Source organism: Promicromonospora citrea, from assembly GCF_013004695.1.
Classification (GTDB): Bacteria; Actinomycetota; Actinomycetes; order Actinomycetales; family Cellulomonadaceae; genus Promicromonospora; species Promicromonospora citrea.
Genome location: NZ_JABEMG010000013.1, coordinates 1 through 55,789 on the forward strand (window position 1 = coordinate 1; position 55,789 = coordinate 55,789).

At 71.3% G+C, this 55,789-nt stretch carries 45 protein-coding genes; 29 read left to right on the top strand and 16 right to left on the bottom strand.

All coding sequences use genetic code 11. The features are described 5' to 3' along the window. The 3 genes from HLB15_RS04440 to HLB15_RS04450 all read left to right on the top strand — a co-directional run. The coding region (locus tag HLB15_RS04440) for a hypothetical protein (protein WP_212759499.1) at positions 1-568 on the top strand (568 nt) is incomplete at its 5' end. Beyond that, on the top strand, positions 562-1,785 hold the full coding sequence (locus HLB15_RS04445; protein ID WP_171104099.1) for a CHAT domain-containing protein: 1,224 nt from the start codon (positions 562-564) through the stop codon (positions 1,783-1,785). The genes HLB15_RS04440 and HLB15_RS04445, both read left to right, overlap by 7 nt. Before the next feature lie 5 nt (positions 1,786-1,790). Then, positions 1,791-2,831 carry a helix-turn-helix domain-containing protein gene (locus tag HLB15_RS04450; RefSeq protein WP_171104100.1) on the top strand — a complete coding sequence of 347 codons (1,041 nt, stop codon included), beginning with the start codon at positions 1,791-1,793 and terminating at the stop codon, positions 2,829-2,831. A gap of 4 nt (positions 2,832-2,835) precedes the next feature. On the opposite strand, the gene HLB15_RS04455 is transcribed toward HLB15_RS04450, so the two are convergent. Beyond that, the gene (locus HLB15_RS04455) at positions 2,836-3,627 is read right to left on the bottom strand and encodes a maleylpyruvate isomerase N-terminal domain-containing protein (RefSeq protein WP_171104101.1); all 792 of its coding nucleotides are present in this window, start codon (positions 3,625-3,627) and stop codon (positions 2,836-2,838) included. Between the two features lie 133 nt (positions 3,628-3,760). Here HLB15_RS04455 and HLB15_RS04460 point away from each other — a divergent pair, with 133 nt between their 5' ends. Further along, complete coding sequence (locus HLB15_RS04460) at positions 3,761-4,357, top strand: N-acetyltransferase (RefSeq protein ID WP_171104102.1); 597 nt, start codon at positions 3,761-3,763, stop codon at positions 4,355-4,357. A gap of 36 nt (positions 4,358-4,393) precedes the next feature. Here the strand turns inward: HLB15_RS04460 and HLB15_RS04465 are convergent, their stop codons facing one another. Next, positions 4,394-4,963, bottom strand: a complete 570-nt coding sequence (locus HLB15_RS04465) for a TetR/AcrR family transcriptional regulator (protein WP_171104103.1) — start codon at positions 4,961-4,963, stop codon at positions 4,394-4,396. A gap of 74 nt (positions 4,964-5,037) precedes the next feature. Between HLB15_RS04465 and HLB15_RS04470 the strand changes: the two genes are divergently transcribed. Then, entirely contained in the window at positions 5,038-5,610 is a 573-nt protein-coding gene (locus HLB15_RS04470) for a dihydrofolate reductase family protein (protein WP_171104104.1), read from the top strand. Positions 5,611-5,623: 13 nt separating this feature from the next. Here the strand turns inward: HLB15_RS04470 and HLB15_RS04475 are convergent, their stop codons facing one another. Then, positions 5,624-6,085, bottom strand: a complete 462-nt coding sequence (locus HLB15_RS04475) for a MarR family winged helix-turn-helix transcriptional regulator (protein WP_212759500.1) — start codon at positions 6,083-6,085, stop codon at positions 5,624-5,626. A gap of 131 nt (positions 6,086-6,216) precedes the next feature. Here HLB15_RS04475 and HLB15_RS04480 point away from each other — a divergent pair, with 131 nt between their 5' ends. The 4 genes from HLB15_RS04480 (at position 6,217) to HLB15_RS04495 (ending at position 8,918) form a co-directional block, all read left to right on the top strand. Continuing rightward, on the top strand, positions 6,217-7,311 hold the full coding sequence (locus HLB15_RS04480; RefSeq protein WP_171104105.1) for an LLM class flavin-dependent oxidoreductase: 1,095 nt from the start codon (positions 6,217-6,219) through the stop codon (positions 7,309-7,311). Further along, positions 7,308-7,919 carry an NAD(P)H-dependent oxidoreductase gene (locus tag HLB15_RS04485; protein ID WP_171104106.1) on the top strand — a complete coding sequence of 204 codons (612 nt, stop codon included), beginning with the start codon at positions 7,308-7,310 and terminating at the stop codon, positions 7,917-7,919. Before HLB15_RS04480 ends, HLB15_RS04485 begins: the two co-directional genes overlap by 4 nt. A 118-nt stretch (positions 7,920-8,037) precedes the next feature. After that, complete coding sequence (locus HLB15_RS04490; RefSeq protein WP_171104107.1) at positions 8,038-8,667, top strand: hypothetical protein; 630 nt, start codon at positions 8,038-8,040, stop codon at positions 8,665-8,667. A gap of 77 nt (positions 8,668-8,744) precedes the next feature. After that, positions 8,745-8,918 (top strand): CsbD family protein, encoded by a 174-nt coding sequence (locus tag HLB15_RS04495; RefSeq protein WP_171104108.1) that lies wholly within the window; start codon positions 8,745-8,747, stop codon positions 8,916-8,918. A 14-nt stretch (positions 8,919-8,932) separates the two neighbouring features. Here HLB15_RS04495 and HLB15_RS04500 read toward each other — a convergent pair whose 3' ends face one another. After that, on the bottom strand, positions 8,933-9,931 hold the full coding sequence (locus HLB15_RS04500; protein WP_171104109.1) for a LacI family DNA-binding transcriptional regulator: 999 nt from the start codon (positions 9,929-9,931) through the stop codon (positions 8,933-8,935). A gap of 145 nt (positions 9,932-10,076) precedes the next feature. Between HLB15_RS04500 and HLB15_RS04505 the strand changes: the two genes are divergently transcribed. The 5 genes from HLB15_RS04505 to HLB15_RS24695 all read left to right on the top strand — a co-directional run bounded on the left by HLB15_RS04505 (position 10,077) and on the right by HLB15_RS24695 (position 16,531). Further along, entirely contained in the window at positions 10,077-11,408 is a 1,332-nt protein-coding gene (locus HLB15_RS04505; RefSeq protein WP_171104110.1) for an ABC transporter substrate-binding protein, read from the top strand. Between the two features lie 2 nt (positions 11,409-11,410). Beyond that, on the top strand, positions 11,411-12,331 hold the full coding sequence (locus HLB15_RS04510; RefSeq protein ID WP_171104111.1) for a carbohydrate ABC transporter permease: 921 nt from the start codon (positions 11,411-11,413) through the stop codon (positions 12,329-12,331). Further along, positions 12,328-13,161 (top strand): carbohydrate ABC transporter permease, encoded by an 834-nt coding sequence (locus HLB15_RS04515; RefSeq protein ID WP_229785663.1) that lies wholly within the window; start codon positions 12,328-12,330, stop codon positions 13,159-13,161. Before HLB15_RS04510 ends, HLB15_RS04515 begins: the two co-directional genes overlap by 4 nt. 21 nt (positions 13,162-13,182) lie before the next feature. Further along, complete coding sequence (locus HLB15_RS04520) at positions 13,183-15,696, top strand: family 78 glycoside hydrolase catalytic domain (protein WP_171104112.1); 2,514 nt, start codon at positions 13,183-13,185, stop codon at positions 15,694-15,696. A 79-nt stretch (positions 15,697-15,775) separates the two neighbouring features. Next, positions 15,776-16,531 carry a DUF427 domain-containing protein gene (locus tag HLB15_RS24695; protein ID WP_229785662.1) on the top strand — a complete coding sequence of 252 codons (756 nt, stop codon included), beginning with the start codon at positions 15,776-15,778 and terminating at the stop codon, positions 16,529-16,531. Here HLB15_RS24695 and HLB15_RS04530 read toward each other — a convergent pair whose 3' ends face one another. Continuing rightward, positions 16,532-17,254 (bottom strand): class I SAM-dependent methyltransferase, encoded by a 723-nt coding sequence (locus HLB15_RS04530; protein ID WP_212759501.1) that lies wholly within the window; start codon positions 17,252-17,254, stop codon positions 16,532-16,534. A gap of 266 nt (positions 17,255-17,520) precedes the next feature. On the opposite strand from HLB15_RS04530, the gene HLB15_RS04535 reads away from it, so the two are divergent. From HLB15_RS04535 to HLB15_RS04545, 3 genes are read left to right on the top strand one after another with little or no spacing between them, the layout of a single operon-like run. Further along, complete coding sequence (locus tag HLB15_RS04535; RefSeq protein WP_171104113.1) at positions 17,521-17,910, top strand: hypothetical protein; 390 nt, start codon at positions 17,521-17,523, stop codon at positions 17,908-17,910. Further along, on the top strand, positions 17,811-18,125 hold the full coding sequence (locus HLB15_RS04540) for a hypothetical protein (protein ID WP_376699398.1): 315 nt from the start codon (positions 17,811-17,813) through the stop codon (positions 18,123-18,125). The genes HLB15_RS04535 and HLB15_RS04540 overlap by 100 nt, the downstream gene beginning before the upstream one ends. Positions 18,126-18,176: 51 nt before the next feature. Then, positions 18,177-19,019 (top strand): S1 family peptidase, encoded by an 843-nt coding sequence (locus HLB15_RS04545; RefSeq protein WP_171104115.1) that lies wholly within the window; start codon positions 18,177-18,179, stop codon positions 19,017-19,019. A 41-nt stretch (positions 19,020-19,060) separates the two neighbouring features. Here HLB15_RS04545 and HLB15_RS04550 read toward each other — a convergent pair whose 3' ends face one another. Further along, a complete protein-coding gene (locus HLB15_RS04550) occupies positions 19,061-20,611 on the bottom strand; it encodes a DNA cytosine methyltransferase (RefSeq protein WP_171104116.1) in 1,551 nt (516 codons plus the stop codon). 245 nt (positions 20,612-20,856) lie between these two features. On the opposite strand from HLB15_RS04550, the gene HLB15_RS24700 reads away from it, so the two are divergent. The 6 genes from HLB15_RS24700 to HLB15_RS04580 all read left to right on the top strand — a co-directional run bounded on the left by HLB15_RS24700 (position 20,857) and on the right by HLB15_RS04580 (position 28,477). Continuing rightward, positions 20,857-23,406 carry a Z1 domain-containing protein gene (locus HLB15_RS24700; RefSeq protein ID WP_212759502.1) on the top strand — a complete coding sequence of 850 codons (2,550 nt, stop codon included), beginning with the start codon at positions 20,857-20,859 and terminating at the stop codon, positions 23,404-23,406. Then, the gene (locus HLB15_RS24470; RefSeq protein ID WP_171104117.1) at positions 23,403-24,425 is read left to right on the top strand and encodes a PD-(D/E)XK motif protein; all 1,023 of its coding nucleotides are present in this window, start codon (positions 23,403-23,405) and stop codon (positions 24,423-24,425) included. The genes HLB15_RS24700 and HLB15_RS24470 overlap by 4 nt, the downstream gene beginning before the upstream one ends. A gap of 130 nt (positions 24,426-24,555) precedes the next feature. Then, a complete protein-coding gene (locus tag HLB15_RS04565) occupies positions 24,556-26,349 on the top strand; it encodes a hypothetical protein (protein WP_171104118.1) in 1,794 nt (597 codons plus the stop codon). Then, a complete protein-coding gene (locus HLB15_RS23700) occupies positions 26,346-27,245 on the top strand; it encodes a hypothetical protein (RefSeq protein ID WP_212759503.1) in 900 nt (299 codons plus the stop codon). The genes HLB15_RS04565 and HLB15_RS23700 overlap by 4 nt, the downstream gene beginning before the upstream one ends. Beyond that, positions 27,242-28,015: a DUF6339 family protein gene (locus HLB15_RS04575; protein ID WP_171104119.1), complete on the top strand. Its 774-nt coding sequence runs from the start codon at positions 27,242-27,244 to the stop codon at positions 28,013-28,015. The genes HLB15_RS23700 and HLB15_RS04575 overlap by 4 nt, the downstream gene beginning before the upstream one ends. A 66-nt stretch (positions 28,016-28,081) precedes the next feature. Next, positions 28,082-28,477 carry a very short patch repair endonuclease gene (locus tag HLB15_RS04580; protein WP_311979554.1) on the top strand — a complete coding sequence of 132 codons (396 nt, stop codon included), beginning with the start codon at positions 28,082-28,084 and terminating at the stop codon, positions 28,475-28,477. A 3-nt stretch (positions 28,478-28,480) separates the two neighbouring features. On the opposite strand, the gene drmB is transcribed toward HLB15_RS04580, so the two are convergent. From drmB to HLB15_RS04600, 4 genes are all read right to left on the bottom strand, one after another. Next, on the bottom strand, positions 28,481-30,502 hold the full coding sequence (drmB, locus tag HLB15_RS04585; protein ID WP_171104121.1) for an MrfA Zn-binding domain-containing protein: 2,022 nt from the start codon (positions 30,500-30,502) through the stop codon (positions 28,481-28,483). Next, entirely contained in the window at positions 30,502-33,636 is a 3,135-nt protein-coding gene (locus HLB15_RS04590) for a helicase-related protein (protein WP_212759504.1), read from the bottom strand. The genes drmB and HLB15_RS04590 overlap by 1 nt, the downstream gene beginning before the upstream one ends. 106 nt (positions 33,637-33,742) lie before the next feature. Then, positions 33,743-35,509 (bottom strand): UvrD-helicase domain-containing protein, encoded by a 1,767-nt coding sequence (locus tag HLB15_RS04595; protein ID WP_189087143.1) that lies wholly within the window; start codon positions 35,507-35,509, stop codon positions 33,743-33,745. Positions 35,510-35,514: 5 nt separating this feature from the next. Beyond that, complete coding sequence (locus HLB15_RS04600) at positions 35,515-40,296, bottom strand: DEAD/DEAH box helicase (RefSeq protein WP_229785670.1); 4,782 nt, start codon at positions 40,294-40,296, stop codon at positions 35,515-35,517. Between the two features lie 308 nt (positions 40,297-40,604). On the opposite strand from HLB15_RS04600, the gene HLB15_RS04605 reads away from it, so the two are divergent. Together HLB15_RS04605 and HLB15_RS04610 are read left to right on the top strand one after the other, a co-directional pair. Continuing rightward, the gene (locus HLB15_RS04605) at positions 40,605-43,454 is read left to right on the top strand and encodes a UvrD-helicase domain-containing protein (RefSeq protein ID WP_229785661.1); all 2,850 of its coding nucleotides are present in this window, start codon (positions 40,605-40,607) and stop codon (positions 43,452-43,454) included. Between the two features lie 115 nt (positions 43,455-43,569). Beyond that, the gene (locus tag HLB15_RS04610; protein WP_171104126.1) at positions 43,570-44,808 is read left to right on the top strand and encodes a hypothetical protein; all 1,239 of its coding nucleotides are present in this window, start codon (positions 43,570-43,572) and stop codon (positions 44,806-44,808) included. 64 nt (positions 44,809-44,872) lie between these two features. Here HLB15_RS04610 and HLB15_RS04615 read toward each other — a convergent pair whose 3' ends face one another. From HLB15_RS04615 to HLB15_RS04625, 3 genes are read right to left on the bottom strand one after another with little or no spacing between them, the layout of a single operon-like run. Next, a complete protein-coding gene (locus HLB15_RS04615) occupies positions 44,873-45,457 on the bottom strand; it encodes a hypothetical protein (RefSeq protein WP_212759505.1) in 585 nt (194 codons plus the stop codon). Between the two features lie 35 nt (positions 45,458-45,492). Continuing rightward, the gene (locus HLB15_RS04620) at positions 45,493-46,392 is read right to left on the bottom strand and encodes an LLM class flavin-dependent oxidoreductase (RefSeq protein WP_171104127.1); all 900 of its coding nucleotides are present in this window, start codon (positions 46,390-46,392) and stop codon (positions 45,493-45,495) included. Then, positions 46,389-48,194: an FAD-binding oxidoreductase gene (locus HLB15_RS04625; RefSeq protein WP_171104128.1), complete on the bottom strand. Its 1,806-nt coding sequence runs from the start codon at positions 48,192-48,194 to the stop codon at positions 46,389-46,391. Before HLB15_RS04625 ends, HLB15_RS04620 begins: the two co-directional genes overlap by 4 nt. A 131-nt stretch (positions 48,195-48,325) precedes the next feature. On the opposite strand from HLB15_RS04625, the gene HLB15_RS04630 reads away from it, so the two are divergent. After that, on the top strand, positions 48,326-48,937 hold the full coding sequence (locus HLB15_RS04630) for a TetR/AcrR family transcriptional regulator (protein WP_171104129.1): 612 nt from the start codon (positions 48,326-48,328) through the stop codon (positions 48,935-48,937). Here HLB15_RS04630 and HLB15_RS23705 read toward each other — a convergent pair. The 3 genes from HLB15_RS23705 to HLB15_RS04645 all read right to left on the bottom strand — a co-directional run bounded on the left by HLB15_RS23705 (position 48,934) and on the right by HLB15_RS04645 (position 52,252). After that, positions 48,934-50,895, bottom strand: a complete 1,962-nt coding sequence (locus HLB15_RS23705) for a SigE family RNA polymerase sigma factor (RefSeq protein ID WP_229785660.1) — start codon at positions 50,893-50,895, stop codon at positions 48,934-48,936. The two genes, HLB15_RS04630 and HLB15_RS23705, sit on opposite strands and share 4 nt — an antisense overlap. Positions 50,896-50,921: 26 nt before the next feature. Further along, entirely contained in the window at positions 50,922-51,449 is a 528-nt protein-coding gene (locus tag HLB15_RS04640; RefSeq protein ID WP_171104130.1) for an HAD domain-containing protein, read from the bottom strand. Positions 51,450-51,577: 128 nt separating this feature from the next. Then, entirely contained in the window at positions 51,578-52,252 is a 675-nt protein-coding gene (locus tag HLB15_RS04645; RefSeq protein ID WP_171104131.1) for an FxLYD domain-containing protein, read from the bottom strand. A 221-nt stretch (positions 52,253-52,473) separates the two neighbouring features. On the opposite strand from HLB15_RS04645, the gene HLB15_RS04650 reads away from it, so the two are divergent. The 3 genes from HLB15_RS04650 (at position 52,474) to HLB15_RS04660 (ending at position 55,570) form a co-directional block, all read left to right on the top strand. Continuing rightward, positions 52,474-53,745, top strand: coding sequence for a sensor histidine kinase (locus HLB15_RS04650; RefSeq protein ID WP_171104132.1), 1,272 nt, complete (start codon positions 52,474-52,476; stop codon positions 53,743-53,745). 38 nt (positions 53,746-53,783) lie between these two features. Then, positions 53,784-54,434, top strand: coding sequence for a response regulator (locus tag HLB15_RS04655; protein ID WP_171104133.1), 651 nt, complete (start codon positions 53,784-53,786; stop codon positions 54,432-54,434). Positions 54,435-54,553: 119 nt separating this feature from the next. After that, the gene (locus HLB15_RS04660; protein ID WP_171104134.1) at positions 54,554-55,570 is read left to right on the top strand and encodes an SGNH/GDSL hydrolase family protein; all 1,017 of its coding nucleotides are present in this window, start codon (positions 54,554-54,556) and stop codon (positions 55,568-55,570) included. Positions 55,571-55,789 lie beyond the last annotated feature (219 nt).

A 55,789-nucleotide genomic window follows, 5' to 3' on the forward strand; every position in this document is an offset into this window, starting at 1 on the left:
CCCCGAGGCCGAGGCCGACGCGTACGCGGTGCTCGGCCTCGCGCTCGACGAGGCGGGGCGCGGCGAGGAGGCGCTCGCGGCGCACGACCGCGCCAGGCAGCTCGCCACGACGCCCACCGACCGGGTGCGCGTCGATGTGCGCCGGGCCGTCGCGGCGTACAACGCGGCGCTGCGCACGAACGCCGCCGGCACCCCCGAACATGACCGCGCGGTCGACATCGCGGTGCCCTGCGCCCTCGCCGCCGACGCCGTCCGCTACGGCCTGCGGCCCGGCGAGCTGCGCGAGGCGTGGGCGGCCGAGGCGGCCCGGATCCTCGACGTCGCCCTGCGGACCCTCACGGTCGCCGGCCGCGAGGACGAGGTGCTCGACCTCCTGGAGCACGTCGCCGCGAGCGCCACCCTCGACCCGGTGGTCGCCGAGCCGGGGCCTGGCACCGACCTGCTCGCTGTCGCGCCCCGCGTACGGACCCGCCCGCACGGCCGCAGCGCCCTCGCCTGGGCCCTGGACGCCGCGCAGGAGCGCTACGGCGTCGCCGTCCGGGGCCAGGAGGTGGTCGACGCGTGGTGACCGGCCAGGACCCGACGGTGCAGGTCAAGTACGTCGACACCGCCGAGGGCGGCCTCTGGGTGACGTGGCGCTGGCAGGACGCGCTCGACGAGCCCCGGCTGTGGGGCGTCCCGCCGCCCCTGCCGGCGCTCGACGCGTGGCGCCGCGCCGTCCCCCGCCCGTCCGACGGCGAGCCGGTGCGCGACGCGCTGCGGCGGTCCTGGGCGGTGCTCGGCGACGTCGAGCAGGAGACGGCGCTCACGGGCGCGCTGACCGCGGCCCTGGTGCCCCCGCGGCTCGGTGCCGAGCTGGAGCACCGCTTCGCGCAGGGTCTGCGCCCGCACGTGCGCGTCCAGGCCTCGCCGGCGCTGGCCGCCGTGCCGTGGGAGGCCCTGCGCATCGACGACAGCGAGCGCCTCGTGCACCGCTGCGACGTGTCGGTGCTGCTGCCCGCGTCGATCCGCCGGTCGCCCGCCCGCGTCCCGTCGCCCGTGCGGCCCGGCGGACCCGTCGTCGCGACCGTCGACCCCGTCGTGCCCGGCGGCGTCGCCGGCCTCGAACCGGTGCTGCGCCGCGCGGAGCCCCTGGTCGAGGCCGTGCTCGCGCGGCACGGCGACCGGCTGCGGGGCGCACCGGCCGAGGCACCCGTCCGCCCCCGCACGAGCCGCACGCAGCTTCGCGAGCACCTCGCCGACGCCGCCCGCTACCTGTACGTCGGGCACGTGACCGCGGGCGCCTACGCCCTGGGCACCGGCCTGCACCTCACCGACGGCCCGGAGGCCGCCGGCCGTGCCCCGCTCGTGGACGGCGTGCACCGCCCGCTGCTCGCCGCGGACATCGCGCTCGACGGGTGGACGGCGCCCGCCCGTGTCGCGCTCGTCGGCTGCTCGTCCGGCGCCGACACCGCCTACGCCGACCCGACCGGCCTCGTGGCCGCGTTCACCGCGCGCGGCGCCGAGCACGTGACCGCGACCCGCTGGACCCTGCCGACGGACACCGGGCTGGAGGTGATCGCGGGTGTCACGGGCATCGACGCCTTCGCCCGGGCGGTCGTCGCGGTCGACGCGGCGCACGAGGCCGCCGACCCCGTCGCGGCGCTCAACGCGTGGCAGCGCGAGCAGGCCGACGCCTGGGAGCGCACGGGCGAGGCCGCGTTCTCCCCCATCGTGTGGGCGGCGTTCGGCACGGCGTGGAACGACCGGGGCTTGCCTCTCGAGCCGCTCGAGGTCCCAGGGTGAGGGGCATGGACACCCACGAGAGCACCCAGCACCCCACCCTCTACCCGATCGGCGACGTCGCGCGCCGGACCGGCCTGAGCGTCAGCGCCGTCCGGTTCTACGCCGACGAAGGCGTCGTCCCGCCCGCCGAGACCACGCCGGCCGGGCACCGGCTGTACGGCGCGGTCGAGATCGCACGGCTGGAGTTCGTCCGCACGCTGCGCGAGCTCGGCTCCGGGCTGGAGCAGATCCGCCGGCTGCTGACCGGGCAGACCGAGCTGCGCTACCTGCTGGCCGAGCACCTCGACGTCGTCGAGCGGCAGGGCGCGGAGCTGCGGGCGCGGCGCGCCGCGCTGCGCGCGCTGGTGCGCGAGGAGGACCCGGAGGCGCGGGTCGCGCTGCTGACCCGGCTCGCCGCGCTGCCGGACCACGAGAGGGAACGGCTGGTCGACGACTTCTGGCGCGAGGTCACCGACGGTCTGCCCGCCGACGTCGCCGACCGTGCCCTGGGCGCGCGCCCGCGCCTCCCCGACGACCCGACCGCCGCTCAGCTCGACGCGTGGGTCACGCTCGCCGAGCTGCTCCAGGACACGTCGTTCCGGACCGCGACGCGCAGCTACCTCCGGGAGACCTACGCGGACGGTCCGGGATCCGTCGTCGCCACGGAGCCGGTCCACGGCGCGATCACGACGCTCGGCGAGGAGGTGATGACGCGGCTCCTGGCCGCGCACGCCAGCGGGCTGCCCGGTGACGATCCCCACGCCGTCGCGCTGGCCGACCGGGTGGTGCGCCGCACCGCCGAGGCGATCGGCGTCCCCGCCGACGACGCGGTGCGCGAGCGCGTCGCCACCGGCTACGAGCGGATGGCCGACGTGGTGCGCACGGCGCTGCGGGATCCGGCGTACCAGGCCACGCAGCGGCGGTACCTGGACCTGGTCGCCGTGATCAACGGAGTGGCGGCTCCCGACGCGGAGCTCGAGGCGGCGGCCGGCCCGGATGCCGCCGGGAGCCTGCGCCTGGCCGAGCTCGGCCCGTGGCTCGCCCGCGCCGTCCGCGCGGGGGCTTGACCGGTCAGTCCGCGACGTGCGCGGTGTGGTCGAGCCAGTGCCGCACCAGCGCGGCGTCGCCGTCGACCTGGAGACCGGCGTCCGCCACCGGCAGGCGCCGGGTGAGGGCGAGCAGGAGCGGACCGGCCGGTCCGGTCACCGTCGCGTCGGCCGGACCGGCCCCGGCCCCGGCCCGCCACACCGCGCCCGCCGGGCGGCGTTCGACCTGCCAGGCGTCCCCGGTGTCGTCGGCCCGCCACTGCAGCGTCTGCCCCGTGCCCTGGAGCGCGCTCGCCGACTCGGGCCGCGCCATCGCCCAGGTCAGCGAGACCAGCATCGCGAGGTGGTGGTCGACGAGCGCCGCGGCGACGTCGGCCGCCACCTCGGGCGCGCGGTCGGCGGCGAGCGCGCCGTCGGCCCCGTGCACCACGGCCTCGTTGAGGACGTTCAGCAGCCAGAAGAGGCTGCCCTCGCGGTCGTCCCCCGCGGCGTTGAGCACGGGCGCGGCGAGCGCGTCGTCGGCGAAGGCGGTCACGACGCGCTGCGCGGACTCCTCGAACCAGCCCGCCCACGCGCCGGGGTCCGCGGGGGCCTGAGGGCTCTGCGCGGGCAGGTCGGCGAAGTCCGTGACCCGCCGCTCCATGATCTCGGCGGTCCAGTGCTGCGTGCCGCCGACGTGGGTGACGAGGTCGGCGACGGTCCAGGCCGGGGTGGTCGGCACGGGCGTCCGCGGTCCGGCGGCCGACGCCGCCTCCGCGAGCCGGCGGGTGTGCTCCGTGATCGCGCGCCGTGCGCGGTCGGGTGTGAGGTGAGGCATCAGGGTTCCCTCCAGGGGTTCTGGTCTGCCCGTGCCGACCGGGTGGGCGACCGGAACTCATCGGCGGCCGTGAAAACCCTTCGAGGTCCGGTCCCGGCCCCGCCTAGGGTGCGAGGGACGAGAGGGAGCCCCGATGACCCTGCGCGAACCGAGGAGCATGCCGCGGACCGACGAGCTCGCGCTGCGCCCGATCACGGCCGACGACGCGGCGCGCGACCACGACGCCGTCATGGAGACGCGCGCGGACCTGCGCCTCTGGGAGCAGTCGGCCTGGCCGGAGGACGACTTCACCGTCGAGGCCAACCGCGCCGACCTCGTCGGACTGCAGGAGCGGCACGCCGCCGGGCACGCCTTCACCTACACGGTGCTCGACCCGGCGAGCCCCGACGCCGCCGACCCGCGCAGCCTCGGCTGCGTCTACGTCTTCCCGACGACCGCGGCGTTCCTCGCGCGCTCCCGTGTCACACCGCTCGGCGACGACGCCTGGGACGACGTGCAAGCCGTCGTGTACTTCTGGGTCCGGACCTCACGCACGGCCGACGGGCTCGACCGGCGCCTCCTGGAGGCGCTCCGCGGGTGGTTCGCCGCGGGCTGGGGCCTCGAGCGCACCGTGTTCGTGACCAACGAGCAGCTCACCCAGCAGGTCGGGCTGCTCGACCGCAGCGGGCTGACCCGGCGGTTCACGCTCGTCGAGCCCGGCAAGGACGGCGCCTACCTCGTGTACGGCTGAGGCGCCGGACGGCCCCGGGCCGAGGACCGACCCGGCTCACTCGGGCAGCAGCCCCGCGACGAGCGCGTCGATGACGTCGTCGACCGGCAGGTCCGGGTCGATCGGCGTCGTGAGCCGGTCCAGCAGCAGGCCGTCGATCGCGTAGTGGAACAGCGCGATCTCCCGCCGGCCGCCCGGGAGCCCCGCCTGCTCGTTGAACGCGACGTCGCCGTCGAGACCCGCACGCAGCCAGGGCGCGAGCACCGCGGCGAGCTCGGGCCGGCGGGCGGAGTCCAGGCGCAGCTCGAAGAGGGCGCGCGTGACGTCCGGCTCGGCGGTCAGCCGGCGCACGATGTCACGCAGGTACTCCGCGAACAGCGCGCGGCTCGGCGTCCGCCCGGCGCGGCCGGCGAGGTCCTCCGGGGACGGCGCGAGGCGCTGCCCGATCCGCTCGAACAGCCCGGAGACGAGGGCGTCCCGGCTGCGGAAGTAGTTCGACGTCGTCCCGGTCGGCACCCCGGCCTCGCCGTCGATCGCGCGGTGGGTCAGCCCGCGGGCACCCTCCCGGGCGAGCACGGCGATGCCGGCGTCAGCCAGTGCGGCGCGGCGGACGGAGTTGGTGGCCATACGGACGAGGGTAGCGCGAAGCACTACATCTGTTGTAGTTTCCAGCCACTGCACCTGTAGTGATCGGAGGATCGATGCGCGAGCTCACCTACTACGTCGCCGTCAGCCTGGACGGCTACATCGCCGGGCCGGACGGCCAGTTCGACGCCTTCCTGGCGGAGGGCGACCACATGGCGCCGATCTGGGCGCGCTACGGCGGCACCGCCCCGACGCGGCTCGCCGAGGCCGTGGGCCTGCCGCTGGACGACAGCCCGTTCGACACGGTCCTCATGGGCTGGAACACCTACGCCGTCGGCCTGCCGGACCTGCCGAGCCCGTACGAGCACCTGCGCCAGGTCGTGTTCACGCGCTCGCACGAGGGGCCGGCGGGCAGCGAGGCCGTGACCTTCACGGACGCCGACCCGGTGGAGACCGTGCGCGCGCTCAAGCAGGAGGACGGGAAGGGCATCTGGCTGTGCGGGGGCGGGTCGCTGGCCGCGGCGCTCGCGGGCGAGATCGACCGGCTGGCCCTCAAGATCAACCCCGTGGTGCTCGGCGCCGGCGTCCCGCTGTTCGGCGGGCGCGGCTACGCGCCGCGGCAGTGGAAGCGCGCGGACGTCCAGGCGTTCGGCTCGGGCGTGCTGCTCGCGGAGTACGCCCGGGCGTGAGACCGGCGGGGGCTCAGCGCCCCCGCCCCACTTCCGGGTCGAGGTCGAGCCGCGACCACACCCGGGCCAGCGCACGGACGTCCTCGTCGTCGAGGCGGTCGAGGAAGAGGCGGCGGATGTCCGCGTGCTGGCGGCGCCAGGCCCTGCGCATCAGCGACCGCCCGTCCTCGGTGAGCGTCGCGACGTAGCCGCGCCCGTCCTCCTCGATCCGCCGGCGCTCGATGAGCCCGCGCCGCTCGAGCCGGTCCGCCATCCGCGTGAAGCCGCCGGTCGACATGACGCGCCGCCGGGCCAGCTCCGACATCCGCATCCCGTCCCGGCCTACCTCCCCCAGCAGGGCGAGCACGCTGTACTCGGCCATGCTCACGCCGAGGGGCGCGAGGCCCTCCTCGATCTCGCGCCAGATGTGGTCGTGCGCGTAGAGGAAGCCCCGCCAGGCCTCGTCCTCGAGGGCGGTGAGGCGTGGCGTCGTCATGCCGGGATCCTATCCGCGACCCGCTCGCCGCGCGGCGGAATATCTGCCTGCGCAGACAGTTATACGGAGACGGCGGCACGCCGTCGCACGCACCACCCATCCGGACCGCACACGAGAGACAGGTAATCGCGATGACCACCGAGACCCGCCCGGAGCGGGACCGCTCGCCGTTCGAGATCGGCTTCATGACCTTCGTGGAGATCACCGAGGACCCGGCGACGGGCCGGGCCCCCTCCCCTCACCGCCGCGCCCGCGACACCATCGAGCAGGCACGGCTCGCCGACCAGGTGGGCCTCGACCTGTTCGCCGTCGGGGAGCACCACCGCACCGACTTCGTGGGGTCGGCCCCCGCGATGGTGCTGGCCGCGGCGGCCGAGGCGACGGAGCACATCCGCCTGAGCAGCTCCGTCACCGTGCTCAGCTCGGACGACCCGGTCCGCGTGTGGGAGCAGTTCGCCACCCTCGACCAGTTCTCCGGCGGGCGCGCCGAGATCATCGCGGGCCGCGGCTCCTACACCGAGTCGTTCCCGCTGTTCGGCTACGACCTGGCCGACTACGCGGACCTGTTCCGCGAGAAGCTGGAGCTGTTGCTGGCCATCCGGGACCGCAACCCCCTCACCTGGCGCGGCCGGTTCCGCCCGCCGCTCGAGGCCGCCGACATCGGCCCGCGTGCCCTGCAGGACGAGCTGCCGGTCTGGGTCGGCGTCGGCGGCACGCTCGCGTCCGCCGTCGCGACCGGGCGGCTCGGCCTGCCGATGGCCATGGCGCTCCTGCTCGGCCCGCTGACCTACCACGAGCAGACGGTCGACATGTACCGGGCGGCGGCCGAGCAGGCCGGCCACGACCCGGCCACGCTGCGCACCAGCATCAACGTGCACGGCCACGTCGCGCGCACCAGCCAGGGCGCGCGGGACACGATGTACCCGGCGTTCGCCCGCGGGATGATGGAGAACAACCACCAGCGGGGCCGCGGCTTCCAGATGCCGCGCGCCGCGTTCGACGCGCAGACCTCGCCCGCGGCGGGTCTGGTCGTGGGGAGCCCGCAGGAGGTCGTCGACAAGCTGCTCGCCTACCACGAGGTGTACGGGCTCGACCGGGCCCTGATCCAGGTCGGGTTCGGCGGCATGGCGCAGAAGGACGTGCTCGAGGCGATCGAGCTGCTCGGCACCGAGGTGGCACCCGTCGTGCGCCGCGAGGTCGCCGGGCGGACGGCGAGCGTCGCATGAGCGCCGTGACCACGGACCGGACGCCGGTGGACGAGGGCCTCGGACCCGTCCTGCGCGTGGTGGTCGTCAACGGCAGCCCCAGCGAGAGGTCGAAGACGGTGGGGCTCGTGGACGTCGTGCTCGGCACGCTCGAGACGGCGCTCGCACGGCACGGCGTGACCGTCGACGCCCACCGGATCGACGTCTACCGGCTGGGCCCGGACTTCACGGGTGCCGTCGAGCGCGACGGCGTGGTCCCCGCCGTCGAGGAGGTTCTGCGCCAGGCCGAGCAGGCGGACCTCCTCGTCGCCGCCACGCCCGTCTTCCGCGGGTCCTACACCGGCCTGTTCAAGCACTTCTTCGACCTGGTGGACCAGTACGCCCTGGCGAACAAGCCCGTGCTGCTGGCCGCGACCGGCGGCGGGGAGCACCACGCCCTCGTGCTGGAGCACGCGCTGCGCCCGCTGTTCGGCTTCTTCCAGGCGCTCACCGTGCCCGTGGCGGTGTTCGCGTCGTCCGGCGACTTCGACGGCACGACCCTTCTCACGCCGCGTGTCTACGGCCGCGTCGAGATGGCGGTCGACGACGTCGCGGGCCTGCTCGCCGAGCGCGCGCGACAGGAGGCGTGACGGGGTCCCGGTCCGGTGCGGCGGCACCGGACCGGGACCCGCCGCACTTCACGTGACATCTCCGGGTGAAGCACTACGCTGTGGCCCGACCTACACGACGCGCGGCTGGGGCAGGGGTATGGCGGACGGATCTTCCGACTCGAGGACGTCGATCATCGTGGCGCTCATCGTCGCGGCCAGTACGGTCCTCGCGGCCGTCATCGGCCTCTTCTCCGGGGCGGTGGAGATCCCGTCGCTCACGGGCAGGCCGGGGTCGTCCGAGCTCGAGCAGACGGTACAGGCGCTCGAGGGCAAGGTGAACGAGCTCGAGCAGCGCAACGGCGAGCTCGAGGACCAGCTCGCCGAGGCGTCGAGCGTCGGCACCGGGTCCGACACGGCGAGCACGGCGGACGACGACGTGGAGATCGTCCGGCAGACGGACGGACCGCTCCACCTGGACAACTACTCCTGCATCACGCTCGACAGCACCGCGCCCGACTGGGACGCCACCGACTACCAGGGCGACTTCTGCCTCAGCAGCGGCTTCGTCGAGGGCGAGAACCTCACGGTGTTCGACGACGAGCCCAGTCACGCGGACTGCGACGCCCGCACCCAGCTGACGTCGTCCACGCCGTACGAGGGGCTCCTCGACAAGTACGTGTGCGTCGACTCCGACGGCGGACGCACAGCCCGGGTGCACTTCACGAAGATCGCGCCCGGCGCGGACAGCACCGAGATCGATGTCGAGGTCCTGGTCTGGAAGGAGTGACCCCCGTGCCGGTGGCGAGTGCCGCGCGCGCGGGTGACGGTGGGCTGGTACCACCCCACCGAGCACCGGAGGACACCATGGGCATGGACGACAAGATCAAGCACGCCGCCGAGGACGCGGGCGGCAAGCTCAAGGAGACCACCGGCCGCGCCACGGACGACGAGGAGCTGCAGGCGGAGGGCGAGGCCGACCAGACGAAGGCCAAGCTCAAGAAGGCGGGCGACGACGTCAAGGACGCCTTCACCGACTGAGCCCGCTGCCGGGCTCAGCCCCCGCTGCTCTCCCGCACCACGAGCCGGAACGGAGCCACCAGCGTCTCGGGCGGCATGTCCTCGCCCGCGAGCCGCCGGGCGATGCGCGTGAACGCCGTGTGCGCGATCCACCGCTTGTCCGGCGAGACGCTGGTGAGCGACGGCACCGAGTAGCGGCCGTCCTCGGCGTCGTCGAAGCCGACCACCGCGAGGTCGTCGGGCACGCGCAGCCCGGCGTCGTGGGCGGCCCGCAGGGCGCCGAGGGCGAGCGAGTCGGAGAAGCAGAAGACGGCGTCGGGCGGGTCGCCGCCGTCGACCAGGGAGTGCAGGACCGCGGCGCCGTAGCGCCGCCCGAACCCGCCGGTCAGCGGCATGCCGCCGGCCGGCACCGCGAGCCCCGCCTCCTCGAGCGCCGCCAGGTACCCCGCGGTGCGGAGCTCGACCGTGCCGTTGCCGTCGTCGCGCCAGCCGATCGCGGCGATGCGCCGGTGCCCGCGCTCGACGAGGTGCCGCACCGCGACCCGCGCCGCCTCGCGGTTGTCGATGGCGACGTGGTCGAAGCCCGGGACGTCGGTCTCGCCGAGGAACACCAGGGGGCTGTCGGGCAGGCGCGCCGTGACGTCGTCGGCCCGCAGGGCGATGGGGCTGAGCACGAGCGCGTCGAACAGCCCGCCACGCGCGGCGCGCGCCAGCAGCGACGTCTCGCGCTCGAGATCGCCGTCGGTCTGGTCGATGACGACCGTGAAGCCCCGCGCCGCGCCCTCCTCGACGAAGTCACGCGTCAGCTCGGCGAAGTACGGCGTCTCGAGGTCCGGCAGCATGAGGCCGATGAGGCCGGTGCGGCCGACCTTGAGGCTCCGGGCCATCTCGCTGGGCCGGTAGCCGAGTTGCTCGACGGCCTCGAGCACACGACGCCGGGTCGGCTCCGCGACGTGCACGAACCCGTTCACGACGTTCGACACCGTGCGCACCGAGACGCCTGCGGCCGCGGCGACCTCGCGCCGCGTCACCATGTGCGGTTCACCTCGAACCCTCCCCTCCCCGAGCGGAGCCTACGACGCCGACGGCTCTTGCATCGATTCAAAGCCACCCCTAGCATGTCGGCGAACCGGCGTTTGCATCGAGGCAAACGTACCCGGTGGCCACAAGGAGGTAGGCATGTTCACAGCACACGGTCACGGCCGAGGGCTCCGGCGGGGCCTCGCGGTCGGCGCTGCGGCGACGCTCGTCGGGTCGCTCGTCGCGGGGTGCTCCGGCGGTGCGGACAGCGGCGGCGCGGTCGAGATCAGCTACCTGGTCCCGAACGACGCGACAGGTGTCGAGTCGGCCGAGCGCCTCATCAGCGCGTTCGAGGAGGCGCACCCGGACATCGCCGTCGACCTGCAGACCCAGCCGGACGGCACGGAGGGTGACAACCTCACCAAGACCAAGCTCGCGACGGGCGAGATGGAGGACGTCTTCGTCTACAACACAGGCTCGCTGCTCCAGGCGCTCAACCCCGACCAGACGCTGACCGACCTCTCGGACGAGGAGTGGGTCTCGCACGTCTCCGACGACTTCCTCGACACGGTGCGCACCGACCAGGGTCTGTACGGCGCGCCGACCGGCTCCTCCTTCGGCGGCGGCATCCTCTACAACGTGCCGCTCTACGAGGAGCTCGGCCTCGAGGTGCCGGAGACCTGGGACGACTTCGTCGCGAACAGCGAGACGATCGCCCGCGAGCGCCCCGACGTCACGCCGGTGCTCCAGGCCTACGGCGAGACGTGGACGGCACAGATGCTGATCCTGGCCGCGCACGGATCGGTCGCGCAGGAGGACCCGGGCTGGGCCGAGAGGTTCACCGCGGGCGAGGCGAAGTTCGCGCAGGAGCCCGCGCTCGCGGGCTTTGAGCACCTGCAGGAGGTGCACGACGCGGGCCTGCTCAACGAGGACTTCGCGTCGCTGACGCACGACCAGGCGCTGCGGCAGCTCGCCGAGGGCGGCGCCGCGCACTACCCGATGCTCACCAACGCGGCGCCCGCCATCGCGCAGAACAACCCCGACGAGCTGGACGACGTCGGCTTCTTCGCCCTGCCTGCCGCCGACGCCGAGCACACCGCGGCGACGATCTGGCAGCCGGGCGCCGTCTACATCCCGAGCAGCACGACGGGCGAGGAGCTGGAGGCCGCGAAGACGCTCGTCGAGTTCATCACCTCCAGCCCCGAGGCGTGCGCGATCGCGCAGGACACCGGCGTCGCGACCGGCCCGTACGTGATCGACACCTGCCCGCTCGAGGACGGGGTGCCGCGCATGGTCGAGGACCTGCAGACCTACGTCGACGAGGACCGCGCCGAGCCGGCTCTGGAGTTCGTCTCGCCGGTCAAGGGCCCCAACCTGGAGAACATCGCGATCGAGGTGGGCTCGGGCATCCGGTCGGCCGCCGACGGCGCGGCCGCCTACGACGAGGACGTGCGCAAGCAGGCCCAGCAGCTCGGTCTCAGCGGCTGGTGACCATGACGACGCTCTCGCCACCCGGCACGCTCCTGCGCAAGGAGGCCGCCGGCACCACGCGTCGCCGGACCGACTCGAGCTACCCGCTGTGGTTCGCGGTCCCCGCCGCCGTGCTGTTCCTCGTGTTCTTCGCGGTGCCGACGTTCGCCTCGTTCTGGTTCAGCCTCACACGCTGGACGCTGTTCGACGTCGAGTTCATCGGGTTCGACAACTTCGTGCAGTTCTTCCGCGAGCCGCAGCTCGTCACGGGGTTCGTGAACACGCTGGTCTACGGCATCCTCACCAGCGGTGCCAAGGTCGTGCTCGGGCTGGCGCTGGGCGTGTTCCTCACCTCGCCGATCCTCGGCCGCGGCTACCTGCGGGCGATCGTGTTCTTCCCGGTGCTGGTGTCGACGATCGGCGTCGGCATCACGTTCAAGGTGCTGCTCGACCCGTTCGACGGCGTCGTGAACCGGGTGCTGGGCTGGTTCGGGGTCGACGGGCCGGGCTGGCTCACCGACCCCGACCTCGCCCTGCTCACCGTGGCCGCCGTCGACGTCTGGAAGGGTCTCGGCATCGCGACCCTGATCTTCATCGCCGGCATCGTCGCCATCCCGCAGGACTACTTCGAGGCCGCCCGGATGGACGGCGCGAGCGGCTGGCAGCAGTTCCGGCACATCACGCTCCCGCTGTCCATGCCCGCGACGGGGACCGTCGTCATCCTGTCGCTCATCGGCGGTCTGCGGTCCTTCGACCTCATCTGGGCGATGACGAACGGCGGGCCCGGGTTCACGAGCGACGTCATCGGCTCGGTCATCTACAAGCAGTACCAGGCAGGCTTCTACGGCCTCTCGACGGCGGGCAACGTGGTGCTCTTCGCCGTCGTCGCGGCCGTCATGGTCCCGGTGTCCCTGGCACTGCGACGACGGGAGCAGGAGCTGTGAGAACCCTTCGTCTGCGCCGCGCCGCCTACGGCGTGCTGGCGATCGTCGTGAGCGTGGTCGTCTTCCTCGTCCCGTTCGCGTTCATCGTGCTCACGGCGTCCAAGACGGCGCCCGACGCCTCCCAGCTCGAGTTCTCGCTGCCGCAGGACTGGGCGTTCCTCGACAACCTGGTCGAGGTCGTCAGCTACCGGGACGGGATCGTGCTGCGCGCGTTCGTCAACTCGGCCGTGCTCACCGTGCTCAGCGTGACCGCGATGGTGCTGCTGGCCGCGATGGTCGGCTACGTCACGCAGCGGCGCCGGTCGTGGCTCAACCCCGTCGTCGACACCATGGTGCTGGCCGGGCTCATCGTGCCGCCCGCCGTCGTGCCGACCGTGTGGGTGCTGCAGCGTCTCGAGCTGTTCAAGACCCTCGGCGGACTCGTGCTCATCGAGGTCACGTTCGGCCTCTCGTTCTGCATCCTGCTGTTCCGGGCGTTCGTCGCGACGATCCCCCGCGAGCTCGACGAGGCCGCGATCCTCGACGGCGCCGGCCCGGTCCGCCTGTTCTGGACGATGATCGTGCCGCTCCTGCGGCCCGTGATCATCACGGTGGTCGTGGTGCAGGCCGTCGCGGTGTTCAACGACTTCACCGGGCCCCTGTACTTCCTGCCCGGCGACGAGAACGCCACCGTGCAGCTCACGCTCTACAACTTCCAGGGCCAGTCGCTGAACCAGTACAACCTCCTGTTCATGGACATCCTGCTCATCACGATCCCGCCGCTCGTGCTGTACGTGTTCTTCAACCGGCAGATCGTCGCGGGCATGACCAACGGCGCCCTCAAGGGCTGACCCCTACCTCCGGAGAAGCCCATGACGCTCGCCACCACCCTGACGGCCGAGTCGCCGGTCGCCGTCCCCCGCCCGCGCCTGTCCTGGGTCACCGAGACCGAGGCTCCCGGCTGGACGCAGGCGCGCGCCGAGCTCGAGCTCGACGGCGACCGGCGGGTCACCCTCGAAGGCCGCGAGTCCGTGCTCGTGGCCTGGCCGTTCGCCGACCTCCTCCCCCACTCCCGGCACACGCTGCGCGTACGGGTCACGGGGTCGGACGGCGTGCCGGGGCCGTGGAGCGCGCCGCTCGACGTGACGACGACCTTCCTGGCCGACGGCGAGTGGGCCGCCCGGTTCGTCGAGCTCGCCGTGGCGCGGCGCGACGCCCAGCCGTTCCGCGTGCGGCGCGAGTTCCCGGTCGCCGAGGACCTCGTGCGCGCGACGCTGTTCGGCACGGCGCTCGGTGTCTACCAGGCACGGCTGAACGGGGCCGCGGTCGACGACCACCTCCTCAAGCCGGGCTGGACCCCGTACCGCGAGCGCCTCGTGCACGAGTCGACCGACGTGACGGCGCTCGTGCGGCCGGGGGCGGCGAACGCGCTCGCCGCCGACGTGGCGGGCGGCTGGTTCACCGAGCGGTGGTTCCTGCCCGAGCCGCGGTACGGCGCGCAGCCGTCCGTGGCGCTGCAGCTCCGCCTGGAGTACGCGGACGGCCGCGTCGAGCACGTCGTGACGGACGGCGACTGGCGCGCGACGGACGACGGACCCGTCGTGCGCAGCAGCCTGTACGACGGTGAGACGTACGACGCGCGCGCCGAGACGCCGGGCTGGGACCTGCCCGGCTTCGACGACTCCCGGTGGCAGCGCGTGCGGTTCGCCGCCGGGGCGCCCGTGCCCGTGGCCCGGACGGCGCCGCCGGTGCGGGTCTCCGAGACCGTGGCCCCTGTCGAGCGGCTGACGTCGCCGGGCGGGGCACAGCTCGTCGACCTCGGGCAGAACCTCGTGGGGCGGGTGCGCCTGCGGGTGACGGGACCGCGCGGCACCGTCGTCACGCTGCGGCACGCGGAGGTGCTGGAGCACGGTGAGCTCGGCGTCCGCCCGCTGCGGGCCGCCGAGGCGACCGACACCTACGTGCTGGCGGGTGACGCGGACGGGGAGGTGTGGGCGCCGGACACGACGTTCCACGGCTTCCGCTACGTCGAGGTGTCCGGTCTGCCCGCGGATGCGTGGGAGGTCGAGGCCGAGGTGGTGCACAGCGAGCTGCGGCGCACGGGGTGGTTCACGAGCTCGCACGCCCTGCTGGACCAGCTCCACGAGAACGTGGTGCGGAGCATGCGCGGCAACTTCCTGTCCGTGCCGACGGACTGCCCGCAGCGCGACGAGCGCCTGGGCTGGACGGGCGACATCCAGGTCTTCTCTCCCACGGCGGCCTTCCTGTTCGACACGCGGTCGTTCCTCGCCTCGTGGCTGGAGGACCTCACGATCGAGCAGGACGCCTCGGGCGCCGTGCCGTTCGTGGTGCCGAACGTGCTGGTCGAGGCGTCACGCCCGGCCGCGGCCTGGGGCGACGCCGCGACCGTCGTGCCGACGGTGCTCCACGAGCGCTACGGCGACGCCGGGGTCCTGGCGACGCAGTACGACAGCATGCGGGCCTGGACCGAGCACGTGCTGGGGCTGGCGGGCGAGACGCTGCTGTGGGACGAGGGCTTCCAGTTCGGCGACTGGCTCGACCCGGCGGCGCCGCCGGACGATCCGTTCCGGGCCATGACCGACCCCGGCCTGGTCGCGACGGCGTACCTCGTGCGGTCCTGCGACCTGACGGCGCGCGCGGCCGCCGTCCTCGGCCGGGACGACGAGGCACGCCGGTTCGCGGAGACCGCCGACCGCGCCCGGGCCGCGTTCGGCACCGCGTACGTCACCCGCGACGGTGACCTGACGTCGGCCTCGCAGACCGCCTACGCGCTGGCCCTCCGGTTCGACCTGGTCCGGGACGCGGCGCTGCGCGAGCGCCTGGGCCGGCGGCTGGCGGCTCTCGTGGAGAAGAACGGGTACCGGATCGGCACGGGGTTCGTGGGCACGCCGATCGTCGCCGACGCCCTGACCGACACGGGGCACCTGGAGACCGCCGCCCGCCTGCTGCTCGAGACCGGCAACCCGTCGTGGCTGTACCCGGTGACGATGGGCGCCACGACCATCTGGGAGCGCTGGGACTCGATGCTCGAGGACGGCACGATCAACCCGGGCGAGATGACGTCGTTCAACCACTACGCGCTGGGCGCCGTCGCCGACTGGCTGCACCGCACCGTCGCGGGCCTCGCCCCCGCGGAGCCCGGGTACCGGACGATCCTCGTCGCGCCCCGGCCGATCGCCGGGCTCGACCACGCCGAGGCCGCGCTCGACACGCCGTACGGGCGGGCGCGGGTGGCCTGGCGCCGCACGGGGGACGACGTCGTCGTCGAGGCGGACGTGCCCCCGAACGCGCGGGCGGTGGTGCGGCTGCCCGGTGCACCGCAGGAGACGGTCGGCTCCGGGCGGCACGCCTGGACCCTCGGGTGAAATAACCCCGCGGCCTGCGCGGTTGCCTCTCGCGTGACGGCGCGGGCCCCTCCGCGCGACCGACGACGAGAGGTTCTTCGTGCCCGACATCGTGACCAACCCGTTCGTGATCCCGGCCGGGACCGTCCAGCACGGCGTGACCCGTGTCCGGGCGGTCAGCCAGGGGACGGTGGTGGCCGACGCGGTCCCGCTGCTGGTGTGGGAGTACTCGTACGCGCCCCGGTACTTCTTCCGGCCCGGCGACCTGCGGGCCCAGCTGCGCCGGTCCGGGCTCGGCGAGCGCTCGCGCGTGCTCGGGCGCAGCGAGCTGTACGACGTCGTGCTCGGGGACCGCGTCCTGGCCGGCGCCGCGCAGCGGTATCCCGAGGCGCCGACCGAGGGCATGCGGGGCGCGTTCACGCTGACCTGGTCAGCGATGGACACCTGGTTCGAGGAGGACGAGGTGATCCACTTCCACGCCCGCAGCCCGTACGTGCGGGTCGACACGCTGCGCTCCTCCCGGCACGTGCGCGTGGTGGTCCGGGGCGAGGTGGTCGCCGAGTCGCGCCGTCCGGTCATGCTGACCGAGACCGGGCTGCCCGCGCGGTACTACCTGCCGCGGTCGGACGTGCGGATGGACCTGCTCACGCCCACCGACGCCGTGAGCTACTGCCCGTACAAGGGCACCGCGCGCTACTGGTCCGTCCGCGTCGGCGACCTCGCGCTGCACGACGCCGTGTGGGGGTACGAGACGCCGCTGCGTGAGGCGCACGGTGTCGCCGGGCTGGTGTGCTTCTGGCCGGAGCGGAGCCCCGAGCTCGAGGTGCTCGTGGACGGCGAGCGGATCGGGGTGTAGTCAGACGTCGGGCCGCAGCTCGAAGTCCCAGGCGATGACCTGCGACCGCCCGGCGTCGGCGGCGGACGACGCTTCCGGGACCCAGGACACCAGCTCCCAGATGTCCGGCGGGCCGGGGGGCAGCGGGGTCGGCTCCGGGTCCGGGCACGGCACGTACGGCGGGGCGAAGAGCTCCTCGCACGCGCGCACCACGAACCCGTGGGGCAGGGCCGCGCGCAGGTAGTCGCTCGTCTCGTGGCTGCCGCCGGGCATGTACCCGACGCGACCGTCCGGCGTCTGCTGGACCAGCGGGAACAGCGGCGAGCGCGCATAGTAGCCGCGCACGTCGAGCGTGATCAGGTGCCCGCCCGGCCGTATGACGCGCGCCGCCTCGGCGAAGAACGGCCGCAAATCCGACACGTGGCTCAGCGCCAGCGTGCACGTCACGTGGTCGACGTCACCGTCGGGCAGCGGCAGGGCGGCGAGGTCGCCCTCCAGGAGGGTCGCCTCCGGGACCGCGCGGCGGGCCAGCCCGAGCATGCCCGGGGAACCGTCGACACCGACGACGTCGTGCCCGCGGTCCAGGAGCTGCCGGGTCACCGCGCCGCTGCCGCACGCGGCGTCGAGCACCCGGCCCGTCGGAAGCGGGTCGAGCAGCGGGGCCAGCAGGTCGTCACGCATCGGGAAGCAGCTGTTGCCCTCGACGTCGTAGGTCGCGGACCAGCCGTCGTACCCGTCGCGCACCGAGATGGGGGAGACGTCGACCCCGGGGCCGATCTCGTCCGCACGGTCGAGCAGGCGGCGGATCTCGGCGATCCGCGCCTCGGTGAACTCGCGGCCGTGCTCGCCGGCGAACGCCCGCAGGAGGGCGACGCCCTCGAGGCCGAGGAGGTAGGCGAGCGGGTGCTGGTGGATGGGGAGGGCATGGGGGTGATGGTGGTGCGAGGTCGGGGCGGGGTCCAGGGAAAATCCGCCTTGACGGGCCCCGTCCGGTGCCCGAGGCTGTCGGCGTGACCCTGTCCGCCTACCTCGACCTCACCGTCGCCCAGGCGGAGCAGCAGTGGCGGGAGATCGTGACCCGCCCCGACCTGACCTCGGGGCCGGCCTCGGGACAGGGCCGGGTCAACCACCTGCCGGTCGAGACGCTGCTGGCCGGCGCAGTCCGGCTCGTCGCCAACGTGCGCGCCGGCGGTGGCGACCGGAAGTTCCCCTCCCCCGTGCCGGAGCTGGCCCGGCTGTTCCGGCGCAAGCCGAACGCCGTCGCGACGGCCTGCGGCCCACCCTCCTGCGCGCCGGGCACATCAAGCCGTGGCGTGACTCGACGGACGGCGAGCGCACCGACGTCGCCAACGGCGTCGCGGCCTGTCCCACGCACGACGCCGCCTTCGACGCCGGGCTGATGACGCTCGAGCTCGCGGACGACCACCTGACGGTCACGATGTCGCACCGGCTCCGTGCGGCCGCCTACCGCGTGCCAGAGACCGCCCGCTACTTCACGGGCGAAGGCTTGCGGCGAGAGATCGTGCTCGAGCCGCCCACGGTCGCCCCGTCAGAGAAGTACCTGCGGTGGCACCGCGAGCGCATCTTCACCCCTATGCATGCACCCAGCGGGTGAAAATTAGCGGGGTTACGTTCGCAGCGAGGGATCTTTCCCCAGGAGGTCACCATGAAGCGCACGTCCATGACCCGCACCATCAGCGTCGCCGCGGGCGCAGTCCTCGGGCTGTCCGTCCTCGCCGTGCCACCAGCGGCGGCGGAGCCCGACGGGCCGTCGTCGGCCGAGCTGGCCGCCGCGAGCGCAGCCGTCGACGACACCGGCGTCGACGGCATCGCGTGGCACACCGACGAGACGACCGGCACGGTGGTCGTCCGCACCGACTCCACGGTCACCGCGGCGGAGCGCGAGCGGCTCCGGCAGGTCGCGGACACCGTCGAGGTCCGGCCGACTGACGGCGTGTTCGACCTGAGGCTCGCTCCCGGCGACGCGATCTACGGGCCGGACTACCGCTGCTCGATGGCGTTCAACGTCAGCAACCACAAGGGCAAGCACCTGCTGACCGCAGGCCACTGCGGCGAGGAGGTCGAGACCTGGTACGCCGACGAGGACGGCGACGTGCTCGTGGGTTCGACCGTCGCCGCGAGCTACCCGAGCAACGACTTCGCCGTCGTCCGGTACGAGAACCAGGCGCGCGAACGGCCCGGCGGGTTCACCGCGGGCAAGGCCGAGGTCGGGCTGGAGGCCACCCGCGACGGTACGGCCAGCGGCGAGCACTCGGGTGAGGTCACCGCCATCAACGTCAGCGTGAAGTACGAGGGCGGCGTGGCGATGCACGGCATGATCGAGGCGGACATCTGCTCCGAGCCGGGCGACTCCGGCGGGGCGCTCTACACGGGCAGCACCGCGCTCGGCATCACGTCGGGCGGCAGCGGCGACTGCTCGTCGGGCGGCATCTCGTTCTACCAGCCGATCATCGAGGTGCTCGCGGCGTACAACGTCGAGCTGGACTGAGGCCGAGCCGGACGAGCTCGACCCGGTCTGACCTGGTCGGGTCAGTGGCTGCCCGCCGACGCAGCGCTCAGGAACTCGTAGATGGAGCCGGCGATCGCTCGCCCGAGCGGGATCGGCACCGCGTTGCCGATCTGTCGCGCGATGTCGGTCTTGGACCCGCACCACCAGAAGTCTTCCGGGAAACCTTGCAGGAGCGCTGCTTCGTAATGAGTGATCGGCCGATCCTCAGTCGGGTGAAGGTAGCGACCCTTCTCCGGCTTGAAGAACTCGGTGCGCACGGTGACCGAGGGCGCACCGAGACGGAGCCTGCCCATCACGTCACCCGACCCGGAGTCGTGGCGGTCCCACGACTCGGTCGAGAGATAGACGAACTCGGCCTTCCGCCGCCGCTCACCGTCCTTGACCTGGACCTCGTACGCCTCGGCCTTGTTCCGGCTGAGCCGGCCCTCGAAGGCGTGCGGCTCGAGCGCGCTGCTCGTCACCGTGACCGTGCGGGTGCCGAGCAGCCCGCCGTCGACGACCTCGGTGTATCTGCCCGAGAGGTTGAGCTTGCCGTCCGGACCGCGGAACGCTGCAGTCTTCTCGACGATGAGCTCCTCGCCGTCGCGGAAACGGCACCAGAACCGACCTCGCAGGTTCTTCCGGTTCCCGGAACGAGGGATCGCCCGGTATCGGGCGAGCGAGATGAGCTCGGGGCTGCGTGTGAAGTGCAGCTCCGTGGTCCTGAACGGACCGCGGAGCTCCTTGCCGACTTCAGGGACCGTCTTCGGCTCGCCCTCAGGAAGATCGGTCCGGTCGAGGTCCAGTCCTGCTGTCTTCTCGAAGAGACGATCGATGGTCTTCCACGCCTTCTCACCACCCGCCTGCTCGAGTCCCTCGAGCGTGTCCCGATGGGCGAGTGCGCTCTCCGAGTACTCGCGCCTCGGATAGGTGAACGCACCGGCCGCGACGCCGAGGTCGGTCCTGACGCCGATGACGATGGCACGCCTCCGCGCCTGGAGCGCCCCGTAGTTGGCAGCGTTCAGGAGGTACTTGCGCGCCCTGACCTGCTCGGAGTCGTCCGGCTTCGTTCCCGGCGCATCGCAGAGCACGTAGTCCTTCAGCCCGTCCTTGCCGATCCGGCTCTTGAGGTCGGCAAACTCCGGCGACCGGACGAACCGATCGACGTTCTCGATGACGAACACCTTGGGCTGGACGGCGACGACGACGTCGATGAACCGCTGCCAGAGCTGGTTGCGCTCGGCTCCCACCTTGTTGCGGTTCAGCCCCGAGAAGCCCTGGCACGGCGGACCCCCGACGACGACGTCGACCTCACCCGGCTTCCACGGCGGGGTCCACCCCGTGATGTCCCGCCAGAAGATCTCGGTCGCCTCGTGGTGCAGGTTACGGCGAGACGACGGTCCGAAGTTCATCGCGTAGGAGGCAGCGGCAGCTGCGTCCCACTCCACCGCACCTACGCTGTGGAACACCGGAGGCGCCGTGTCCTCGGCGCCCACCGGGCGGAACTGGTGAAAGCCTTCGGTAAGTCCACCGCACCCTGCGAAGAGATCGAGAACCTTGATCGGCTCGAAGGCTCGGGCGGTGCTCGTCATTCGGTCATCGTAGCCGTGGAGTCCCACACCCGCGCTGCCGGCCCTGGTGTGACGTGCAACGATGCTTTCGACACCGGCACCGCGACGCTGCAGGTCAGCGACGTGGGACACGTGTGCGCCGGCTGTCGGGTCGCCAGGACGATTCACCCGGATGACATCGGGCCGGCGGTACGCGACGTGTGCCGACCGCAACTATGGTCGTCCCTGGTGGCAGGCCCGCGACCGACGGATGCTGGGAGTGCGGAGTGACCGACGACTCGATCGACATGCCCTACGGGATCTTCTTGTCGCACCTCGAGTACAAGACCCCCTCGGACGCGTTGAAGGAACTTCTCGTCCTCGGGGTACCGACCTCGACCGTGGAGGCGATCCGGGCTCGCTTCGAGGAGAGCACGCAGAAGGTCAAGGAGCTCGACGAGCCCTCGGTCGTCGAGCGCAAGGGCCGCCCGGCCTGGTACACAGGGCCGAAGCCGACCGACCGGTACTGGCCGGCTGTGGAGAAGATCCTCCGCGCCGACGGCTGGGGTGACGGCGCGATCGCGTCGTTGGACGATTCCTCGACACGGATCGTCTCCCTGCTGAACCACCCGAACGAGAAGACCTTCAGGTCCCGCGGCCTGGTCGTCGGCTACGTGCAGTCCGGCAAGACGACGAGCTACACCTCGGTCGTCGCCAAGGCCGCCGACCGGGGGTACAGGTTCGTCATCGTCCTGTCCGGCATCCACAACGGTCTGCGCCGTCAGACTCAGAACCGCCTCGTCAAGCAGCTCGTGGATCCCAACCCGTCCCACTGGTTCCAGCTCACGAGCGCCGAGCACGACTTCGTGCCGCCGCCCAACCCTGCGGCGTTCTTCGGCAAGGCTTCCGGGTCGCGTGTGCTGTGTGTGGTGAAGAAGAACGGCACGGTGCTGCGGAAGCTCGCGGCGTGGCTCGAGGCGGCGTCGCAACACCTCGTCGACACGCCCACCCTGATCATCGACGACGAGTCCGACCAGGCGACGGTGGCGACGGAGAGGATCAACCCGTTGATCCTCCGGATCATGGAGGGTCTCCCCCGCAGCGTGTATCTCGGCTACACGGCGACCCCGTTCGCCAACCTGCTCATCAATCCGGCGGCTGACGACCTGTACCCCCGCGACTTCGTCGTGAACCTTCCGAAGCCGGTCGGACACTTCGGAACAGAGGTCATCTTCGGCCGCGACCCGGTCGAGGGCGAAGAGCCCGAGGACGCTCCGGACGGTTACGACATGGTCCGCATCGTCCCGGACGAGGACGTGAGCAGCGTCCGGCCGATGAAGAAGGCCGACGTCGACACCTTCTCCCCCACGATCGTCGGATCGCTGCGCGACGCGCTCGAGTACTTCCTCCTCGTGACCGCTGCCCGTCGCGTGCGAGGGACCGGCAACCCGCACAGCACGATGCTCGTCCACACGAGCGTGAACACAGCGGTCCACCTCAGTTATCGCGAGCCGTTGCGAGCCTTTCTGTCGAGTCTTCGTGCCGACCTCGCCACCGGCGACGCCGTCGACAGGTTGCGCGACATCTGGGAGGCCGAGACGAAGCGCGTCCCCGCGGACCAGCTCGGCGAGACGCCGGTCGTCTTCGACGACCTGCTCACGGAGCTGCCCGATGTCATCCGGGCCTGCCGGGTGGTCATGGACAACTCTCGGAGCGAGGACCGCCTCGACTACGAGAACGGCCCGGTCGTGGCCATCGCTGTCGGCGGCAACACGCTGTCCCGCGGCCTGACCCTCGAAGGGCTTTCCGTCAGCTATTTCGTCCGGGCGGTCTCGGCGTACGACACCCTGCTGCAGATGGGACGGTGGTTCGGCTTCCGCCACGGATACGCGGACCTGCCCCGAGTCTGGATGACCGAGGAGCTGGCCGGATGGTTCAGGCATCTCGCCGTGGTAGAGCACGAGATGCGCGACGACATCGACCGCTACATGTCGGAGGACATCACACCGCTGGAGTTCGCCGTACGCCTCCGCACGCACCCGGCACTGCTCGTCACGGCGCGCGCCAAGATGAAGGACGCCGTGACCGCGTCGGCCGCCTACGGCGGGCAACGCCTCCAGACGCACTACTTCCGGACGGACCGGGACTGGCTTCTCGGCAACATCGATGCCGCGAAGGGACTCGTGAAAGCCGCTGTTGCCGAGGGCATCGAACCCATCGTCGATCGGGGCCGCTACGTCTTCCATGGCGTCTCCTACACCGCCGTGCTCGGCTTCCTCACGGAGTACTCGTTCCACGAGGAGTGGGCGGTGGCGACCACGGAGCTGCTGACCGACTACATCCAGAAGCGCGTCCGTGCCGCGGACGCGCTCAGGCGATGGAACATCGCGGTCATCGGCAACCCGGCAGGCGGGCCCAAGGACTTCTCCTTCGGCGAAGGTGTCACGGTCGGCCGCGTCGTACGCGCGCGGCTGAAGACGCACAGGGAGGGATTCGCGGACATCAAGACCCTGATGAGCCGCAAGGACGCCGTGGTCGACCTGTCCGGCGACCACTCGCGTGCGACCGAGAAGGACCTCATGCGCCTTCGCACCGTCCTCGCGCCGGACACAGGTCTGCTCGCGCTCTATCCCATCGACAAGGACTCCGAACCCGCGACGGCACACGCCGCCGAGACGCGCGAACCCCTGGCCGCCGAGGAGCACGTGATCGGCGTCGGCCTGGTGTTCCCGGAGGTGCTGTCCGGCGACGTCGCCGCGCACGGCTACATCCAGGCGGACCTGTCCGGCATCTCGATCGAGGACGAGGACTACAGCGCCCTGGAGGACGAGGAGTGACCGGCACGTCCCGTACGAGCTTCGAGGCCGAGTGGCAACGTCTGCTCGCTGCTCCTCCCTCCTCCGACACGCGCCTGCGGGTGCACGAGCTCCCCCGCGAGACGTCGTGGGGCCACGTGTCCCTCGCGGTCGATCAGGACGGCTCCCGACACCTCCTCGTCCCCATTCTTTCCTCCACGAGGGTCCGGTCCGGGCTCGACGGCCCCGGTCTGGTGCTGCGGAAACGGGTGCTGGAGGACGAGCGGAGCCACACGACGTATGTCGCGCTGTCGTGCGGGCGCCCCGAGCTGTCCTACCTGTTCGACGACCTGTGTGCAGACGTCGTGGTCGAGCTCGAGGAGCTCGGGCACCAACCGATGAAGGCCGTCTACCAGGTCGTCGACCGCTGGCGATCTCTCTTCGACCGGCCGGCCGGCGTACTGTCCGACGAGGCCGCGTCCGGCCTGTACGGCGAGCTACTCGTCCTGCGACGACTGCTCCGTGACGACGCGAGCGCACATCGGTGCTGGGCGGGTCCGCACGGTGCGCGGCACGACTTCGTCCTCGCGGGCGTCGCCGTCGAGGCCAAGACGACGAGTCATGTGGAGGGTCGCGTCATCCGTATCCATGGCCTGGACCAGCTGGAACCGCCGGAGAACGCGCAGCTGCTCCTCGCCGTCTTCCGCCTCGCGAGCGCATCGACCGCGAACGCCGTCACCCTGCGAGAGCTCGCCGAGGAGGTCGTCACGCTGTCCGACGACGAGCCCGCCGTTCACACGCTGCTTTCCGCGGCGGGCTACGTCATCGGGGCGGTCGAGGGCAACGACGCCCGCGCCTGGACCGTCTCCGACGAACGGTGGTACGCCGTCGACGACACGTTCCCTCGACTCACGCGCGCCGGCCTCACTGCGGCCGGTGTGCCGGAGACGGTCGTCGACGTGGACTACTCCGTGGACCTGACCGCCGGCGTCCCGGCTGCACTGCCACAGACCGACGTCGCACACCTGCTGAGCTCAGGAGCACCTACGAATCATGACTGACACCCCGTTCTCGTTCGCCCCCGCGCGTCCGCGGCCCGCGTGGGAGTCGCAGCAATACCCGCCAGAAGGGGCGTCAGCCGCCGAAGGCATCCGCAGTCAGCTCGGACGTCCGGCGCTGGACCTTCTCACGGTGCTCGTTCGCGAGGCGGCGCAGAACAGCTGGGACGCTCGCACCGACGAGGCGGGCGTCGACGTGCACTTCGGCCTCGACCTGTACACCGTCGGAGCCGCTCACGCGAACACCTGGCGCGCCCTCCTGCTCGAGGGCTGTCCTCGGAACGCCGAGCACTTCCCGCTGCGCACGTCCCTGGGCCGGAACTCGATCCGCGTGCTGGCGGTGTCGGACCGCGGGACCAAGGGTCTGGGCGGCCCCACCCGCGCCGATGCCGTGACCGACGGTCCTCGGGACTTCGTCACGTTCGTGCGCAACGTCGGGGAGCCCCGGGACACCCAGCTCGGCGGCGGTACCTACGGCTTCGGCAAGGGCATCTTCTTCATGCTCTCCCGGGCGCACACGGTGCTGATCCACACCCGCACACGGCACCAGGGACGGCTGCAGACACGCCTGATCGGTTCGGCCCTCGCCCACAGTTATACCGAGTCCGTCGTCGGCAGGGGCGAGGCGAGGTACACCGGCAGGCACTGGTGGGGCATGGTGAGCGAGGGACTCGTCGAACCGCTGGTCGACGCCGAGGCCGACGAGATGGCGGAACGGCTGGGTCTGGCGCCGTTCGGGGCGGACGAGACCGGCACCACGGTGGTGGTCGTCGACCCGGAGATCGACGAGGACCTGGGGTCACCGGGTGATGTCGGCGACTACCTGGCCGAGACGATCCTGTGGCAGCTCTGGCCCAAGATGCTCCCTCGCGTCGACGGCAGACCCGCCATGACCTTTCACGTGACGGTCGACGGACAGGACCATCCCGTCCCCGACCCGGCGCTGACGCATCCGGTGCAGATGTTCGTCGAGGCCTACCGCCGGATGAACGGGCCCGAGTCCCGGCAGCTCGCCTCCGGACGGCCGAAGCGTCTGCTGGGCGTCCTGGGACTGCATGACACGTTCGTCCTGCCCTGGACCCTGACCCGCGCGGCCGAGAGCGCGGGCTTCGACGACACACTCGTCCACCACGTATGCCTCATGCGGTCGGCCGAGCTGGTCGTGACCTACGCGAAAGGCGTCAAGCCCCAGGCTGAGCTCAAGGGCTACGCGGGCGTCTTCCGCGTCGACCCGTCCATGGACGAGGTCTTCGCCCGGGCCGAACCGCCGACCCACGACGCATGGAACGCCGACAGCCTTCCTCCGGACGAGCGTCGGTACGTCAAGGCGGTGACGCGCAGGTTGACGGAAGCGCAGCAGGAGATCAGCGGGCTCAGGGTCGTCGTCGGATCAGAGGGCAGGGAGATGGCGCTGGGAGCGGCGAGCAACTACTTCTCCGACCTGGTCCGCGGTTCGTCGGGATTCGGCGGCAGGCATGCCGCGTTCGAGTCGCGGACGCGCGACGACAACGACCCGCGAACCACCGGCAGGACGCTCGCCTCCAGACCGGGCCGGACGCAGGCGCCGGCGCACGCGATCGCGGCGCAGACGCTGCCCCGCGTGCGGGTCGAGTACGTCGGCGATCCCTTTCACACCCACCACCACGACAGGCCGGCGCTGGTCCAGGAGTTCAAGCTGACCGGCGAGGCGACGGTGCGACTTGATGCCAGGCTGTCGATCGCGACCTCGATCGACGCGACGGGCCGGGACCGTGACGGCACCGACCAACCACAACCGCTCGGTTGGGTGACCCCCGACGGTACGACGATCCTCGGTCCGTCGGCGCTCGTCCGGAACGACGGCCACGGGACGTGGAGACTGCTCGTCCGCCCCACCGAGGACACGATGACCGTGGTCGAGATCGAGGCCGAGGCGGTGCGGCCATGACGAGGGTCGCCTACCCGTATCTTCGCCCGCACCAGGCGGCCGTCGAACCGTCCGCCTGGACCCTCGTGCTCGGTGACGAGCCGGTCGTCCTCCCCGAGGCGCTCGACACCTGGGACTACAACCTGGATCTCCGTCTCCGACGGAGCATCCGGGTGGATGTCGAGACCATCCGTGCGCAGTGCAGGCTCCCGGAAGAAGCGGTCCTCGACGTGTGCGTCGTCTGGAGGTCCAGTGGCTCCGGGCTGTTCGGCAGGGCTGCGGCCGAGCACCTCACCGAGCCCGGTGTCGCGGAGCTCGACCTGGAGGTCGTGATCCCGGGGTCGGTGGTCGGCGGAGTGCTCGACATCGACACCGTCGTGGTGCTCGCGACGCCGTGCGCAAGGGTCGATCCGCTGGCGCCCTGGCGCGCCGGGTCGATGATCTGGGAGCAGCGCTCGTCGATCCGGCTCCAGGGCGACGCGTCGCAGTTTCCGATCTCGGTGATCGACTTCGCGGGCACGTCCCTGCCCGAGGGCGCCGCGTGGCACCTCCAGATCAGCGGGTCGCTGGAGTCGGCCGCCATGGGTTCGCTGCTGTTGCTCGTCAACGCGCGGCACAAGCAGGTTGCGGAGGCGTTCGGCAACGCGGGCAAGCCACGACCGGTCGACCGCCTGGTCCTGTCAGCCGTGCACGCCGACATCGCACGCGTCATGGTCGAGCACGCTCTGGCGTCCGACGAGTTCGACGACGACGCCGAGTACGACGAGGAGACGCTCGGCGCGATGCTCCGGGATGTCTTCGTCCGGGTGTTCGGGCAACGGACGGTGAAGGACGTACGGCTCCGCGCCAAGGACAACCCGTCGCTGGTGGCAACGGAGGTTCAGGCCGCGGTGAACATCTTCGGGGGTGACCGATGAGTGTCCTCTACCCACGCCTCCTCCGAGGTCGGATCGATGCCCTGTTCGAGGAGTACGCCTCGGTCGTCTCGCCGGCGGAGCTGACCGTCCGGGCGTCGGTCCACGACGACGCGGCCGTCTACGTCGCGACGGGTGGGACGCGCGTGCTCCCCGATCGACTCGACGACCTGGCCGCGTCGGTCCGTGTCCTCGCCCGGCAGCATGGGTATCCGTACGCAGCCACCCGGACGACGGAGTTCGATGTCGCCCTCGCCCGGCTCCTGCACGGAACCATGGACATCGCGCCGGCCGAGGCCGCGTCTCGCGAGGTATGGGCATTCCTGTCCCTGGTCCTGATGCCCGACGTCGCCTGGTGGCGCTACCCCAATCCTCCGGGCGACCGCGTGAAGAACACAGACATCACCCGGCACGTGTTCGGCCGCCTGTGGTGGCGTGCCGAGCTCGTCCACGACACGACGCTCGCCGACCCCTACGAGGCCCTCACGGTCCTTGGTGAGGCCGACTTCGACCAGGTCTACGCGCGGCGTGCCCAGATCGGCGCCAGCCCCAAGATCGTCAGGAACCTCCTGCTCGTGTGGCGGTCCCTGCGGGACTCCGGGGAACTGAACGGTGTCAACGAGCGAGAGGCGTTCCGCTCGATGCTGACGCAGCTGCGACGAGTCGTCCCCTTCCTCTCCCTCAACGCCCTGGACGACGACGCACTCGTGGCCGAGCTCGACCGAACCGCCCGGCAGGCGGTCAGCGCGATCCGCGCAGCCGATCTCGCCTGACCGGAGGACCTGTAGCGTGACGCCATGACCTCGCTGGGCCCTCATCCGGGTGCGTCCACACCGGACGTGAGCCGACGCATGAGCGTCGCCCGCAGGAAGGACACCAAGCCGGAGCTCGACCTGCGCCGCCTCCTCCATGCCCGCGGCCTCCGGTACCGGGTCACCTACCCTGTGCCCGGCAGGCCGCGTCGCACCATGGACGTCGCGTTCACCCGCGCCAAGGTCGCGATCTTCCTCGACGGCTGTTTCTGGCACGGGTGTCCCGAGCACGCCACACAGCCCCGGGCCAACGCCGACTGGTGGCGGCAGAAGCTCCGGGACAACGTCGAACGTGACGCCGACACGACGCGGGTGCTCACCGACCAGGGCTGGACCGTGCTGCGGTTCTGGGAGCACGAGGAGCCCGCCTCGATCGCGGACGCGATCGAGGCGGTGCTCCGAGAGTCCGTCACGCCGCGGTGAGGGTCAGTCGGTCAGGGCAGCGCTGACCGCTCCTTCCTCGGGTGGGAGAACTTTCCATCCGTGCGCGACGAGGCGCTCCTGGTCGGCGCCGAGCCTGCGCTCGAGATCTACCAACACCTTCTCGTCCTTCCAGAGCATCGAGACGATCGTCCCGTCGATCTCGGCGCCGATCTCGGGAACGGGGAGGTGCGGGCCGCCTGCAGCCACCAGACGTTCGGCGAACTGACGCTCGGCAGGCGTCACGTCCGCCTTGGCGAGAGCTCGAAGCCACTCCGACGGCATCGGGACAACCGTCCCGATGCCGGCCCGACCCAGTCCCAGCTCCGGCTTCTCCGGCGTGCCGACCACGGACAACCTGTCGAGAAACTGGTTGCGGTGCTCGCACGTCGTCTCCGGCGCGAGGACGCACGCATGGCAAGCAGCGAGGTTCAGCGCGTCGGCACCGGTGGACCCGGTCTCGGCGCACACCGGATCGTTGGAGCACCAGGCGGCTCGTTCGAACGCGTTGCGGACAACCTGCGCCAGGTCCTGCGTGGCAGCGAGGGCTGCGAGCCCGCCCAGGCTACCGGCGGAGTCGGAGGACGCCGTGTACAGGAGAATCCCCGCCTGGCCAGGCAACGCGTACACTCGCTCGCGGATCGAACCCTGCGGGTAGCCCGCATCGAGGCTGAGCTCCTTGACCAGCATGTGCGCCAAGCTGTGCAGCGCCACGAACCGAGCATTCACCGGCTCGGTGGCGATCTTCATCGCTGCGTCACGTGCGTCCTGCGCGTAGCGGATCGCCGCTTCGCGCTCTGCGGCGAACGCGCTGCTTTCCCAGGCCGCGACCACATCCTCGTCGAGTCGGACGAAGATCCCCTCACCCATGACCTCGACAGCAGGAAGCCACCCGGCCTTGTCCGCGGCGAGGGCGGCCGTCCGCGCCGAACCCGCCTCCGACTCGACCGGGGTGACTCGCGAGAACCCGGACAGCACCCGCACCTCTCGCAGGCGGTTCACCTGTGAGACCTGCGCGACCAGGCCGCCGAGCGACGGGTGGACACCGACAGCGGTGCACTGGAACGAGTCGCGCCGCGAACCGACGTGGCCCGCCACGAGCGCCTCGTACTCCTGGCTGCGCAGGGTGTCGTCGTCCGGTGCCTCGTCCGCGTCGAGACCCAACCGCTGCCGAACCACGTCGACCACCGCGTCAGCCGTGATCCCGTCCTGACCACCGATCATGGCCACGATCGCCGGCCAGGCGGCCGCCTCGCCCATGTTCTCGTACATCGGCTTGAGCGCCGACCAGTGCGTCGTGACGAACTGCGCCGCCGCGCTCGACCACGGCGGGATCGAGATGCTGGACCGCTGCACCGGAAACCACACGTTGGATGCACCACGCTGGAAGACCCGCAGGGGTCGGTCACAGTCCGGCTCGTTCGGTGCGTCTGTGAGCCAGGGCCTGCTCCCGGAGCACTTCCTGATGCCTTGGAGCGCACCCGCTCCGAAGGCACCCTCCATGTTGTACGGGCGCACACCGCAGGAGCAGGAGACGACGATGGATGCGAGCGACGACGAGCTACCGCTTGTCCACAGGGTCAGACGGTGTTCCGCACCCCCCTGCGCCTCCTGGCCACGGTGGACCCACTGGAAGTAGGGAAAGTCCTCGATATGTCCGTTCTCGCAGCAGGCCACGAAGCGGGACGGAGTGAGGTCGCGAGCACACTCCTCGCACCGCGTCTCCCCCTTCTTGGCGCCGAACTTCCAGAACGGCGCGAGCCGCCGGCAGCCCGAGCAGTAGTGCCACTCCGGGAAGCGGACCGCGGGCACGTCGCCACGTCTCCTCCCCGTCGGCGGTGCATGGAAGGTGTGAACCCCGAGCGATCGGGCGAGGCGGGGCTCCTCGACCGTCGGAGCGAACTTCGTGTCCCACTCGTCGATCCCGCAGATCATGAAGCTCGCGTCGGCGGCAGGGAACAGCGAACCGACGCCATACGTCGTCACCAGCTGGCTCTGCCGCGCCTTGGGCTTGTCCGAAACAGCCATCAGTTCGCCTTCCTTCGCGTCACGATCCGCAGTGTGCTCTCTCTGTCGACGTTGCGCAGGCTCGTCAGGGTCGGCCAGGCGGGTTCATCCACGGGGAAGGTGTCCACGGGCACGGTCTCGGCCGAGGCGCCGAACGGCGCGCCGCCTGCGGGAACCATCAGTGCCTTCTCGTCGCTCATCCAGCCCTCGTACTTCATGACGTCGTGGTCCTCGACCGCGTCCGTCCAGCGCTCGACGAGGCCCTCGAGCGCCACGCGGACCTCGGTCTCGCTCCCGGCCTTGACCGAGCGCGCACGGTTCACGATCACGTCGATCAGACGATCGAACGCGTCCGCCCCGACCGGCGCCGCGACCGACGTGCTCCCGGAAGCCCCCGCGACGGTGTGGCGGGCGAGAATCACGAGCAGGCCGTGCAGCGCCCGGTCGAGCGCCCGCGGTGCGAAGGGTGTCGCACCGGTGGCCTCCACCTGCTTGTACAGGGCGCGGTGGTAGCTGGTGAAGGACTCGTAGTGGGACAGATCTCGCGACTTGGCGGCGTTGAACATCGTGACCACCAGGCCGGGACGGGACCGGCCGACGCGTGAGGTCGCCTGGATGTACTCCGAGGTCATCTGCGGCTGCCCCATGACGCTCATCAGGCCGAGCCGGTCGACGTCGACGCCCACCGAGATCATGTTGGTCGCAAGGACCACGTCCGGGCTGTCTTCGTGGGGGAACGAGGTACCGAGCCGTGCGAGCTCCTCGGGGATCTCGCTCGACTTCTTCCGGGACGTCATCTCGCGCGGGTCACGGATCTGCCTTACCTCCTGACCTGACCGCGCGGCGACGACCTTCATGCGGTCGGGCACGTCGTCGAGCGACTGGATGTAGGCGGCCCCCAGCACCCGCAGGCTGTTGAAGTAGCCCAGCATCGTCCAGTATGCGTCGCGCACCTCGTCGGGCGCGTCGAGGTCCTTGCCCGCCTGCAGCAGGGCGGCGTAGACCCGAACCAGCAGCGTGGCGTGGCTCGTCGACGGCGCCATGACGCCCACGTAGCGCCGCGTCGGTCGCTCGTGTGGCTCAGCGTCGACTGCGAAGAACGAGTCACCGGCGTCCAGGCCAGGCGGCGGAAACTGCTGCGCCGCGCGGTTGAACACTGCCCTGACCTGTGATGTCGCTCTGCGGATGGTCGCAGTGGAGGCCACTAGTTTCGGCCGAACGCCCTCGTCCGACGTGGCCAGGGCATCGATCGCCGTCTCGTAGAGGCCGACCAGGGTGCCGAGGGGGCCGCTGATGAGGTGCAGCTCGTCCTGAATGATCAGATCGGGCTTGACATCGTGGAACGCGCCCAGCACAGCGCCCGCCTCACCACGCCAGGCAAGCATCGCGAACTTGTCGACCGTGCCGATCACGAGCGAGGGCCGTTCGGCGTAGACGTCGGTGTCGACGAGGTGGACGGGCAGCCCGTCATGGAACTCACACGCGGTGGCCGGGCAGTGGACGGTCATCCGGTCACCGTGCACGTCGGCCTCGTACGCGGCCACCGGAAGGGACGTCCCGCACCAAGGACAGCGCAGGAGTTGTCGGGGGTTGCCCTCATCGGTCGGCTCCTCGCCGTCCCGCATCTTCTTGAGCGCTTTCGCCGCCTTTTTCACGTCGTTCGGCGTCGCCCCCTGCCCGACCCAGAGGCCGATCGAGAACCTCGGGAGGCCGGGTGCCTCTCGCCGGCGCCACTCCTCGAGGGCACAGATCAGACCAGCGGCCCGCTCGAACTGCTGGATGGTGAGGAGCCTCAGGGTGTAGCGCATGATCACGCCGACACCGGCGCCGATCTCGGGTCCACCACGGAGGCGACGCAGCACCAGCGTGAACGCGATCAGGCCGAGGTACGCCTCCGTCTTGCCACCGCCGGTCGGGAACCACAGCAGGTCCGCGACATCCCGGTCCTTGTGACCGGGTTCCGCCAGGCCGACGAGGTTGAGGAGGACGAAGGCCATCTGGAAGGGGCGCCACTGCTCTTCCTCGTCGGGCGGAGTGTCGAGGCCCTTGCGGACCATCACCTGCCTGACGCGCTGTTGCTGCATCACCTGGTTCATGACCCGGAACGCACGGGCTGCCTCCGGGTCCCGGTCGAGCAGCTCGATCCCGGCGCGCATTCGCTCGACCGCCCGCCGAGCGTCCGTCAGATGCCGCTCGGCTGTGACGACGTGCCGTGGGTCGATCTCGGGTATCCCGGACTCCTGCTGCGTGATCCACTGCTCGTAGACGTCGACCAGTCCGACCAGCGCACTCCGGTCGTCGCCCGACCCGAGACTCTTCATGCCGAGCGTCGGGACGTCGTTCCGGTCCGCCTTCGCGAGCCGTAGGTCATGGCTCGGGAAGAACGTCGTCTCGAGTCGCCGGACGTGGTCGCTCTCCTCCCAGACGACCGCGCAGCCGTGACCTACGGCGAGGTGCCGCTCTCGCCGGTACAGGAGCTCGCCGCTTCGCTCGTCCTCGTCCTGGAACGTCAGATCGCGCGCCGGCCGTCGATCAACGAAGGTACCGCCGGGAGTCGTGACCACGAGGCGCGGTCGGAACCAGCACAGGTGGTCGGCGTATCCCTTGTCGGGTCGCACCCGCGTGTTGACGAGTGCCAGCGTGATGCTGACCGCGCCGTCACGCTCGGGCCTGACCACAGCGCGCAGGCTGAGCCCTTCGCTGACGGCCCATTCCTGGTCCGTACGGGGGTGTGCCACGTCCACCGAGAACGTCGCAGGTCCGACGGGGACAACCCTCCACAAGCCGTCGTTCCGCGTGGCAGCGCGCGTCTCGGCCAGTTCCTCGACATCGGGTGCCGCGACCGCTGCCGCCCCTGCCTTCGTCCGACGCTCCGCTGCACGCCGGGCAAGCTCCTCCTTGGCCTGCGCCTGCTCCTGCGGGTCCACGACCTCGCGATAGCCATCGGCAGAAACCTCCACCTCCACGACCGGGGTATCCGCCGCGACGGAGAACGTCAGGCCTGTCGTGGACGGGTAGCGCATGCGGGCCAGCGCCACAGCCGGGTCGTCCCGAGAATCGGTCGCGGTCCCTGTGTCGGCCTCGTCGTCGTCCCGCACGTCCTCGATCGGTTCGGCCGACCGGGGATGCAGGATGCCGACGACGAACCGGGACAACGGAGCCTCGGTCAGGACGTCGTCCGTATCGGTGGCCCCGTACAGATCGGCGACCAGGGCCTCGACCAGGGCCTCCCGCGCCGCGTACCAGGCGTCGACCGTCCGATCAGTCATCGTTCTCTCCCGTGTTCTCTCCTAAGCCCCAGCGGACGTCGAGCATCCCTGCGGTCGTGACGCCCAGCCACAGGCCACGACGGCCGACGTGGGCCGCCGCCTCGCCCGCGACCGTCACGACGTCCTCCACCTTTGCGCCGGACAGCCGTGGCCACGGCAGGATCCCGTGAGCTCGCTTCTCCGCCGGCCCGATGCGCCGGGCAAGCGCCGTCCCGAACGTCTCAGAGGTCCGTCCGACGACAACGCCGTCGTGCAGCAGCGTGTATGTCGGCACGTCGAGCGACGACCGCCGCGGGTCGAGGGCCAGTTCGACATCGTCCCCCGACCTCACCTTCGTCGCGAGGTGCTCCTGGGTGAGCACAGCATCGTCTCCCGGCACGGTCGTCGAGTCCAGGTCGCCCGCCCGGAGCTCGAAGCCGAAGGTCTGCCACTTCTTGTAGCCCCCGACATACCACCGGTCGTCGCCCTGCCGGAACACCCGCCGTGACCGCCCGTCCACACGGACGATCCGGTCGCGTGCACGAGTGAGGGCGACGAATCGGCAACGCCGATCCTCCGCGGGATCGACAGACTCCCGGGTGCCGTACGTGGCGAAGTCCACCAGGACGACGTTGTCGAACTCAAGGCCCTTCGCTCGATGCACGGTCGAGACGATCAGGCCGTCGTCCTGCTGGTGCACGACCTGCGGGGGCAGGGGCCTGCTACCTGCAAGTCGACGGGCCAGGCGCCCGACGTCGAGCTCGTTGCCGTGCGAGCCTGCCACTGTCCGCAGCGCCCGCCAGAGGTCCGCTGGATCGTGCCGGACGTCGAGCTGTTCGAGACGCTCGAACAACTCGTCCCGTCGGATGGACGCGGGCCGCCAGTCCGCGAGCGCCTCGGCGACCCATCGCGCGACGACACGCTGGTCCGCCCGCCGGCGAAGCCGCACCGCGCTCCCCGCCTCCGCCACCTCGCGGGCGACGAGCATCGCCTGTCCGTTCGTCTGGGTGAGAAAGGCCGTGGTGCCCTGCCAGCTGCGGGCTACTCGGACGACATCGGGCACAGTCCCCGCGTGGACGACCTCGGCCTCGAAGTCCTCAAGGGCGTCGCCGCCCGCCACCACCGTGTCACGAAGCCGCGCTGCACCCCTCGCATCGCGGGTGCGGGCACGATATTGCCCGGTCAACACTTTCTCCTGGACGTCGCCGTTGGTCGAGGCACGCGCCAACAGGTCGGCCGACGTTGTCCTCGAGCGTTCGTCGAGCTGGAAGTCGTAGATCGCCTGGGCCAGATCGCCGAGCAAGGTGAAACCCCCATCGCGGTCCAGGAGGTCGAGGATCGTCAGAAGGAAGTCTGCACGCAGTCCGACGACGTCCTGGACCTCGTCGACGACGAGATGGCGTACGGCTGCGAGCCGATCCCACCCCTCGTCGCGGAGGACCTTCGTCGCCTCCCCGACGCGGGCGTCGAAGGACAGCGTTGCCGGGTCGACGTCGCCGACGTCACGGAGGATCTCCAGCGCCAGCGAATCCATCGTCTGCACGGTCACCGGGTCCAGTCCCTTGCGAGCGAGACGACCGGCTGCCGCATGGACCGCTGCGTTCGAGAAGCTGATCACGAGGATCTCGGTCGTGGGCTCGAGGTCCTCCTCCTCGATGAGGTGCTCGATGAGTGCTGCGACCACCTCCGTCTTGCCCGAGCCGGGCCCTGCCACGACGACCTGCCGTGTCTCCGGCTCGATCTCGACGGCGGCCCGCTGGCCGGTGTCCAGGTTCACCATGTCGCTCACCGCTTCCACAGGTACTCGAACGTGTTGAAGGCGAGCAGGTCGCCGTACTGCGTGAAGTTATCCCGCACGTTCACGATCAGGACCTCCTCCGAGCCACCGTTGCGCGGCCCCCTCAGCCCTCGCCCGATCATCTGCTGGTAGACGTTCGGGCTGAAGGTCGGGCGGGTCACGTAGACCGCCTGCACCCGAGGGGCATCGAAGCCCTGCGTGAGCACGCCGTAGTTGGTGATGACGCGGATCCTCCCCGCCTTGAACTGCTCGACGTAGTGCCGCCGCGCCGCGGCGTCGGTGTCCGCGGAGATGGAGACCGCGGGAACGCCGCGGTGCGAGAGCAATGCGGCCAAGGTGCGGGAGTTCTCGACCGAGGAGGCGAACACGAGCATCGTCCAGTCAGCGGGCCGGCCGGCTATGTCGTCGACGATGCGAAGCGTGCGATCGTTGTCGTCTCCCAGACGCTCGGTGACGCTCGACGGGAGGCGGGTCGCTTTCTCGATCTCAGCGATTTCCTGACCGGTCAGCTCCACCTTCGAACCGTCAAGAATCTCCTGTCGGACGCGAGCGAGCACGCCCATGTCCTGGAGCTCCAGGTAGGGGTTGTCGGGGTCGGCGAAGGCCCCGTCGTCGAGGCGGTTACCGCCGTACCGGTTGACCAGGCGCTCCGTCTCGTACTGCGACCGGCCTCGGAACGGGGTAGCTGTGAGGCCGATCAACGGCCGACGCTGGCTGACCCTCCGTGTCCTTCCACTCCTGTCGAACCACTCGAGCGCCTTCGTGTACTCGGGCGCGACCGACGCGTGTGCCTCGTCGATCACGACCACGGAGGGGACCCGCATCCATTCGTACCTTGCGGGTTCCCGTTCCGCGACGCTGCGCACCTTGTCGATGCCTGCGACGACGAGCTGGAAGGACGACGGGTCCTCGACGACAGAGTTGCTGCCCCACAGACGCCCGACGTTCATCGGCACCTGCGGACCGACCGCCCGCCAGATGTGGGTCCACGTCTCGACCGCCTGCTCGCACAGCTCCTCGGTCTGCGCGATCCACACCATCGGCTCGTCGTCAGCGATGTATCCCTCTCGCAGCCCGTCAACGAGCGCCTGGACCGCCACCCGTGTCTTTCCGGCACCGGTGGGTAGCGCAACCATGCCTCGGTCGCTGCCCGTGCCCAGGAACAGGTCTTTGATTCGCTCGGTGACGGTGACCTGGTAGGAGTGCAACGGCTTGAGCATCGCGGGGCCATCGACGGTCTCCTGCGCCGGACGGGTGTTGCTCGTGAACCCGGCCCACTCCGTGGGGAACCCGAGGTTCTCGACCCAGCGACGCGTTCTGCTGCGCCCGGTCCACTCGCGCGGCGGTTCGAGGCCATGGTCCTGAAGAGCCGCGAGGATGGACGGCTGCTTGAGCACCCCGACGCCGTGCACGGCGCGAGCCAACGCCGCGATCTCGTGCGGGCCCGCCGTTCCCGCCTGGCCCTCGACGACGTCCAAGACCTGCTTGGGCAGGCTCCGACGCAACACGTCGACGCCCACGGCGGCAAGCAGCCGATCGTCGTTGGTCGCAGCCTTCTTGATCGTGGCGACGAGCTTGCGCGACTTCTGCGCGGCCATCTGGTCGAACACGCCCCGGATGTCCGCAGTCGACATGTTCAGGTTGAGCGCAGCGACGACCTGGGTGAGGACCTCGGCCGGGTCCGACGCGGTCACGTGGACGACCTCGCCTTCCCGCCGCTGCCTGATCGGACGGCCCTTCTGCCCCTCCGGAGTCGCGACGAGACGTTCGATGCTCCGGCAGGGCTGCACCTGGATCTCGTGGTCCTCGACCGGAACCCAGAGCTTCATCGGCGGGTACAGGTCCAGCAGGTACTCGGGCTCCCCGTCCGGGACGACGAGGATCTCCTCCTGCAGAAGGTCCTTACCCGGCCTGGCCCCCCAGACCTCGACAAACTGCTCGCAGTCGGCGCTGTCCGCCAGCAGGAGGGCCGGGACCTGCGCCTCCACCAACGAGTCATACACCGCCGGGTCGGTGGTCACGCCGATGTTCTCCGGGGCGACCTCCTGGTACCGCCGGCCGACCCGCGCCGTCAGCGGCATGGGGTCGTCCGGAAGCTTGAACGGGAGCCACCCGTACAGCTTTCCGCGGCGCGCATCGGCGTCGGGACTGCCCGTCCACGTCGCGGCTCGTGCAGCCAACGTCTTCCAGTCCTCGGGCGACATCTGGTTCTCGTCGTCCGGATCTGTCCTCAGCCGGAGCAGCTTCGCGAACGCGTCGCCGATCTCAACCGTCGGGAACACCTCTCCATCGATGTCGTCCGAGGCCTGGAACACCTCGCTCGGACGCAGGTGGCCGAAACCCGGCACGTCGAACACTCCGTACCGGTTCAGGAACCAGACCTCGGGCGGACGGACCGGCAGGCGCCCGTAGCTGCTGTTGCTGCTGTGATGCACCGTCCACGACGAGGGTGTGCCTCGCCGCACGAGGGCATCAGTCACGACCGCGCGGGCTTCAGAGGACATCTCAATGAGCGGCTCCAGAGGCCACGGCGGGGCTGACCCCTCCGCGACGATCCGGTCACGCTGGGGCGTCGAGCCCTTCTGCTTGCTGATGAACCGGTCGGCGACGGCCTTCTCGTAGGCGGCCATCCACGGTTCGTGCGGCGGGTCCGGACGGTACGTCGGTTCGTCGACGGCGCCGATCCGGCGCAGGATCCGGACGTCGCTGTCGGTGTGGAAAAGCGGATCGATCAGTCGGTCCTGGTCCCGCCCGACGCCTCGGGCGATGAGCCGGCCCTCGAGGTAGGCGTCGGCGATACCTCGCCACGAGCCATCGGCGGTCCGGACCCGAATCGCCCTCTCGAGGCTCTCCCCGAAGTCCTCGACGAACAGCGCGTAGACCGTCTCCTCGTCCTCGATCATGCGCGCGGTCTGCCAGATCCTCTGCCACGTCTGCGCAAGCAGAGCCTTGTCCCTGAGGACCTCGGCAGAACGTGCGTGAGCGAAGTGACCGCGCAGCTCACCGCTGCGGTCGAACACCACGATGCCAAGGACCTGCAGTGCTTTCCTGACCCCGTCCTGAGCCACGAGCTCCGCATCGACGAACTCGTGGCCCGTGTCGTGGTCGGACTGGCGCACGAAGATCCGACCCTTCTCCGGCTTTCGGAACGTCCCGTTCTCGAGCCGGATCAACCGCGCACCGAGCACGCCCTGCACGGCACGCGACCGCCGGCCGGCGTCCACGATGCGCTGGGAATCCTGGAACATCCGGGCAGCGAGCCGGATCGCCGCCGCGGACGAGCGGACCGACCCGTCCGCGACAAGGTCCTCGAGCCATGTCGCAACCGGTGTCGCCGTCGCTCCGTCGAGGCCACGGCCTGAGGTACCGGACAATAGCCGCTCGATCTTCGAGCGTCGCTCGGGACTGGTGTAAGCACCTGGGTGAACCCAACGATCCCTGGGCGCCGCGGGATGGTCTGCCCATTCCTGCAGCCAGGCACGCTCCACGTCATCGACGAACCCTGTCCAGCGGAGCTCCGCCGGCTTTCGCAGCACACCGGTGCCGTCCGGCACCGACCTGACGGTGCGCAGGTGCTCGAAGACCGGTTCGTTGATCGTCTCGTCCGCCCAACCACGGTTCTCCCGACCTCGGGCGGGCAACACGTCGAGGATCCGCGCCGGATCCTCCTGCTCCCCGTAGACCTGGACGGCCTCGCCGACCAACCGTGGCAGGACCGAGGTCAGGATCTCTTCGTTGAACGCCGTCTCCAGGAGTCCGAGCCGGTCATCGCTGAGCTTCCACGGGGCATTGACAAGACCGGAGAGCGTGGTGCGCTCCCGTGTGGGGAAGTACGCCCAGAACTGGCCCACCCCGCCCACGGGCACCTTGGCTGCGTACTGCACCGGAACCTCCTCGCGGTCGGCGACCCTGCCTGCCTCCGCGCGTGCCCGTGCGCTCGGCCGGTGCTGCGCCTCGGCCAGACTCCACACCTCCGACCGGCCCCCGAATTCGATCGTGACCGTGCCGTCTGGGTTGGCGACCCGGCGGACGACGTCGTCCGTGACGTCCTCGTGCCCGATCTCACCTGCACCGCCGGCGGTCCATGTGGTGAGGTCGTAGAACCGGGCCTCCGTGACGTGTGGGGCGAAGAGGACGAATTCCGGTTGGAAACTCATGATCCGTTGACTCAAGGCCCGGTGCGCTCCGGAGAGAGGAAGCGCCACTACGGTGCTCGCCCACTCCATCAGCGTCTTGAGGTGCGGATCTGCAGCGGCATGTGCAGCCGGGTCCAGTACCTGGGCGAGCCGCATCGTCGGGTATCGGGGGGACTCGAAACCGTACTGCCGGAGCGTCGCCTCGGCCCATGCCTTGTCGAAGCCGAAGGACACCGATCGGCTGAAGATCCTCGGCCGATCCGTGACGGCTAGCACCGACTTGAAGCCGATACCGAACCTGCCGATGCTCTCGCCGTCCTTACGAGAGAGATCGGATGCCAGGAGCGCGTTGACCCCGGCCGCGTCGAAAGGTTCGCCGTCGTTCGCGACGTACAGCGTCTCCGCCGTGAGTCTGACCTCGAGCCTGCTGCCGCCACGACGCGCGGCGTCCACGGCGTTCTGCACGGTCTCCTCGAGCTGGCGGTTGTTGTACCCACCCTCGGCGATCCTCAGCTCGTTGTTCGCGTCCTGCTCGACACGGCTCCGATCCTCCCGATAGACCGCGAGACACGTCTCGGTCTGCTCGGCCACGAGCCTCGCGAGTGCGCCCTCGCCCCGCTGCCACTCCTGCATCTTCCCCACGGCCTCCCCTTGTCGGTCCTGCTCCGTCCGACCTTCTCAGACGGCGAAGCGGGTACACGTCGGCAGGTGTTCTGGAGGCTCCAGTTCACCCGGGTGATACGACTTGGCCCGGCCACCACTGCCTTGCGACAGCTTGAGCCGCCGTTGTGCGCCCTGGAATCGACTCTGCCCCGGATTCCGCCGGTGGCGCATCGCTCGAAATGGTGTCGCGCCGACACCCGATCAGGTCACATGAGCTGCCCGATCGGGTAACCCTTCCATCCGGTCAGGCGCGTCGGGAGACGACTACCCTCGCCCCTGTGCCCCAGGTGATCATTCCGTCCGAAATCCCGGCTCTCGACGGCAGCCTGCGTGCCCAGGCGTGGGCCTTCATCGACAAGCTCCGGCGGGATGACACGACACCCGGCCTACACATCGAACCGATGAAACAGGCTGCGGACCGCCGCGCCCGGACAGGGCGGGTCAACGACGGATGGCGCGCGGTCCTGATCAAGCTCACCGGCTCCGACGACGAGACGCGGTACGTCTACCTGGGAACCTATCCGCACGACAAGGCGATCGAATACGCTCGGAGCGTCATCTTCCAGCGCAACCCGCGCACGAGCGGCGCCGAGGTGGTTCGCGTCGACCTCGTCACGGATCTGCCGCCGACATCCTCCTCGGAGCCATCGGCAGCTCCTGTCGAGACGGCGCCCCTCCCCCTCCTGCAGGGGCTCGGCATCACGTTCGAGGACCTCGTCGACCTCGGCGTCGCGCCGTCCACCGCGCACGAGGCACTGTTCGCGACCGACCAGGACCGCTTTCTCGAGGTTGCGCTCACAGCTCCATCGGCTTTTCAGACGGATGCACTGCTCTGGCTCGCCGACGGCAGGACGACGGGCGAGGTCCGAGCCGCCTACCGTGTCCAACCGGTGCAGGGCGGAACCGAGCGGGACACCGATGACGACCTGATCGGTGCCCTGGATCATCCGGCCTCGCGTATGGAGTTCACCTACCTCGAGGACGACGAGGATCTTCGAGCCGCGATCGAGGGAAGCTTCGCCCGCTGGCGCGTCTTCCTCCATCCGGAGCAACATAGCTATGTCCACGCACCCACATCCGGCGCCTTCAGACTGTCCGGCGGCGCGGGGACGGGCAAGACGGTCGTACTGCTCCATCGGGCCCGCATGCTCCATCGGAGAGACCCAAAGGCCCGAATCGTCCTCACGACCTTCAACCGGACGTTGGCTGCCACGCTGGTGGCCAACCTGCGGCAGCTCGACAGGGAAGTCCTGACGGCAAGGCGCCCGGGGGACCCTGGGATACACGTCGGTACGGTAGACGCGGTGGCTCGGCATCTCTTGTCCCACGCCGCCGACAACAAGCTCGACGTCGGCTCCGCAGCTCGCGCTGTGCTCGGTGCTTCGCGGACGGACGTGGTACCCGCCACCCCGACCTCAGCCCTGTGGGCAGAGGCGTTGCGCCTGACCGGCGACCGACTTCCCGAAGAGCTGCGGAACACTGACTTCCTGCAATCCGAATACGCCTACGTGGTGCTTCCGCAGAAAATCTCCACGCGCGACGCCTACCTTCACGGGCGGAGGCAGGGCCGAGGGGTCCCGCTCGGACGGGCACGACGTGCCGCTCTCTGGGACGTCGTGGAGGCTTACCGCAGGCTGGCCGCGACGGCAGGGACGACCGACTACGACGAGAAGGCGATGCTGACCGCGGTCGCGCTCGACGAGGTAGCAGCGACAACCGGCCGTCGGGTGGCGGACCACGTGCTCGTCGACGAGGCGCAGGACCTCACGCCGGCTCGCCTCCTCCTCCTGCGGGCCCTCGTCACTCGCAGGGCGGACGACCTGTTTCTCGCCGAGGACGCCCATCAACGCATCTATGCCCCGCCGATCGTGCTGGCGCGGTACGGAATCCACGTCGCCGGCCGGTCCCGCCGGCTCCGGCTCAACTACCGAACCACTGCCCAGAACCTCGACTATGCGACGAGAGCTCTCGCAGGCCACGACTTCGTCGGCCTCGAGGACGACGCGGTAGACGACACCGGCCTGCGATCGGCACGGTCCGGCCCACCGCCGAGCCTTTCCCGCTGCTCCACGACCTCCGAGGCGTACGAGACGACGATCGACACGGTCCGACGGTGGCTTGCAGACGGGGTGCTGCCCGAGACGATCGCGGTGCTGGTGCGTACCGGTAACGAGGCGGCGACGGTACGCCGCGACCTGGAGCGCGCGGGCGTGCCCGCTCAGCTCGTCGGTAGCAAGGACACACCGGGTACCGGCCGGGTCCTGGTGATGACCATGCACCGTTCCAAGGGAATGGAGTTCCGTGACGTCGTGGTGCTCGACCTCTCGAGCGTCGAGCGCGCCCTGGAACGCATGCCCGCAGGGGACCGGGCCGACGGGCTGCTCCGAGAGCGGTCTCTGTTCTACGTGGCCACGACACGAGCGAGAGACCGGCTGGCAGTCGTCGGCATCGGCGGGTCCGGCGGACTTGCCACCGGCACCCGCGCGGGCGCAGCAACTCCCCTGGGACAGAGCGGACTCACGGCGGCGGAGGAGCGGGCCGCTCTGGCTCGGGAGGTCCACGACACCGTCGGCCACTCTCTCGCTCGGATCGCGCTCCAGGCCTCGGCCCTGGAGGTCGCGTCGGACAGCCCAGCCGTCCGCGAGTTCACCGCGCAGATCAGAGCCGCCGCGCGACAGGCGGGCGCTGAGCTCCAAGATCTGCTGGCAACGCTCCGCACCGGCGCCGACGGGCGCACCGATGTGTCGTTCGCCGACCTGACGGAGCTGCTCAACGGGCTCAAGGAGCAGGGCGCTCGGATCACGAGCACGGTCGTCGTCGAGGAAGGACACACCGCCGGCCGTACTCTCACGCGCACCTGTTATCGCATCGTGCAGGAGTCGGTCACCAACGCGATCAGACACGCCCCGGGCTTCCCGGTGGACATCAAGCTGCGCGGCGCTCCCGACTCCGGTGTGACCGTCATCGTCACCAACCCCCTGCCCGACGGCCTCGTCAGAGCACCTCGACCGCACTCGGGCATCACCGGCATGGTCGAACGCGCGGAGAGCCTGGGAGGGACGCTTTCAGCACGGCCGAGCGCCGGTTACTTCGTCGTCGATGCACGACTTCCCTGGGCCATGACCTGACGGTGGCACGTTCACCCGCGCAGCAGGGGTGAAGACCGGCCACACGGCCGCCACCCACGGCGCCCGGTGCATAGACTCCCGTCGTCCCCACCCGCACGCGCCCCAGGAGCTGACCGTGGACGACGAGATCGAGCTGCTCAGCGACGGAAGCGGGCTGGCGGTGATCGGCGACCGGACGGCGGTCGACCGCTTCCTGGCCTCGCACGGCCTCGTCTCGAAGGATCTCGAGCTGCCCCGTCTCGCGACCGCCCTGGGCGCGGGGGCCGCTGCCGCTCAGGTGGGGTCGATCGCGGGCGAGTCCGGACGGTGGGTCAAGCTCACCAAGGAATCGGCGGAGATGGTCCACCGCTTCGGGATGACGCCGACGAAGACGCCCGGCGTCCACCACGCGATGGTCGGTCGTCCGGGCAACGTCAAGAGCTGGCTCCAGATCTCGAAAGGGCCAGGCGCGCTGACGAGCCCCGCCGTCCTCGCTGGGGCAGCGGGGATCATGGCACAGCTCGCCATGCAGCAGGCGATGACCGAGATCCTCGACCACCTCGCGGTGATCGAGGAGAAGATCGACGACGTCCTGCGGGCGCAGAAGGACTCCGCGCTCAGCGAGATGATCGGCGTGGACCTCCTGATCGACGAGGCGATGACAGTGCGCGAGACGGTCGGCGCCGTGTCTGAGGTCACCTGGTCGAAAGTGCAGGGAACTGCCCTGACCATCGCTCGTACCGAGGCATACGCTCTGCGCCGTCTTGATGCCCTGGCCGAGAAGCTCGAACGAACGCCCGCGATCGCCGACCTTGCCAAGGTCGCGCGAGCCGCAGAACCCGAGGTCCGGGAGTGGCTCGCCGTCCTCGCCCACTGCGTTCGACTGCAGGACGCGCTCGCGGTGCTCGAGCTCGACCGCGTGCTCGGGTCCGCACCGGACGAGCTCGATCAGCACAGGCTCGGCCTGCGGACCGCCAGAGGCAAGCGCCTCGACGTCGTCGCTCGGTCGATCGAGCAGGTCATGACGCGCATGGACGACGCCGCCGAGCGAGCCAACGCGAAAGTTCTGCTGAATCCGACGGCGTCGCCCACGGTCGTGCGGTCGCGAGGCGAGGTCGTCGCGGTCGTGAGCAGCTTCCGCGAGATTCTCGGCGTCGACCAGGACGACGAGTCGTTCGAGGCGCGTCGCTGGGTGGAGGCTGCGTCCGACGTGAAGGACCGGGCGCTCGTGACCGGGGCGAAGGGCGTCGAGTCGGCCCGTCGGGTCGGCGGCGAGGCCCTGGTCCGAGCCCGGACCGCGCGAGCCGGGGTCGCGGGTCGGCTGGCGGAGCAGGCCCGCCGTCTCGCGGACGCCGTCGAACGCACCCAGGACTGATCGAAGGCGCAGACCTCGCGGGATCAGACCGGTTACCAGAGCCCTGTCGCAACGACCCCGCATCTCACCGACAGAGCCCGTCCACCCACGCCCGCAGGTCGGGCAGACCCGCGGCCTCGGCATCGGCCACGATCCGTGCCGGCGCCCTGCGCCGCCCGGGCGCCAGCCGCTCGGCGGCCTCGAGGAGCTCCGGTACGGGCCGCACGACCCGCTCCTCGTCGAGCTCGCCGAGCGGCGCGGCGGGCCCGAGCTGCAGCCCGCCGGCGTACGTCAGGGGCACGTCGAGCGGGCCCCAGCCCTGGGCGAAGAACCACAGGGCGTCCGCCGCGTCGGCGGCCAGGAGCGCGACCTCGCCCTCCGAGCCGATGAACACCACGGGCTGGTCGGCGAGCTCGCGCCCCTCCCGGACGACCCACGAGCACACGTAGCCGCCCGACCCGTCCTGGCCGAACGGCCGCAGCTGCTCCCCCATCACGTCCGGGTTCCCGGTCCACGACCGGAACCAGGACGCCGTCTCGGCCACCGGCTCGAGCTCCGGGTAGGGCTCGAAGTCGACCCCGTACCCGTCGGCATAGTCGTACTCGGCGTCCATGAGGGCGCGCAGGGCCGGTGGTGTCCTGGGGTGGGTCAGCGTCGTCTCGTCGGTCATGCGGGCGATCGTACGGGCGGCCACCGACACGGCGGTCACCCCCGCTCGCGCGCCACCGCCTCCCGCACGGCGGGCACCACCTCGGCGGCGAACCGCTCGACGGTGGGCAGGTCGTCACCACCGATGAGATAGGCCGTCACGCCGTGCTCGAGCGCGAGGCCGGTGAGCTGCTCGACCCACTGGTCCACCGGGCCGTCCAGCACGCCGCGGCCGGTCGCGGAGAAGCGCACGTTCATGATGTTGAGCAGCCGCCGCACGTCCCGCGGAGACCGGCCTGCCGAGACGGCCGCCTCGTCGATCCGCGCGTTGAGGGCGGGGAAGCTCCCCACGCCGTCGGGCAGGTACTCCAGGGTGGGCAGCCAGCCGTCGGCCATCTCGCCGGTGAGGGCGAGCATGCGCCTCTTGTACGCGCCGACCCAGATCGGGATGTCGTGCGCGGGCGCGGGCCCGCGCTTGGCGCCGACCACCTGGTAATAGGTCCCGTCGCGCCGCACGCCCCCGCGCGTCCCGGTGTCCCAGAGGTCGCGGATGATCGTGATCGCCTCGCGGAGCGCGTCCACGCCCTGCGCGGGCGTGAGCCGCCGTCCGCCCATCGCGGCGATGCCGTCCCAGAACGCGCCGGCCCCGAGGCCGAGGTCCACGCGGCCACCACTGAGCAGGTCGAGGGACGCGGCGGCGCGCGCCAGCACGGCCGGGGGGCGCAGCGGCAGGCTGAGCACGTTGCCGCTGAGGTGCACCCGCTCCGTGCGGGCGGCCACGTAGGTGAGCAGGGTCCACGTGTCGAGGAACGCAGGCTGGTAGGGGTGGTCCTGGAAGGTGACCAGGTCGAGCCCGGCACGGTCGGAGGCGACGGCCAGGTCGATCGCCTGGCGTGCGTCCTGGGCGCTCGGGGTCAGGAACGTACCGAACAGCAGGTCGTGTCCGTAGTCGGTCATGTGGTCGTCCTCGGGTCGATGGGAAAGTTGTCGCGGAACAGGGCGTCAGGGTCGTAGCGGCGCTTGAGCTCGCGCAGCCGGGCGAGCACCTCCGGCGGGAACGCGTCGTGCAGGCGCTCGGGCCGCAGGTCGGTGTCGAAGCTGAGATAGAGGCCGTCGAAGTGCTCGGCGAGCCGGTCCCACCGCGCGTCCAGGTCGGCCTGGTCGACGCCCATCGCGGTCGCCTGGAAGGCGGGCGTGCGGTGCGCGAAGGCGGTCTCGTCGGCCGGCACGTCGGCGATCGCACCGCCCATGGTGCGCAGCTGGAAGAAGAACACGCGCCCGCTGCGCAGCAGCTCGGCCGTGTCGTGCGCGGCCTGCGGCGTGATGCCGGGCAGGAACGCCGAGCGCGACACAGGCTCGCCCTGGCCGTGGTGCCCCTCGGGCCCGACGTCGGGCGCCTGGCCCATGATGTCCTTGTACCGCGCCATGAAGGCCTCCTGCTGCACCAGCACGCCGAGGTCGAGGAACGGCTGGAGCCGCTCGACGACGACCTGCGGGTCGGGCGAGTCGACGATCGCGTACAGCTGGATCATCGACTGTCCGCGCTGCGGTCGCCCGGTGACGAGGAAGACCGTCGTGTCACGCGGGGCCGCCGTGGCGACCTCGCCGAACCGCAGCAGGGACTTCTCGAGGTCGGTGCTGACGAGCCCGAGCTTCGCCCAGCCCACCTCTCCGACGTCGTACGCCTCGACCTCGAACGCCGTGGCGACGCCGAAGTTGGCGCCCGCCCCGCGCACCGCCCAGAACAGGTCGGGGTGCTCGTCGGCGGTCGCACGCACCGGCGTGCCGTCGGCGAGGACCAGCTCGACGGCGCGCAGGCGGTCGATCGTCAGCCCGTGCGCGCGGCCCAGCAGGCCGATGCCGCCCGCCGTGGCGAGCCCGCCGACGCCCACGCCGCCGTAGTCGCCCGAGCCGAGCGCCCAGCCGTACGGGTCGAGCGCCGCGGCGACCTGCTTCCACGTGGCCCCCGGACCGATCCGCACGAGCCGCCGCGACGCGTCGAGCACCTCGATGCGGTTCATCCGGCCGACGTCGATCACCACGCCGCCGTCGTTCGTCGAGCGGCCGCTCACGCCGTGCCCGCCGCTGCGCACGCCGAGCGGCACGTGGGTGTGCGCCCGCGCGAACGCGAGCGCGTCCGCGACCTGCTCGGGCGTCTCGGGCCGCAGCACGAGGCCGGGCGCGCCGCCCCGCAGGTAGGTCGAGCTCACCGCGAGGTACTCGGGGTCGCCCGGCTCGACCGCGGTCGCGGCCAGGGACGCAGGCACGCCGTCGTAGTCGATGCCCGCCCGGCGCAGCGCCCGGGCCGCGGCGGTCCGACGGCGACCGGCCACGGGGCCGACGAGCGCGACGAGGCGCGCGACGTCCTCGGCGTCGGTCACGGGGACCACCACCGTGCGACCGTCGGCGGCGAGCGCCTCCAGCGCGGCGCGGTCCGCACCGGCGGGTGCGGTCGCCCAGGGCTCGCCGTCGACCAGGCGGCGGCCGGTGAGCAGGGCCGCGCTCTCGCGCGCCTTCTCGACGACGGACGGGTAGGGCATCTCGTGCTCGGGCGGCGGGCCGAAGCCCGTGGTGCCGATCGCGATGCGGTCGGTGACGCCCGCCACCCAGACCGCGGCGGTCCACGGGTCGAGTCCCGTGTCGGGCCCGCCGCGCAGCACGACGAGGTCGAGCCCTCCGGCGTCGGCCTGTCGTGCCAGCTCGGTCGTGCGTGCCGCGTCTGCCGACGCGTCGAGCACGACTCCCAGCGCGAGCTCCATCGCGCTGCCTCCTTTGCTTGGTCCAGCTTCGGGACCGCGGAAACGGACCGCGGTCCGAATAGTGTCGACGAGCATAACGGACCGCGGTCCGTTTCTATTCCGGAGCGCCCGGGCGTGGTTACGCTCAGGACATGAGCCCCCTGACGCCGCCGGAGCTGACCGTCCTGGGCAGCCCGCCCAAGGAGCGGTCGGACGCCGCCCGCAACCGCACCCGGCTGCTCGACGTCGCCGCGCGGCTCGTCGCGGAGCACGGCGCGCAGAACGTGACGATGGAGCAGGTCGCGGCGGGCGCCGGCGTCGGGAAGGGCACGGTCTTCCGCCGGTTCGGCGACCGCACGGGCCTCATGCGCGCGCTGCTCGACCACGCGGAGAAGACGTTCCAGCAGGAGTTCCTGGCCGGCCCCGCGCCGCTCGGCCCGGGGGCCGGCCCGCTCGAGCGTCTGCGGGCGTTCGGCGGCGCGATGATCGACCACCGGCTGCGGTACCGCGACATGTACCTGGCGGCGGAACAGCCCGCCGAGCGGCGCTACGCCGACGACCCGCCGCGCGCCGTGCACGCGCGCCACGTCGGCACGCTGCTGGGCGCCGCGGGCGCGACGGGCGACCTCGAGCTGCTCACCCAGAGCCTGCTGGCCTACCTCGACACGCCCTTCCTGCACTACCTCAGCACGGTGCACGGGATGACGCCGGAGCGGCTCGGCGACGGGTGGGTGAGACTGGTCGACGGCGTGGTGCGCGGCTAGCGCTCCAGGGTCGGCGCGACCACGGCCTCGACGAGCCACTGCCGCGCTCCCCCGTCCTCGAGCCAGGCCGTGCGGTCGCCGGACAGGCTCGCCCGCACGGACCAGCCCGGGTACCGGGCCAGGTCGGGACCGTCGTACCCGGACGCCGACGGCGTCGCGCGATACAGGTAGGCCGTGCCGGCCTCGCCGTCCGTGCCGGTCCACGTCACCAGGCCGCCCGAGACGCGGAGGTCGTCGACGGCGCCGGGCAACCGGACGATGCTGTCGCGCCCCTCGCCCCGGACCTGGACGTGCAGGGTGCCCGGACCGCCGTCGGTGGGCAGGAGGGTCCACACGATGACGTCGTGCGACACGGCCAGGTCGGCGATCTCGACGGACGGGTCGAGCTCGAGCTCGGCCACCAGATCCGCGTCGAGGCCGCCCTCGCCCAGGTCGCGGACCAGCGAGATCGCCGCCCGGCTCGGGCCGTCCGCCTGGCGCGTCAGGGTCGCGAACACCGCCTCGTCGGCGGCGGCCGCGAGCGCTGTGACGTCGTCGCCGAGCACGGTCGGTGTGCCGTCGCCGTCGAGCGTCGTGCCGGACAGCCGGTCGCCGTCCGGCCCGTCGGTCCACAGGACGTGCGCCCGGGTCGTGGCGAAGAGCCCGAGCTCTCCGTCGGCGGTCACGAGGGGATCCATCAGAGCGGAGGACCCGCCGTCCACGAGCACCATCGTCCGCAGGAAGTCCCGCGGCGACGTGCCCGGTGCCGAGGTCTCGCTCCACACCACCCGGTCCCCCGTGACGGTGAGCCCGGTCGGGGTCACCCTGCTGCCCTCGTGCACCGTCAGGCTGGTGCCCGACCTGGAGGCGCCGCCGGACCAGCCGCCCGTCCGGATCTGCTGGTCGCCGGTCTCCGGGTCGCCGTCGTCGGTCCGCGCGGCGCCGAAGTGGAAGATCTTGCCCGACTCCGACAGCCCGCGAGGGTCGGGCAGCGGGTTCCTGTCCTCGGCGACCGCGACGCCGTCGTCGCCGACCACGCCGGACGTGACCGCCTCGACCGTGACGTCGAAGCACGTCAGCGGGCGGCCGGCCGCCGCGTCCACGACGACGGGGTCGTCGAGCACCACGTTGCCGTCCTCGGCCGTCGGGGCGCGCGTCGGCGACGGCGCGGGCGGCTGCTCCGGGCAGGCCACGGGTGTGCTGCCCTCGTCGGGGACCACGGCGTCGGTGGGGCCGACGTCGAGCAGGGACGTGAGGAGCTGCCCACCCGGCAGCACCACCGGGCCGACCCACGGCAGCGGGACCGGTCCCCGCGTCAGCACGCCGACCACCAGCAGGACCGCCGCGACGACCGCCCCGGCGGCCTGCCGCGTGCGACGCCGCCGCAGCGCGGCGCGGCTCCGGTCGAGCACGGCGTGCTCGTCCACGGCCGGGGTCTCGACGGGCTCGGCACCCGCCACCAGCAGGTCGCGCAGCCGGGCGAGCCCGCGGGAGTTCGCGGCCTTCACCGTGCCGACGGCGATGCCCAGCTCGCGCGCGACCTCGGCCTCCGGCAGGTCCAGCAGGTGCCGCAGGACGACGACCTTGCGCTGCCGCGACGGGAGCTGCGCCAGACCGCGGACCAGCTCGTCCCGCAGCGCCACGTGTCCCCCGTGGTCCGGCGTCGTGCCGAGGGGCAGCCGGTCGTCGCCCGGGACCAGCTCGCGCCGTGTGTGCCGCCAGCCGTCGATCCGCAGGTTGACCAGGATCTGGCGGGCGTAGGCCCGCTGCGTCCCGGGCCGCACCTTCGCCCAGGTGCGGTAGACCCGCTCGAACGTCGACTGGACCAGCTCCTCCGCCCGGTGCCCGTCCCCGCACAGCAGGTACGCGGTGCGGTGCAGGTACGCGGCGGAGTCGCGGACGAACGCGGTGAACTCCGCGTCGCGGTCGCGCGACACCTCGACGCGCACCCCGGGGCCGGCATCGTCGTCCGTCGTCACTCGCTGCTCCTGACTCATGCCCTCCTCTACGGCACGGTACGGCCAAAGGTTGCCTCGGGCAGGGCATCCAACCAGGCGGCGATCTCCGCGACCCCGGCCGCCGTCAGGCCGACGGCGGACTCGACGCGGAACGCGAGCGCGGGACCGGGGTGCTCGCGGTCGATCCAGGCCAGGTCGGCGTCGCTGATGTCGTCGTCGACCCACACGAACGGACGCCCCGCTGCCTCCCGGACGAGCGCCCGGGTCTTCCAGCCGATCTCGTCCGCGTCGGGGGCTCCGTAGCGGGGCAGGTCGGCGACCGGCAGCGTCGGCAGCCCCGCGCGCGGCCCGATGACGACGTTCGCGTCGCCCATCCACGCCGTCGCCCACACGACGTCACAGCCGAGATCGAGCAGCAGCGGGCCGAGCTCGGGATCGATGAGGTCGAGCTCGGGCCGGGGCGTGCCGGGCGCGGGCGGGCCTGGCCGGGGCTGCGGCAGCATGCCGGGGCCGCCGAACGGCAGCAGCGTGCCGTCCACGTCGAGGAAGAGGAGGGGGCGAGCGTCGTCGGTCACGGGTGAGACCCTAGCGGCGGGCCGACCGTGTCGTCCCCGACGAGAGATCGCCTTCGAGGCCGAGGTTGCTCGGCTTTGAGCGCCGTGAAAGCCGAGCAACATCGGTCTCGAAGGCGATCGGCGGCCGGTCACGTCTGCGACACCTCGACGATCTGGAACGTCGCCGCCCGCATCGCCTCGACCTGGTCGCTCTCGACGAAGAGGAACACCTTCTCGTCCTTCGTCTGGCCGGGGGCCAGCTCGTCGACGTAGACGTAGTCGTCGAGGATCCGGTTGCCGTCGGCGTCGACGGCCTCGATCTGGATGCTGTAGCTGAACGCCTCGTCGGCCGTGTTGGTGACGGTGACCGGGAGCGCCGACTCGACGATGCCGAACTCGTCCGACTCGGCCTCGAACGCGCCGAGCTCGACGGAGACGTCGGTGGCGAGCAGGTCGTCGGTCGCGGAGCCGTCGATGCGGTCGAGGTCCGCGTCGAGCTCGTCGACGGCGGTGTCCATGGCGTCGACCGCCGCGACGGTGAACGCCGTCGAGACGGCGAACCCGATGCCGGCGAGGACGGCGAGGATGATCGCGGCGACCGCCATCCCCCGCCCGGGCCGGCCGTCGCGCGCCTTGACGAGCCCGACGATGCCGAAGACCAGGGCGAGCGCCCCGAGGAACGCGGCGAACCCGTTGACGAGAGGGATCAGGCAGAGCAGCAGCGCGACGACACCGAGGATCATGCCGGTCAGGGCGAGAGCATTGCCCTTCCTCGGCATCGGTGCGGGTGCCGGCGCTGCGGGGGCGGGGATCTGCTGGGACATGAGGACTCCAACGATGAGGTCTGGGATGGCCCGGCGCGGCCCTGCGGTTCTGGGGACCGCGGCGTGTGCGGGCCTGGACCGCGCCGGTGGCACCACCCTCCCCGGAGCGCTGCCCCGCGCACATCGCCCGATCCGGTGCGCACCGCCCACCCGATCGGGCCCGGCAAGATCACCCGGTCCGACGACGCGGCGGCACCCGCGCGCGACATAGCCTCACCGACATGTATCCGCCGTACGTCCCGCACCAGGCGGACACCTCGCCGACCACGTTCCTGCGGAGGATCGCGCCCTCCGTGTGGAGCGTGATCGGCTCGCTGGCCCTCGTGGCCCTGTGCTTCGCGAGCTCGTGCCTCGCGGTCGTCTATCTCGACATGGCCGGCCGCCCCGCCGGCCTCGACGCGGCCACGGTCACCCCGCTGCCGCTGTCGCTGGTGGGGATGCTCGTCGCCTTCCTGGTCCCGTGGACCGTCTTCCTCCGGAACGTCGCACCCGTCTCGGTGGTGCTCGCCACCAGCGCCCTGTCGCTCCTGCTCCCGTACGACGCGGTCACCCCGCTCGTCTGCCTGCCCGCGGTGTTCGCGCGGCGCTCGACGCGAGCCGTGGCCGGCTGCACGGCCGCGGTGGCCGCCGCCGTCACCGCCGCGACGTGGCGCCAGCTCTCGCTGGCCGAGGAGTACCGGCTCTTCACGCTCCGGGACCCGGTCACCGGGCAGGTCGACGGCGTGCTGCCCGCTCCCGTCTACGTCGTGCTCGGTGTGCTCGCCCTGGGGTTCTCGGTCGGCATCGGGTTCTGGCGGCGGGCCGTCGCGGGGCGCCGCGCCGTCGTCACCCTCACCGAGCAGCACTCGGCGGAGACCGCGGTGCTGCAGGACCGGATCACGCGCCAGACCGAGCGCGACGAGATCGCGCGCGAGGTGCACGACACCGTCGCCCACTCGCTGTCCCAGATCGCGCTGCAGGCGTCGGTCCTCGAGACCGCCGCCGGCACATCAACCGAGGTGCGCGACGCCGCGGCCCGCATCCGCGCGTCGGCCCGCCAGGCCGGCACCGAGCTGCGCGGGGTGCTCACCACGCTGCGCACGGGCGCGGACGGCCTGACGCCCGTCTCCTTCGACGACCTCGGCGGCCTGCTGCTCTCGCTGCACGACCAGGGCGCGCGCATCAACAGCACGGTCCTGGTCTCCGAGGGGCACACGGCCGCGACCGTGCTGACCCGGGCCTGCTACCGGATCGTGCAGGAGTCGGTGACCAACGCGCTCAAGCACGCGCCCGGCCTGCCGATCGACATCGTGCTGCGCGGTGCACCCGCCGTCGGCGTCACCCTCACGGTCCGCAACGCGCTGCCCGACGGCGGCGCGACGCCCGCGGCCGGCACCCGGTCGGGGATCACGGGCATGACCGAGCGCGCCCAGGCACTCGGCGGCTCGCTGACGGCGGGGCCGGTCGAGGGCCGCTGGGTCGTCGACGCCCACCTGCCCTGGCATCACGCCTGACCACCGGGGATGTCAGACCCGGCGCCTACCGTATGACCGTGACCAGAGTGCTGATCGTCGACGACGACTCCTTCGCCCGCACCATGATCCGCTCGATCCTGACCGCCCAGCAGATCGAGGTGGTCGGCGAGGCGAGCGACGGCGACGAGGTGCCTGCCGCCGTCGCGGAGCACCGGCCGGACATCGTGCTGGTCGACCTGCAGATGCGGCGTGTCGACGGCGTCGAGGCGATCCGGCGCAACGCCGCGCTGCCCGGTGCGCCCCGCTTCGTGGCGCTCACGGGCTACGGCACCGAGGACGCCGTCCTGCGGGCGATCCAGGCCGGCGCCGCCGGCTTCCTGTCGAAGGACGACGACCCGGCCACGCTCGCGGGCCACCTGCGCGCCGTGGCCGAGGGCGGAGGCGCGCTCGGGCCCGACGCCGCCGCCCTCGTCATCCAGCGCATGACAACGGCGCCCGAGACCCACGACCGCGTCGCCGAGGCACGTGCCCGCCTCGAGGAGCTCACCGAGCGCGAGCGCACGGTCGCCGCGCACGTCGCGGCCTGGACGAACCAGCAGATCGGCACCCGGCTGGGCATGTCCGAGAACACCGTCAAGGCGCACGTCACGCGGTCGCTCACGAAGCTGGGCCTGACCAGCCGGGCGGAGCTCGCCGTGCTCGCCGACCGCGCCGGACTGACTCCGTGAACAGCAAGGAATCTTTACCACTTTATTGACGAACATTGTGTAAATAGGGTGCAGGCCCCTATAAAGGTACGGATCGGGTCATCAGGAGTGACCTGACGAACCAGCGGGGGTGCCTGTTCATGAAGCGACACCTGTTACGCATCGTCGGAGCCATCGCGGCGACCAGCCTGGCCACCATCGGACTCGTGACGTCGCCGGCCCAGCCGTCGCACGCCGCCGGCGAGTCCTACGTCGCCCTCGGCGACTCCTACTCCTCGGGCACCGGGACGAGGACGTACATCGACGACGGGACCGACTGCCTGCGCTCGACCTACGCCTACGCCGCCCTGACCGCGGCAGCCAAGGGCTACACACTCAACTTCCGCGCCTGCTCGGGCGCCGTCGTGGCCGACGTGCAGAACACCCAGCTCAGCGCGCTCAGCTCCAGCACCCGGTTCGTGACCATCTCGGTGGGCGGCAACGACGCCGGCTTCGCCGACGTGCTCACCGAGTGCGCCCTGCCGGCCTGGGCCAGCGACTGCGCCGGTGCCGTCGCGGGCGCACGCTCCTTCATCAACGGCACCCTGCCGGGCCGGCTCAACACCCTGTACTCCGGGATCCGGACGAGGGCCCCCAACGCCAAGGTCGTCGTCGTGGGCTACCCGAAGATCTTCATGGGCGAGGACTGCAACCTCGCGACCTTCTTCAGCCCGGAGGACGAGGCAGCGCTGAACAACGCCGTCGTGCTCATCAACTCGGTCATCGCCTCGGCCGCCTCGGCCAGGGGCTTCACGTTCGTCAACCCCGTCAGCCGGTTCACCGGGCACGCGGTGTGCGACCCGACGGAGTGGATCAACGGGTTCTCCAACCCCGTCCGCGAGTCCTACCACCCCAACCGGCTCGGACACTCCAGCGGCTACCTGCCGCTGGTCAGCGGCGTGCTGACCGGCACGAGCCTGGCGGCGACGCCCGCCGTCCTCGCCGCGGCGCAGGACGGCTCCGCGAAGCAGGCCGCGCTCCAGCGGACGTACGCCGCGCAGGACCGGCACATCACGCCGAAGCTCTTCCAGCCGCCGACCGAGGAGCGGCTGCGAGTGCTCGCCAAGGAGAAGGGGGTCGACTACGACGCGTGGGTGAGGGCCGGCTCGCGCGACTGACCGACCGGGCGAGGCGGCTCCTCCTCCGGAAGGAGCCGCCTCGCCGTCCACCCCCACCGCCACCCCCTCGAGGTAGTCACCTGGCGAGGTAGGGCGGATTCAACTGGTGGTCGCAACACCCCTGATGATCGGGGTGTTCGATGAAGTCTTGGAGCCGTTTACCCGTGCCCCGGGAGCACCGGCGGGTCTTCTGGTCTGATCTACGTGCTCATGGTCGGA

Bases quoted from the DNA above. Each gene is read 5' to 3' on its own strand.
- HLB15_RS04450 (WP_171104100.1), top strand. From the start codon at position 1,791: ATGGACACCCACGAGAGCACCCAGCACCCCACCCTCTACCCGATCGGC.
- HLB15_RS04455 (WP_171104101.1), bottom strand. From the start codon at position 3,627: ATGCCTCACCTCACACCCGACCGCGCACGGCGCGCGATCACGGAGCAC.
- HLB15_RS04460 (WP_171104102.1), top strand. From the start codon at position 3,761: ATGACCCTGCGCGAACCGAGGAGCATGCCGCGGACCGACGAGCTCGCG.
- HLB15_RS04465 (WP_171104103.1), bottom strand. From the start codon at position 4,963: ATGGCCACCAACTCCGTCCGCCGCGCCGCACTGGCTGACGCCGGCATC.
- HLB15_RS04470 (WP_171104104.1), top strand. From the start codon at position 5,038: ATGCGCGAGCTCACCTACTACGTCGCCGTCAGCCTGGACGGCTACATC.
- HLB15_RS04475 (WP_212759500.1), bottom strand. From the start codon at position 6,085: ATGACGACGCCACGCCTCACCGCCCTCGAGGACGAGGCCTGGCGGGGC.
- HLB15_RS04480 (WP_171104105.1), top strand. From the start codon at position 6,217: ATGACCACCGAGACCCGCCCGGAGCGGGACCGCTCGCCGTTCGAGATC.
- HLB15_RS04485 (WP_171104106.1), top strand. From the start codon at position 7,308: ATGAGCGCCGTGACCACGGACCGGACGCCGGTGGACGAGGGCCTCGGA.
- HLB15_RS04490 (WP_171104107.1), top strand. From the start codon at position 8,038: ATGGCGGACGGATCTTCCGACTCGAGGACGTCGATCATCGTGGCGCTC.
- HLB15_RS04495 (WP_171104108.1), top strand. From the start codon at position 8,745: ATGGGCATGGACGACAAGATCAAGCACGCCGCCGAGGACGCGGGCGGC.
- HLB15_RS04500 (WP_171104109.1), bottom strand. From the start codon at position 9,931: ATGGTGACGCGGCGCGAGGTCGCCGCGGCCGCAGGCGTCTCGGTGCGC.
- HLB15_RS04505 (WP_171104110.1), top strand. From the start codon at position 10,077: ATGTTCACAGCACACGGTCACGGCCGAGGGCTCCGGCGGGGCCTCGCG.
- HLB15_RS04510 (WP_171104111.1), top strand. From the start codon at position 11,411: ATGACGACGCTCTCGCCACCCGGCACGCTCCTGCGCAAGGAGGCCGCC.
- HLB15_RS04520 (WP_171104112.1), top strand. From the start codon at position 13,183: ATGACGCTCGCCACCACCCTGACGGCCGAGTCGCCGGTCGCCGTCCCC.
- HLB15_RS04545 (WP_171104115.1), top strand. From the start codon at position 18,177: ATGAAGCGCACGTCCATGACCCGCACCATCAGCGTCGCCGCGGGCGCA.
- HLB15_RS04550 (WP_171104116.1), bottom strand. From the start codon at position 20,611: ATGACGAGCACCGCCCGAGCCTTCGAGCCGATCAAGGTTCTCGATCTC.
- HLB15_RS23700 (WP_212759503.1), top strand. From the start codon at position 26,346: ATGACGAGGGTCGCCTACCCGTATCTTCGCCCGCACCAGGCGGCCGTC.
- HLB15_RS04575 (WP_171104119.1), top strand. From the start codon at position 27,242: ATGAGTGTCCTCTACCCACGCCTCCTCCGAGGTCGGATCGATGCCCTG.
- drmB (WP_171104121.1), bottom strand. From the start codon at position 30,502: ATGGCTGTTTCGGACAAGCCCAAGGCGCGGCAGAGCCAGCTGGTGACG.
- HLB15_RS04595 (WP_189087143.1), bottom strand. From the start codon at position 35,509: ATGGTGAACCTGGACACCGGCCAGCGGGCCGCCGTCGAGATCGAGCCG.
- HLB15_RS04600 (WP_229785670.1), bottom strand. From the start codon at position 40,296: ATGCAGGAGTGGCAGCGGGGCGAGGGCGCACTCGCGAGGCTCGTGGCC.
- HLB15_RS04615 (WP_212759505.1), bottom strand. From the start codon at position 45,457: ATGACCGACGAGACGACGCTGACCCACCCCAGGACACCACCGGCCCTG.
- HLB15_RS04620 (WP_171104127.1), bottom strand. From the start codon at position 46,392: ATGACCGACTACGGACACGACCTGCTGTTCGGTACGTTCCTGACCCCG.
- HLB15_RS04625 (WP_171104128.1), bottom strand. From the start codon at position 48,194: ATGGAGCTCGCGCTGGGAGTCGTGCTCGACGCGTCGGCAGACGCGGCA.
- HLB15_RS04630 (WP_171104129.1), top strand. From the start codon at position 48,326: ATGAGCCCCCTGACGCCGCCGGAGCTGACCGTCCTGGGCAGCCCGCCC.
- HLB15_RS04645 (WP_171104131.1), bottom strand. From the start codon at position 52,252: ATGTCCCAGCAGATCCCCGCCCCCGCAGCGCCGGCACCCGCACCGATG.
- HLB15_RS04650 (WP_171104132.1), top strand. From the start codon at position 52,474: ATGTATCCGCCGTACGTCCCGCACCAGGCGGACACCTCGCCGACCACG.
- HLB15_RS04660 (WP_171104134.1), top strand. From the start codon at position 54,554: ATGAAGCGACACCTGTTACGCATCGTCGGAGCCATCGCGGCGACCAGC.